Annotated in this window: 58 protein-coding genes (2 of these 58 only partly in view); 38 read left to right on the forward strand and 20 right to left on the reverse strand. The window is 73.7% G+C overall.

Annotated features, from left to right (window positions below; translation table 11 throughout):
• The 5 genes in view from pdxR to ACWCP2_RS19975 are tightly spaced (at most 59 nt apart) and all read left to right on the forward strand, a layout consistent with a single transcriptional unit that may run on beyond the window.
• Positions 1-1190 carry the 3' portion of a MocR-like pyridoxine biosynthesis transcription factor PdxR gene (gene pdxR / locus ACWCP2_RS19955; protein WP_450909906.1) on the forward strand. The gene continues 499 nt to the left of window position 1, outside the view, so 1190 of the gene's 1689 nt are visible here — the last part of the coding sequence; its start codon lies off the left edge, out of view; its stop codon occupies positions 1188-1190.
• Positions 1191-1233: 43 nt separating this feature from the next.
• Entirely contained in the window at positions 1234-1698 is a 465-nt protein-coding gene (locus tag ACWCP2_RS19960) for an LPXTG cell wall anchor domain-containing protein (protein ID WP_450909907.1), read from the forward strand.
• An 8-nt stretch (positions 1699-1706) separates the two neighbouring features.
• On the forward strand, positions 1707-2372 hold the full coding sequence (locus ACWCP2_RS19965) for a SigE family RNA polymerase sigma factor (protein ID WP_450909908.1): 666 nt from the start codon (positions 1707-1709) through the stop codon (positions 2370-2372).
• Positions 2369-2986 carry a hypothetical protein gene (locus tag ACWCP2_RS19970; RefSeq protein ID WP_450909909.1) on the forward strand — a complete coding sequence of 206 codons (618 nt, stop codon included), beginning with the start codon at positions 2369-2371 and terminating at the stop codon, positions 2984-2986. The genes ACWCP2_RS19965 and ACWCP2_RS19970 overlap by 4 nt, the downstream gene beginning before the upstream one ends.
• 59 nt (positions 2987-3045) lie before the next feature.
• Positions 3046-4062 (forward strand): AraC-like ligand-binding domain-containing protein, encoded by a 1017-nt coding sequence (locus tag ACWCP2_RS19975; protein ID WP_450909910.1) that lies wholly within the window; start codon positions 3046-3048, stop codon positions 4060-4062.
• Here ACWCP2_RS19975 and ACWCP2_RS19980 read toward each other — a convergent pair.
• Positions 4052-4984, reverse strand: a complete 933-nt coding sequence (locus ACWCP2_RS19980) for a DUF5937 family protein (protein ID WP_450909974.1) — start codon at positions 4982-4984, stop codon at positions 4052-4054. The genes ACWCP2_RS19975 and ACWCP2_RS19980 overlap by 11 nt on opposite strands.
• Before the next feature lie 139 nt (positions 4985-5123).
• Between ACWCP2_RS19980 and ACWCP2_RS19985 the strand changes: the two genes are divergently transcribed.
• The 3 genes from ACWCP2_RS19985 (at position 5124) to ACWCP2_RS19995 (ending at position 7795) form a co-directional block, all read left to right on the forward strand.
• Entirely contained in the window at positions 5124-6026 is a 903-nt protein-coding gene (locus ACWCP2_RS19985) for an aldo/keto reductase (protein WP_450909911.1), read from the forward strand.
• A 19-nt stretch (positions 6027-6045) separates the two neighbouring features.
• Complete coding sequence (locus ACWCP2_RS19990; RefSeq protein WP_450909912.1) at positions 6046-6969, forward strand: hypothetical protein; 924 nt, start codon at positions 6046-6048, stop codon at positions 6967-6969.
• A 271-nt stretch (positions 6970-7240) separates the two neighbouring features.
• Positions 7241-7795: a hypothetical protein gene (locus tag ACWCP2_RS19995; RefSeq protein ID WP_450909913.1), complete on the forward strand. Its 555-nt coding sequence runs from the start codon at positions 7241-7243 to the stop codon at positions 7793-7795.
• A gap of 32 nt (positions 7796-7827) precedes the next feature.
• Here ACWCP2_RS19995 and ACWCP2_RS20000 read toward each other — a convergent pair whose 3' ends face one another.
• Positions 7828-8139 (reverse strand): hypothetical protein, encoded by a 312-nt coding sequence (locus ACWCP2_RS20000; RefSeq protein ID WP_450909914.1) that lies wholly within the window; start codon positions 8137-8139, stop codon positions 7828-7830.
• A 255-nt stretch (positions 8140-8394) separates the two neighbouring features.
• On the opposite strand from ACWCP2_RS20000, the gene ACWCP2_RS20005 reads away from it, so the two are divergent.
• Complete coding sequence (locus ACWCP2_RS20005; RefSeq protein WP_450909915.1) at positions 8395-8937, forward strand: GNAT family N-acetyltransferase; 543 nt, start codon at positions 8395-8397, stop codon at positions 8935-8937.
• Between the two features lie 144 nt (positions 8938-9081).
• On the forward strand, positions 9082-9489 hold the full coding sequence (locus ACWCP2_RS20010; RefSeq protein ID WP_450909916.1) for a DUF4259 domain-containing protein: 408 nt from the start codon (positions 9082-9084) through the stop codon (positions 9487-9489).
• Positions 9490-9567: 78 nt separating this feature from the next.
• Here the strand turns inward: ACWCP2_RS20010 and ACWCP2_RS20015 are convergent, their stop codons facing one another.
• Positions 9568-10044: a MarR family winged helix-turn-helix transcriptional regulator gene (locus ACWCP2_RS20015; RefSeq protein ID WP_450909917.1), complete on the reverse strand. Its 477-nt coding sequence runs from the start codon at positions 10042-10044 to the stop codon at positions 9568-9570.
• A gap of 238 nt (positions 10045-10282) precedes the next feature.
• Here ACWCP2_RS20015 and ACWCP2_RS20020 point away from each other — a divergent pair, with 238 nt between their 5' ends.
• The 4 genes from ACWCP2_RS20020 to ACWCP2_RS20035 all read left to right on the forward strand — a co-directional run bounded on the left by ACWCP2_RS20020 (position 10283) and on the right by ACWCP2_RS20035 (position 14402).
• On the forward strand, positions 10283-11530 hold the full coding sequence (locus ACWCP2_RS20020; RefSeq protein ID WP_450909918.1) for an MFS transporter: 1248 nt from the start codon (positions 10283-10285) through the stop codon (positions 11528-11530).
• A gap of 45 nt (positions 11531-11575) precedes the next feature.
• The gene (locus tag ACWCP2_RS20025) at positions 11576-12010 is read left to right on the forward strand and encodes a GlcG/HbpS family heme-binding protein (protein WP_450909919.1); all 435 of its coding nucleotides are present in this window, start codon (positions 11576-11578) and stop codon (positions 12008-12010) included.
• Between the two features lie 145 nt (positions 12011-12155).
• Entirely contained in the window at positions 12156-13817 is a 1662-nt protein-coding gene (locus tag ACWCP2_RS20030; RefSeq protein WP_450909975.1) for a beta-N-acetylhexosaminidase, read from the forward strand.
• Between the two features lie 144 nt (positions 13818-13961).
• The gene (locus tag ACWCP2_RS20035; protein WP_450909920.1) at positions 13962-14402 is read left to right on the forward strand and encodes a GNAT family N-acetyltransferase; all 441 of its coding nucleotides are present in this window, start codon (positions 13962-13964) and stop codon (positions 14400-14402) included.
• A gap of 15 nt (positions 14403-14417) precedes the next feature.
• Here ACWCP2_RS20035 and ACWCP2_RS20040 read toward each other — a convergent pair whose 3' ends face one another.
• Positions 14418-15227 carry an endonuclease I family protein gene (locus ACWCP2_RS20040; protein WP_450909921.1) on the reverse strand — a complete coding sequence of 270 codons (810 nt, stop codon included), beginning with the start codon at positions 15225-15227 and terminating at the stop codon, positions 14418-14420.
• A gap of 235 nt (positions 15228-15462) precedes the next feature.
• Between ACWCP2_RS20040 and ACWCP2_RS20045 the strand changes: the two genes are divergently transcribed.
• Positions 15463-16035, forward strand: a complete 573-nt coding sequence (locus ACWCP2_RS20045) for a DJ-1/PfpI family protein (RefSeq protein WP_450909922.1) — start codon at positions 15463-15465, stop codon at positions 16033-16035.
• Positions 16036-16252: 217 nt separating this feature from the next.
• Here ACWCP2_RS20045 and ACWCP2_RS20050 read toward each other — a convergent pair whose 3' ends face one another.
• On the reverse strand, positions 16253-17068 hold the full coding sequence (locus tag ACWCP2_RS20050) for a glutamate ABC transporter substrate-binding protein (protein ID WP_450909923.1): 816 nt from the start codon (positions 17066-17068) through the stop codon (positions 16253-16255).
• A gap of 254 nt (positions 17069-17322) precedes the next feature.
• Here ACWCP2_RS20050 and ACWCP2_RS20055 point away from each other — a divergent pair, with 254 nt between their 5' ends.
• Entirely contained in the window at positions 17323-18531 is a 1209-nt protein-coding gene (locus ACWCP2_RS20055; RefSeq protein WP_450909924.1) for a hypothetical protein, read from the forward strand.
• 231 nt (positions 18532-18762) lie between these two features.
• Positions 18763-19299: a TerD family protein gene (locus ACWCP2_RS20060; RefSeq protein WP_450909925.1), complete on the forward strand. Its 537-nt coding sequence runs from the start codon at positions 18763-18765 to the stop codon at positions 19297-19299.
• Positions 19300-19536: 237 nt separating this feature from the next.
• Here ACWCP2_RS20060 and ACWCP2_RS20065 read toward each other — a convergent pair whose 3' ends face one another.
• Positions 19537-20169 carry a TetR/AcrR family transcriptional regulator gene (locus tag ACWCP2_RS20065; protein WP_450909926.1) on the reverse strand — a complete coding sequence of 211 codons (633 nt, stop codon included), beginning with the start codon at positions 20167-20169 and terminating at the stop codon, positions 19537-19539.
• Positions 20170-20378: 209 nt separating this feature from the next.
• Here ACWCP2_RS20065 and ACWCP2_RS20070 point away from each other — a divergent pair, with 209 nt between their 5' ends.
• The 4 genes from ACWCP2_RS20070 to ACWCP2_RS20085 all read left to right on the forward strand — a co-directional run bounded on the left by ACWCP2_RS20070 (position 20379) and on the right by ACWCP2_RS20085 (position 22970).
• On the forward strand, positions 20379-21230 hold the full coding sequence (locus ACWCP2_RS20070) for a phosphatase PAP2 family protein (protein ID WP_450909927.1): 852 nt from the start codon (positions 20379-20381) through the stop codon (positions 21228-21230).
• The gene (locus tag ACWCP2_RS20075) at positions 21227-22228 is read left to right on the forward strand and encodes a hypothetical protein (protein ID WP_450909928.1); all 1002 of its coding nucleotides are present in this window, start codon (positions 21227-21229) and stop codon (positions 22226-22228) included. The genes ACWCP2_RS20070 and ACWCP2_RS20075 overlap by 4 nt, the downstream gene beginning before the upstream one ends.
• The gene (locus tag ACWCP2_RS20080) at positions 22225-22608 is read left to right on the forward strand and encodes a hypothetical protein (protein ID WP_450909929.1); all 384 of its coding nucleotides are present in this window, start codon (positions 22225-22227) and stop codon (positions 22606-22608) included. Before ACWCP2_RS20075 ends, ACWCP2_RS20080 begins: the two co-directional genes overlap by 4 nt.
• 95 nt (positions 22609-22703) lie before the next feature.
• The gene (locus tag ACWCP2_RS20085) at positions 22704-22970 is read left to right on the forward strand and encodes a GlsB/YeaQ/YmgE family stress response membrane protein (RefSeq protein ID WP_450909930.1); all 267 of its coding nucleotides are present in this window, start codon (positions 22704-22706) and stop codon (positions 22968-22970) included.
• A 16-nt stretch (positions 22971-22986) separates the two neighbouring features.
• Here ACWCP2_RS20085 and ACWCP2_RS20090 read toward each other — a convergent pair whose 3' ends face one another.
• The gene (locus ACWCP2_RS20090; RefSeq protein ID WP_450909931.1) at positions 22987-23292 is read right to left on the reverse strand and encodes a hypothetical protein; all 306 of its coding nucleotides are present in this window, start codon (positions 23290-23292) and stop codon (positions 22987-22989) included.
• 143 nt (positions 23293-23435) lie between these two features.
• Here ACWCP2_RS20090 and ACWCP2_RS20095 point away from each other — a divergent pair, with 143 nt between their 5' ends.
• Positions 23436-25172, forward strand: a complete 1737-nt coding sequence (locus tag ACWCP2_RS20095; RefSeq protein WP_450909932.1) for a serine/threonine-protein kinase — start codon at positions 23436-23438, stop codon at positions 25170-25172.
• 81 nt (positions 25173-25253) lie between these two features.
• A complete protein-coding gene (locus ACWCP2_RS20100) occupies positions 25254-25898 on the forward strand; it encodes a MerR family transcriptional regulator (protein WP_450909933.1) in 645 nt (214 codons plus the stop codon).
• A 40-nt stretch (positions 25899-25938) separates the two neighbouring features.
• Here ACWCP2_RS20100 and ACWCP2_RS20105 read toward each other — a convergent pair whose 3' ends face one another.
• Together ACWCP2_RS20105 and ACWCP2_RS20110 are read right to left on the reverse strand one after the other, a co-directional pair.
• Positions 25939-26631: a transglycosylase SLT domain-containing protein gene (locus ACWCP2_RS20105; RefSeq protein WP_450909934.1), complete on the reverse strand. Its 693-nt coding sequence runs from the start codon at positions 26629-26631 to the stop codon at positions 25939-25941.
• 502 nt (positions 26632-27133) lie between these two features.
• Positions 27134-28057, reverse strand: a complete 924-nt coding sequence (locus ACWCP2_RS20110) for a dihydrodipicolinate synthase family protein (RefSeq protein ID WP_450909935.1) — start codon at positions 28055-28057, stop codon at positions 27134-27136.
• 70 nt (positions 28058-28127) lie between these two features.
• Here ACWCP2_RS20110 and ACWCP2_RS20115 point away from each other — a divergent pair, with 70 nt between their 5' ends.
• A complete protein-coding gene (locus ACWCP2_RS20115; RefSeq protein ID WP_450909936.1) occupies positions 28128-29105 on the forward strand; it encodes a LysR substrate-binding domain-containing protein in 978 nt (325 codons plus the stop codon).
• A 10-nt stretch (positions 29106-29115) separates the two neighbouring features.
• Here the strand turns inward: ACWCP2_RS20115 and ACWCP2_RS20120 are convergent, their stop codons facing one another.
• Positions 29116-30078, reverse strand: coding sequence for a phosphotransferase family protein (locus tag ACWCP2_RS20120; protein ID WP_450909937.1), 963 nt, complete (start codon positions 30076-30078; stop codon positions 29116-29118).
• Between the two features lie 216 nt (positions 30079-30294).
• Between ACWCP2_RS20120 and ACWCP2_RS20125 the strand changes: the two genes are divergently transcribed.
• The 3 genes from ACWCP2_RS20125 (at position 30295) to ACWCP2_RS20135 (ending at position 33965) form a co-directional block, all read left to right on the forward strand.
• The gene (locus ACWCP2_RS20125; RefSeq protein WP_450909938.1) at positions 30295-31380 is read left to right on the forward strand and encodes an S-(hydroxymethyl)mycothiol dehydrogenase; all 1086 of its coding nucleotides are present in this window, start codon (positions 30295-30297) and stop codon (positions 31378-31380) included.
• Positions 31381-31487: 107 nt separating this feature from the next.
• A complete protein-coding gene (locus ACWCP2_RS20130; protein WP_450909939.1) occupies positions 31488-32345 on the forward strand; it encodes a phosphotransferase in 858 nt (285 codons plus the stop codon).
• 279 nt (positions 32346-32624) lie between these two features.
• Complete coding sequence (locus ACWCP2_RS20135; protein ID WP_450909940.1) at positions 32625-33965, forward strand: alpha/beta fold hydrolase; 1341 nt, start codon at positions 32625-32627, stop codon at positions 33963-33965.
• Positions 33966-33985: 20 nt separating this feature from the next.
• Here the strand turns inward: ACWCP2_RS20135 and ACWCP2_RS20140 are convergent, their stop codons facing one another.
• The gene (locus ACWCP2_RS20140) at positions 33986-34486 is read right to left on the reverse strand and encodes a DUF3887 domain-containing protein (protein WP_450909941.1); all 501 of its coding nucleotides are present in this window, start codon (positions 34484-34486) and stop codon (positions 33986-33988) included.
• 196 nt (positions 34487-34682) lie between these two features.
• Between ACWCP2_RS20140 and ACWCP2_RS20145 the strand changes: the two genes are divergently transcribed.
• On the forward strand, positions 34683-35447 hold the full coding sequence (locus tag ACWCP2_RS20145) for a PIG-L deacetylase family protein (protein ID WP_450909942.1): 765 nt from the start codon (positions 34683-34685) through the stop codon (positions 35445-35447).
• A 23-nt stretch (positions 35448-35470) separates the two neighbouring features.
• Positions 35471-36304, forward strand: a complete 834-nt coding sequence (locus ACWCP2_RS20150) for an enoyl-CoA hydratase/isomerase family protein (protein ID WP_450909943.1) — start codon at positions 35471-35473, stop codon at positions 36302-36304.
• Here ACWCP2_RS20150 and ACWCP2_RS20155 read toward each other — a convergent pair.
• The 4 genes from ACWCP2_RS20155 to ACWCP2_RS20170 form a co-directional block, all read right to left on the reverse strand.
• A complete protein-coding gene (locus tag ACWCP2_RS20155) occupies positions 36291-37094 on the reverse strand; it encodes a hypothetical protein (protein WP_450909944.1) in 804 nt (267 codons plus the stop codon). The genes ACWCP2_RS20150 and ACWCP2_RS20155 overlap by 14 nt on opposite strands.
• Positions 37095-37199: 105 nt before the next feature.
• Positions 37200-37802, reverse strand: a complete 603-nt coding sequence (locus ACWCP2_RS20160) for a TetR family transcriptional regulator (protein WP_450909945.1) — start codon at positions 37800-37802, stop codon at positions 37200-37202.
• A 150-nt stretch (positions 37803-37952) separates the two neighbouring features.
• The gene (locus ACWCP2_RS20165; protein WP_450909946.1) at positions 37953-38852 is read right to left on the reverse strand and encodes an SDR family oxidoreductase; all 900 of its coding nucleotides are present in this window, start codon (positions 38850-38852) and stop codon (positions 37953-37955) included.
• A gap of 64 nt (positions 38853-38916) precedes the next feature.
• On the reverse strand, positions 38917-40086 hold the full coding sequence (locus ACWCP2_RS20170; RefSeq protein ID WP_450909947.1) for a hypothetical protein: 1170 nt from the start codon (positions 40084-40086) through the stop codon (positions 38917-38919).
• Positions 40087-40325: 239 nt separating this feature from the next.
• Here ACWCP2_RS20170 and ACWCP2_RS20175 point away from each other — a divergent pair, with 239 nt between their 5' ends.
• Genes ACWCP2_RS20175 through ACWCP2_RS20185 form a run of 3 tightly spaced genes read left to right on the forward strand, consistent with a single transcriptional unit; the run spans position 40326 to position 43668 of the window.
• A complete protein-coding gene (locus ACWCP2_RS20175) occupies positions 40326-41336 on the forward strand; it encodes an NADPH:quinone oxidoreductase family protein (protein ID WP_450909948.1) in 1011 nt (336 codons plus the stop codon).
• Positions 41333-42547 carry an acyl-CoA dehydrogenase family protein gene (locus tag ACWCP2_RS20180; protein ID WP_450909949.1) on the forward strand — a complete coding sequence of 405 codons (1215 nt, stop codon included), beginning with the start codon at positions 41333-41335 and terminating at the stop codon, positions 42545-42547. The genes ACWCP2_RS20175 and ACWCP2_RS20180 overlap by 4 nt, the downstream gene beginning before the upstream one ends.
• Positions 42544-43668 (forward strand): acyl-CoA dehydrogenase family protein, encoded by a 1125-nt coding sequence (locus tag ACWCP2_RS20185; protein WP_450909950.1) that lies wholly within the window; start codon positions 42544-42546, stop codon positions 43666-43668. Before ACWCP2_RS20180 ends, ACWCP2_RS20185 begins: the two co-directional genes overlap by 4 nt.
• Before the next feature lie 28 nt (positions 43669-43696).
• Here the strand turns inward: ACWCP2_RS20185 and ACWCP2_RS20190 are convergent, their stop codons facing one another.
• Positions 43697-44524, reverse strand: coding sequence for an alpha/beta fold hydrolase (locus tag ACWCP2_RS20190; RefSeq protein ID WP_450909951.1), 828 nt, complete (start codon positions 44522-44524; stop codon positions 43697-43699).
• Positions 44525-44635: 111 nt separating this feature from the next.
• On the opposite strand from ACWCP2_RS20190, the gene ACWCP2_RS20195 reads away from it, so the two are divergent.
• The 3 genes from ACWCP2_RS20195 (at position 44636) to ACWCP2_RS20205 (ending at position 47040) form a co-directional block, all read left to right on the forward strand.
• Complete coding sequence (locus tag ACWCP2_RS20195; protein ID WP_450909952.1) at positions 44636-45238, forward strand: sigma-70 family RNA polymerase sigma factor; 603 nt, start codon at positions 44636-44638, stop codon at positions 45236-45238.
• 175 nt (positions 45239-45413) lie between these two features.
• Positions 45414-46025 carry a trimeric intracellular cation channel family protein gene (locus ACWCP2_RS20200; RefSeq protein WP_450909953.1) on the forward strand — a complete coding sequence of 204 codons (612 nt, stop codon included), beginning with the start codon at positions 45414-45416 and terminating at the stop codon, positions 46023-46025.
• A gap of 133 nt (positions 46026-46158) precedes the next feature.
• Positions 46159-47040, forward strand: a complete 882-nt coding sequence (locus ACWCP2_RS20205; RefSeq protein WP_450909954.1) for a YhjD/YihY/BrkB family envelope integrity protein — start codon at positions 46159-46161, stop codon at positions 47038-47040.
• Here ACWCP2_RS20205 and ACWCP2_RS20210 read toward each other — a convergent pair.
• The gene (locus ACWCP2_RS20210) at positions 47037-48323 is read right to left on the reverse strand and encodes a hypothetical protein (RefSeq protein WP_450909955.1); all 1287 of its coding nucleotides are present in this window, start codon (positions 48321-48323) and stop codon (positions 47037-47039) included. The two genes, ACWCP2_RS20205 and ACWCP2_RS20210, sit on opposite strands and share 4 nt — an antisense overlap.
• 233 nt (positions 48324-48556) lie before the next feature.
• Between ACWCP2_RS20210 and ACWCP2_RS20215 the strand changes: the two genes are divergently transcribed.
• Positions 48557-48943, forward strand: coding sequence for a tyrosinase family oxidase copper chaperone (locus tag ACWCP2_RS20215; protein ID WP_450909956.1), 387 nt, complete (start codon positions 48557-48559; stop codon positions 48941-48943).
• Between the two features lie 6 nt (positions 48944-48949).
• Positions 48950-49813 (forward strand): tyrosinase family protein, encoded by an 864-nt coding sequence (locus ACWCP2_RS20220; protein ID WP_450909957.1) that lies wholly within the window; start codon positions 48950-48952, stop codon positions 49811-49813.
• A 98-nt stretch (positions 49814-49911) separates the two neighbouring features.
• Here the strand turns inward: ACWCP2_RS20220 and ACWCP2_RS20225 are convergent, their stop codons facing one another.
• Positions 49912-50196 (reverse strand): chaplin, encoded by a 285-nt coding sequence (locus tag ACWCP2_RS20225; protein WP_450909958.1) that lies wholly within the window; start codon positions 50194-50196, stop codon positions 49912-49914.
• 154 nt (positions 50197-50350) lie between these two features.
• Positions 50351-50737 carry a hypothetical protein gene (locus ACWCP2_RS20230; protein ID WP_450909959.1) on the reverse strand — a complete coding sequence of 129 codons (387 nt, stop codon included), beginning with the start codon at positions 50735-50737 and terminating at the stop codon, positions 50351-50353.
• A gap of 287 nt (positions 50738-51024) precedes the next feature.
• Between ACWCP2_RS20230 and ACWCP2_RS20235 the strand changes: the two genes are divergently transcribed.
• On the forward strand, positions 51025-52545 hold the full coding sequence (locus tag ACWCP2_RS20235) for a carboxylesterase/lipase family protein (RefSeq protein ID WP_450909960.1): 1521 nt from the start codon (positions 51025-51027) through the stop codon (positions 52543-52545).
• Here ACWCP2_RS20235 and ACWCP2_RS20240 read toward each other — a convergent pair.
• On the reverse strand, positions 52523-53113 hold the end of the coding sequence (locus ACWCP2_RS20240) for an alpha/beta hydrolase (RefSeq protein ID WP_450909961.1). The gene runs 627 nt beyond the window's last position; the window shows 591 of its 1218 coding nt (coding positions 628-1218); its start codon lies off the right edge, out of view — the gene reads right to left on this strand; it ends in the stop codon at positions 52523-52525. The two genes, ACWCP2_RS20235 and ACWCP2_RS20240, sit on opposite strands and share 23 nt — an antisense overlap.

The raw sequence follows: 53113 nt of genomic DNA on the forward strand, positions 1-53113 counted from the left end.
GCGGCCCCGTCGACGCACTGCGCGCCGCCCCGTGCCGGATCGACCTCTCACCCGGGGCGCCCGACCTGACCGCCTTTCCGCGGACGGCCTGGCTCCAGGCGGAACGCCGGGTCCTGGCCGAGCTCACCCCCGCCGACTTCGGCTACGGGAACCCGCAGGGCGCCCCCGCGCTGCGCGAGGCGATCGTCGGCTGGCTCGCCCTGAACCGCGGGATCCGGGCCGCCCCCGAGGAGGTGGTCGTGGTGGCGGGCGTGGCCCAGGCGCTCGGACTGCTGGCCCAGGTGCTGCGCGCGGAAGGCGTACGGCGCGTCGCCGTGGAGGATCCCGGCTCGCTGGGGGCGCGGCAGCAACTGGAGCACGGGGGCATGGAGGTGCTGCCCGTACCGGTGGACGCGGGCGGCATCGACACCGCCGCCCTGGCGGCCGGCCCGGCCCGGGCGGTGGTGCTGACACCGGCGCACCAGTTCCCGACCGGGGTCGTCCTCGACGGGGAACGGCGCCGCGAACTCCTCGGCTGGGCGGCGGCCGGGGGAGTCGTCATCGAGGACGACTACGACGCCGAACACCGCTACGACCGCGCCCCCGTCCCCGCGCTGCGCGCCCTCCTCCCGGAGGCCGTCTGCTACACCGGAAGCGTCTCCAAACTCCTCGCGCCCGCCCTGCGACTGGGCTGGCTGCTGGTCCCGCCGCGCCGGCTGGACGCCGTCATCGAAGCCAAGCGCTACGCCGACCTCGGCAATCCCGTCCTCGCCCAGCTGGTACTGGCGCGGCTGATGGCCTCGGGGGAGCTGGAGCGCCACCTGCGCTTCGTACGCCGGCGCCACCGGGCCCGCCGGGACGCGATGCTCCGCGCGATCGCCGCCGAACTGCCCGGCGCGCGCGTGCACGGCGCGGCGGCCGGGCTGCACCTGATGGTCACCTTCGAGGGAGCGGACGGCTCGGGTACCCCGGCGGGCTTCGACGACACCGTGCTCGCCGCCGCGGCCCTCGACCTCGGGGTCAAGACGCACCCCCTGTCCTGGCACCGGATGACCCCGGGGGCACCGGGCCTGGTCCTCGGCTACGCGGCGGGCACGGCGGGGGAGATCGAGGAGGGCGTGGCCGTCATCGGCACGGCCCTGCGGCGGCTGCGAAAAGTTTTTCGGAATCGGCGGCAACCTCCCGGGCACTCGCGCGTCGTGCGGGGGTGAAGGGCGTGATCCCGCGCCCCGCAGCCGACCGTGGAGAACCACCGTGAAGAACCTGAAGCGCGCCCCGCTGTCCGTCCGCAGGGCGGCGGCCCTCGCCGTCGCCGCCGCCGGTGCGGCCCTCGCGCTGGCCGGGCCGGCCTCCGCCGCGGCAGGGGCGGCGTCCGCCTCGCCGAGCGCACCCGCGCCCGCACCGGCGTCGCCCACGCCCAGCACGGCGCCGAGCGTGGCCCCCTCGGCCCCGTCGCCCTCGGTGAGCCGGCCTCCGACCGCGACCCCCAGCGCCCGCCCGAGCGCTTCCCCGACCGTCGTCCCGAGCGGCGCACCCAGCGCCGTCCCGAGCGCCGTCCCGAGCGCGGCCCCGAGCGCCCGCCCCTCTTCGCCCGGTGAGCCCGAGCTCGCGCATACTGGCTCCTCCGCCACCACGGCCGCACTCGGCGCCGGGGCCGCCGTGCTGATCACCGCCGGGGCCGCGACCCTGTACACCGTTCGGCGCCGCGCCAACGGCTGAGGACCCCCGTGCTCCACCTCGCACCCTCCACGGGCCCCGCCGCGACCGGGTTCTACCGGCCGCGGCGGGGCTTGTGGTCGTTCCTGCTGCGCCGCGAGCGCTCCGCCGCCGCGCAGGCCACGCCCGCGCGCCCGGAGCCGTACCGGCACGGGTACACGTACGGCCTGCCCTCCGGGGAGGGCGGCCCGCCGCCCACCGTGACCGAGCTCTACCACGCCCACCGGCTGGCCATGGTCCGGCTGGCGGTGCTGCTGGTGGACGATCTCGGGACCGCCGAGGACGTGGTGCAGGACGCCTTCACGGCGCTGTACCGGCGCCACGGCGAGCGGATCACGGAGGTGGACAACGCGCTGGGCTACCTGCGCACCGCCGTCGTCAACACGGCCCGCTCCGTGCTGCGCCGCCGCCGGACCGCCCGCGCGTGGACCCCGCAGGCACCCGCCGACGTCCCCTCCGCCGAGACGTCCGTGGTCCTCGACGAGGCACATCGAGAGGTCCTCGCCGCGCTCGGGCGGCTGACGCCGCGGCGGCGGCAGGTGCTGGTGCTGCGCTACTGGGCCGACCTCAGCGAGGCGGAGATCGCCGAGACGCTGGGGATCAGCCGGGGCGCCGTCAAATCGAACGCGAGCCGCGGGCTGGACGCGCTGGAACGGATTCTGGAGGGTCGGATATGACGCGTGGACACGAGCCGACGCCCACGGGCCCGGGCCGGGAGCCGTCGGACGCGCACCGGTCCTCCGGGGCCGCGGCCGGGCGGCCGGTCGAGTACCGGCTGAGGCGGGCCCTGGACGCCCGCGCGGCCGGGATCACCGTGCGCGAACTGCGCCCGGCGCAGCCGCCGGGGGCGGGGGCGCGGCGACTGCCGTGGGCCTGGCCGCGCGGTTTCACGCTGCCCCTGGCAGGGCTGGCGGCGGCCGCCGCGGTGGTGGCCGGGTACGCCGTACTGGCGCCGGACGCTCCGGTGCGCCCGGGCCCGGTACCGGCGCCGCCGGCCGCGCCGCCTTCGTCCTCGCCGACCGGCACGGCTCCGGGGCCGGACCCGGACGGCGACCCGTCCGTGTCCCCGTCCCCGTCCGCCGCCCCGTCGGCGTACCCGTCGCGGCGCCCGCCCTCGCCCTCGACCTCCTACGTGCCCACCGTGGGCCCGTCGCGGGCGCCGGGGGCCGGTACGGGTTCGCCGAGGCCGAGCCCGGCTTCCTCGCCTTCCTCGGCTCCGACCGCCACGGCCTCGCCGCCCACGCCCTCGGTATCGTCCCGGCCGCCCACGGCTTCACCAACGATGCGCTGATCGGGACCAGTTGGCCGCATCCTTGATCCTGCCGAAGGATGTGAGCGGAGGGGCGCGGGATGTGGTCAGTGGTGTCGTCGGGCGGGGTGCCCGCGGGGGAGCGGTTCGACTGGTACGCCGACATCATCTCGCGCGAGGTGATGCCGGCCGCCCTCAGCAGCGAGCGGCCGGCCGAATTCCAGGGCCAGGCCGCCGTCGTGGACCTGGGTCCCCTGCGCGCGTCCAAGTTCACCCTGTCTCCGCTGCGTTCGCGGCGCACCGCCGCGCTGATCAGGCGGGGCGATCCGGAGCAGTACCAACTGGCCCTGCTGCGCAAGGGCGTCACGTCGATGTCCCAGCACCGCAGCGAGTGCACGGTCGGCCCCGGGGACCTCATGCTGTGGGACACCTCGCGCCCGTCCGACAACACGATGCACGCGGACGGCGGCCAGGTCCGCGCGACGATCCTGATGCTCCCCCGGGACGTACTGCCGCTGCGCCCCGAGCGGTTGGAACGGCTGCTGGCCCGCCGCATACCGGGTGACCGCGGGATCGCGGCGATCCTGGCCTCCTTCATGACGGCCCTGGAGGAGCACGCCGCCGAATGCGAGCCGGCGGAACTGGCCAGGCTCGGTGCGGTCGCCGTCGACCTCGCCACGGCCTGCCTGGCCCAGCAGCTGGACGCCGAGGACCGCATCCCCGCCGAAGCCCGGGCGGAAGTCCTCCTGCGGCGGATCCACGCCTTCATCGAGCACCACCTCGGCGACCCGGACCTGGCACCGCCCGCGATCGCGGCCCGCCACAACATTTCGGTGCGCACGCTCCACCAGCTCTTCCAGGGGCAGGGGGAGAGCGTCCGGGCCCGGATCCGCCGACGCCGCCTGGAACAGTGCCGCACCGACCTGGTCCGGCCCGAACTCGCCGCCCAGCACGTCCAGTCCATCGCCGCCCGCTGGGGCTTCAGCGGCCCCGAGGTCTTCAGCCGCTCGTTCCGCGAGGCGTACGGGCTCACGCCCACGGAGTACCGCGCGCTGGGCGCGGACGCGGACGCGGGGGCCGGGGCCGGGGCCGGGGCCGGGGCGGTGCTCAGGCGGTAGCGGCCTTGAGGAGGGTCTCGGCCGCGGCGGTGCGGGCGTAGAAGACGGAGCGGCCGGCCCGGTGGGCGCTGACCAGCCCCGCGGTGCGCAGCGCCGTGAGGTACTGGGACACCCCGGCCGGGGAGAGCCCGGTGCGCCGGGCCAGCTGTGTCGTGGAGGCCGGGGTTTCCAGCTCGGTCAGCAGCAGGGTCCGCGAGCGACCGAGCACGGCCGCCAGGGCCGCGGCCCGGGTGACCGGCCGCGGCTCCCACAGCGAGCCGACACCGCGCGCCCGATAGGCGAGCTGGGGTGGATCCGGTGACGTCGTCCGGGTGCGCAGGCCCGGTCCGGTGAAGGCCGTGGGGATCAGCAGAAGGCCCGTACCCGCCGATTCGCGCCTCAGCGGCTGCTTCCGTCGGGCCAGCCGCAGCCCGCCGTCGTCCCAGCTCACCGCTGTGTGCAGGTGGTTGAGGAGATGGCCCGCACCGTGTTCGGCGACCATGCGGGCCCGGTGGAACACATCCGCGTCCAGCACTTCCCGGATCCGCGCCCAGTAGGGGGCGAGTGCCAGCTCCCAGTACCTTTCGATCTCTTCGACGACCTTGGCCAGGCGGGCCGGCGGGTCGGCGTGCAGGGTCCGCAAGCGGGGCCCCAGCCCCCCTTGGTGGCGGGCCAGATGGTCGAGGTCCTGCCGCACCCGGTCGGCGGACGAGCGGAGAATGGCGTCCCGTTCCGCGGCCGGCGCGGGAGCCGGCGTGGCGGGGGCCGGATTGAGGAAGTCGGGGACGTAGCCGGTGGCCGGGATCAGCTCGGAGAGCCAGCCCCGGTCCAGCCCGGCGGCGAGCAGACGCGGCCTCACCTGGTCGGCCCAGGGCCGGTGGAGCGGATGCGCGGCGCGGGCGCCGGAGGTCAGCAGCCGGAAGCTGGGCGCGACCTCCCACATCGGTGAGACGGCGAACCGCACTTGCGCCAGATCGTTCGCCGAGAACACCAGCCCCGTCAGGACGACCACCACCCCTCAATGGATTCATGCATACATGAATCAATGGCGGGCCCGCACACCGGGCGGCCATGATCCGGCCATGACCTCACAGACGATCACCGCGGCGGCATCGGGCACGTTCGAGCTCGGCGACCTGACGGTCAACCGCCTCGGCTTCGGCGCGATGCGCCTGCCCCAGCACGGCGCTGCGTTCGCGCCCGCCGCCGTCCCGCGCGACCGCGACCAGGCGATCGCCGTGCTGCGCCGCGCCGTCGAACTCGGCGTGAACCACATCGACACCGCCGCGTTCTACTTCTCCCCCCTGCGCTCCGCCAACGAGCTGATCAACCGCGCCCTGACCCCCTACCCGGACGCACTCGTCCTCACCACCAAGGTCGGCCCGGGCCGCGATCCCCAGGGCGACGGGCTACCGCACGCGACCCCCGCGCAACTGCGCGGCCAGGTCGAGGAGAACCTGCGCCAGCTCGGCCGCGACCACCTCGACGTGGTGAACCTGCGCATCGTCGGCACCGATTCCCTCGCGGAACGCTTCGGCGCACTCGCCGAACTGCGCCAGGCCGGGCTCATCCGGCACCTGGGGCTTTCCAACATCCGCCCCCACCACCTCGCCGAGGCCCAGCGCATCGCGCCCGTGGTCTGCGTCCAGAACATGTACGGCATCGGCGCATCCCCCGAGCAGAGGGAACTCCTGCGCACCTGCGGCGAACAGCGCATCGCGTTCGTGCCGTTCTACTCGATCGCCGGCACCGGACGCGATGGCGGCGCGAGCACCGACCCCCGTCCGGAACTGCACACCATCGCGCACGCCCACCGGGCGAGCACGGCCCAGATCCGGCTGGCATGGACCCTGCACCAGGGCCCCCACGTCCTGGCCATCCCCGGAACCGGCAACCCCGACCACGTCACCGAGAACGTGGCCGCGGGCTCCCTGCGCCTCTCCACCGACGACCTCGCCGTCCTGGACTCCCTGCGCCACGCGTAGAGGTTCGTCCACACCACCCATGTCGGCGATCTGCGCCGTGCTTCCGACCGTGACGGGCGACTACTTCGACCTGAAGTTCACGCCCGCCGAGCCCCTGGAGCAGTCGCCGACACTCTGGCTGTACGACCGCTCGGATCTGGAGAGCAGGTGCTGGGGAGGCGAGTACTACTCCTGCTACCTGCCAACTGCCGCCCCTCCGACGGCTTCCCGGCCGAGCACGCTCGTGATCGGCCTGCCGGAGAAACCCGCGAAGACCTCCACCGCGCTACGGCTCAACGCCACGTGCGCCCACGCCCCCTGCGGTCAGGAGGACCCGGTCCCCAGCACGGTGGGGCCGTCCACCGTAGGCCGGGGCAAGGTCACCATGACCGTCACGGGCACCGGTCTCAACGAGGACGTTGAGGTCTATGGGTCCAACGACAGGTTCGGGGCCCAGTCCAAGACCGTGTCCATCGCTTCCGACCGGCACAGCATGACGGTCGCCCTGGACCTCACGAAGGCCCCGCTCGGCCCGCTGTCCGTGAGCGTGACCGCGCGCGGCGACGAGTGGGTCAAGAGCACCGTCACCGTCGTCGCACCGATCCGTTCGACAGCCGCCCCCACCGTCAAGGGCACCGCGGTCGTCGGCGGCAAGGTCACGGCGACAACCGGCTCCTGGTCCCCGGCCGCCGACTCCCACACCTACCAGTGGCAGGCCGACGGGAAGACCATCGCCGGGGCCACGGCCGCCTCGTACACCCCGCCCTCCACCCTCCAGGGCAAGAAGCTCACCGTGGTCGTGACCGCCCGCAAGGCAGGGCACCCGGCGGTGAAGGCGACCAGCACCGCGGTACTGGTCAAGGGAGCCGCACCCAAGGCCACGAAGGCACCGTCCCTCACGGCAACGGCCAAGGTCGGCCGCGTCCTGACCCTGAGCCGCGCGACGGCAACCGTCACCGGCTGACCCAGCCGCTCGAATCCAAGCCCCCGGGGCGGTCATCCGGCCGCCCCGGGGGCTTTTGCGCCCGCGGGGGAGCGGAGCATCCTGCCGACAGGCGGACCGGCCGTGCCTGACAGAATCCGATCTTCGGCCTTCGACGATGGGGAACAGCGTGCGTGGCTTCATACGGGGAGTGGCGGCGCTCCTGGTCCTGTCCTGTGCCGCAGCGGGTTGCACCAGTGGGAAGACCGGAGGGACCGGAGGGACGGGAGGGACCGGGGAGAAGGGGCGGGCGATGCTCACCTCGGCGGAGCTCGCGGACGCCCTCTTGGCGGGCAAGCACTCCGGGTTCACCGTCATACCCGTGCGAGAGCCCCTGCTGGAGGAGGTGGACGTCGTCACGGCGTCCGATCCGGCCTGTCAGCCGGTGGCCGACCTGATGAGTGTCGAGCCCAGGCACCGGCCCACCGGCACCGTCTGGGCGGCGCTCCGGGACAAGAAGGGAAACACCGACGGGAGCATCGTGCTCTCCAGTTTCGCGGCAGGCGAGGCGAAGGACTGGATGAGCGAGCTGAACGCGGCTCTCCCCGCGTGCACGAGCTACTCGGCTTCCTCCCGGCGGGGCTGGTCGGACGACCCGGTCACCCTCGCGGCGCTGCCGTCCGCCGGCGTGGGTGATGAATCCGTCTCCTACTCGGTGACCGCCACCGACGCTTCCGGCAAGCAGCAGATCATGACGGTCGTGCGAACCGGTGGGTCACTGGCCGCCTACCTCACCACGTCGGATGGGCAACGGGTCCCTGCCTCGCTCATGGAGCGTCAACACGAGCAGCTGGAGGCGGCCGGATAGCGCACTCGGCAGGAGCCGCGTGCCCAGGAGGTTCAACGCCGCTGCTCGGACTCGCTGTAGAGGCGCTCGGCAAAGGGGCCGAGGGCCGTGCCGTAGCTGGCCTCCTCGTCACCCATGACGTTCACCGCGACGACCCGACCGGCGCCGGCCGCGTCGAGGTCGACCATGTACGGGCCTCCACTGGAACCGACACCCATCAGGCACGGAATGCGCAGGACGCCACGTCCCGGCCCCTGTTCGTGAGGGCCTTCGCAGTGCAGGACGCGCGTCGTGTACGGGTAGCCGAAGAAGTGCGTGCGCGCACCGGGCGCTTCGGAGAACGAGATCTTCTGGGCACCGGTCACCTCGGCGATGCTCCGTCCGTCCCACTCGTTCTGTGACTCCTGCTCCGCGGACTCCGGTCCGGGGAGGAGAAGGGTGCCGCGCGCATTCCTCGTGGCTCGGAGAGACGGGGATGGCCTGGTATGACGACCTGATCATGGGACGGCCCGAGGCAGACTAGTCGACGCCGACAGATCGTGCGGGACCGTCAGCGGGGCGATGCCCGGGCCGCGGCCGGGGCGATGCCCCGGACGGATCACACCGCCTAGGCTCGCCCCATGAACGACAGCACACACGGCATACGGATCCGGCCGGGCGGCCCGGCGGACGTACGGACCATTCTCGACATGCTCGACTCCGCGGTGGCCTGGATGAACGCCCGCGGGAACACCGAGCAGTGGGGCACGACCCCGTACTCGCTCGTTCCCGGCGGCGTGGAGCGCGTCCAGGGGTACGCGACCGAGAACTCCCCGTACATCGCGGAGCGGGACGGGGTGCCCGTCGGAGCCCTGGTACTGGACACCGGGCCCAGCCCGAAGATGCCGATGATCCCACCGGCCGGCGAACCCGAGCGCTACGTCCGCCTGCTGGTCTCCGACCGGCGCTACGCCGGCCTGGGCATCGGCGCCGCCCTGCTGACCCGGGCCGTGGAGGAGACCAGGCACGCCGGCGTGGACCTCCTGCGGGTCGACTGCTGGGCGGGCGGCACGGGCGAACTGGTCGCGTACTACGAACGCAACGGCTTCACCCGCACCACCCCGTTCCTCTCCGGCACCTGGCCGGGCCAGGTACTGGAACAGCGGGTCCAGGGGGTGGAGTAGGCGGCGTGCGGACGGACGGTGTCATCGGTTCCGCCATGGTGAAGGCGCCTGGCGCTCGGGGAGCGCACGCGTCCCGGGACTCCGCGGCTGCTGTCAGTGCCCTCTGTCACGATGCCCCGATCGCCGTCATGATCAGGAGAGACCATGGGTACGTGGGACACAGGCCCCTTCGACAACGACACCGCAGCCGACTTCGGTGGCGACCTCGACGAGGCAGCGGCAGGTGAACGTGAAGGTGTCGTCCGCGGCACGCTCACACGGGTGACCGACACCGTGGGTCACCTCGAAGCACCCGAATCGGAGAGGGCCGTAGCCGCGTGCGCCCTGGTCGCCTCCCAGTGTCCAGGGGGTGAGCCCTCCGATCCGGTCTATGGACCGGAGGAGCCCCTTCCCGACCTCACGGGCCTGCGCCACCTCGCCCTCCAGGCCCTCGAACGCGTCATGACCGAGCCGTCGGAGCTGATGGACCTCTGGGCGGAGTCGGATGGCGGGCCCTGGCTCGACAGCATCCGCCGCCTACGGAACGTGCTGCTCACGCGGCCTCGGGTCTAGGGCCGGTCTCGCACCCGGCTGGGGAGCGGTGGGCGAACCTGATGAACTGCCCTCCGCTGACCCGGTCCAGAAGGAGCCCTACGGTGTCCGGTCGGCCCGGACCCCCGCCGGGGTGTTGCGTACCGCGGCCACCAGGAGGGCGAGTTCCGGGTTGAGCGCGGCCTCGTCGAGGGCCTCGCGCAGGGCGGTGTCGTTGGTGGGGCGGGCCTCGGACAGGAGGGTGAGGCCCGCCGGGCTGACCTCGGTGTAGATGCCCCGGCGGTCGGTGTCGCACAGGTAGCGGCTCAGCAGACCGCGGTCCTCCAGGCGGCTGACCAGCCGGGTCGTCGCGCTCTGGCTGAGCACCACCGAGTCGGCCACCTGGTGCATGCGCAGGTGGCCGCCGGGGCCGCTGTGCTGGCGGCTGAGGACGTCGAGCAGGGAGTACTCGCGCACGCTCAGGTCGTGTCCCGCCTGGAGCGCGCGCTCGATGTGCGCTTCGATCCGCCCGTGCAGGAGGGAGAGGGCGCACCAGCCCTGGGAGAGGGCGGTGAGTGCGCTGTCCGTGGCCGTCATGGCTTCCTCCTCGAAGGCGTGTGACTCCAGGATAGGGCACGTCTGCAATTGCCCGCGCTTGCAAATATCCCGCGTCTGCAATTAATGTGGACGCAGGCAACCCGCTGTCGGCGGCAATCGCCCCCGGCCCGTCCCGTCGCCCTTTCCTTTCCCCCTCGCTTCTCTCCCCTCTCTCCCTCCTCTCCCGCTCCCCTTCCCCCTCCCCTGAAGCCCCTGCAACTCCTGAAGGGCACCCCTCATGCCTCTCGCACTCCTCGCACTCGCCATCGGCGCCTTCGGGATCGGCACCACCGAATTCGTGATCATGGGCCTGCTCCCCGAGGTCGCCGGCACGTACGGCGTCTCCATCCCCACCGCCGGATTCCTGGTCACCGGCTACGCCCTCGGCGTGGTCCTCGGCGCCCCGCTGATGACCGTGCTCGGCACCCGCATCCCCCGCAAGCGCATGCTGATGCTGCTCATGGGCCTGTTCATCGTGGGCAACGTGGTCTCCGCGCTGGCCCCCGTCTTCGGCGTCATGCTCGCCGGACGGGTCGTGGCCTCCCTCGCCCACGGCGCCTTCTTCGGCATCGGCGCGGTCGTCGCGGCCGAGCTCGTCGCCCCGGAGAAGAAGGCCGGAGCCATCGCCATGATGTTCACCGGCCTGACCGTGGCGAACGTCGTCGGCGTCCCGCTCGGCACCCTCGTCGGCCAGCACCTCGGCTGGCGGGTCACCTTCCTGATCGTCGCCTCGCTCGGCCTCCTCGGCCTGCTCGGCATCGCCCGGCTCGTCCCCGACCTGCCCCGCCCCGAGGGCGTACGGATCCGCCACGAGCTGGCCGCGTTCCGCAACGTCCAGGTGCTCCTGGCCATGGGGATGACCGTCCTCGGCTTCGGCGGGGTCTTCGCCGCCATCACCTACATCACCCCCATGATGACCAACGTCGCCGGCTTCGCCGACACCTCCGTCACCTGGCTGCTCGTCCTCCTCGGCCTCGGCATGGTCGCGGGCAACCTCATCGGCGGCCGCTTCGCCGACCGTGCGCTGATGCCGATGCTGTACACCTCCCTGGGCGCGCTCTCCGTGGTCCTGGCCGCCTTCACCCTGACGGCCCACACCCGGGCCGGAGCCGCCGTCACGATCTTCCTCATCGGGGCCCTCGGCTTCGCCACGGTGCCGCCGCTGCAGAAGAGGGTCCTCGACCAGGCCGCCGGCGCCCCCACCCTGGCCTCCGCCGTCAACATCGGCGCCTTCAACCTGGGCAACGCCCTCGCCGCCTGGCTCGGCGGACTCGTCATCGCCGCCGGCCTGGGCTGGACCGCACCGAACTGGGTCGGCGCCGCACTGGCCGCCTCGGCGCTCGCCCTCGCCCTGGTTTCCGGCGCGCTGGAACGGCGTACGGGGACCCGCGCGGCCGGCGAAGTCGGCAGCCGGGTCATCGCGGCCGGCGCCCCGGGCGCCCCCGGCACCCCGGCGGGCCGTACCGCCGTGCCGGCCCACCACTGATCCACCCAGTCCCCCCCCGCATCCCCCACGTCACAGGAGTCCCGCATGTCCACCCCCACCCCCACCCGTACCGCCGTCGCCCCTCTCACCACCGCGGACGCCGAAGCGCTCGTCGCCGCCGCCACGGCCGCCGCCGGGGCGGCCGGGGTCGCGGTCAGCGTCACCGTGCTCGACGCGGGCGGCCACCCGCTCGCCTTCCGGCGCGACGACCGGGCCGTCCTGATCTCGGGCGAGACCAGCACCCGCAAGGCCTTCACCGCGCTGCAGCTCGACGCCCCGACCGCCGATCTCGTCGAGGCCGTCCAGCCCGGCGGCCCCTTCCACACCCTGCCCACCGCCCTGGACCGGCCGCTGCTGTTCATCGCGGGCGGGCTCCCGGTCCACCGCGACGGCCGGCTCGTCGGAGCCATCGGGGTCGGCGGCGGAGCCCCGGCCCAGGACCACGGGTTCGCCGAGTCCGCGCTCCGCGTCCTGGCCTGATCCCCGCTCGGAGCCCCGCCCGGAGCCCCACCCGGAGCCCCACCCGGAGCCCAGGCCGAAGCCCCGCCCGACACCGGCCCGGAGCTCCGCCCGGGTCGCGCACCGCGGTCCCCCGTGCCAGGTTGGTACGGGGGACAGGTGCATGATGCGACAGACGACGAAGCCCTCCGGGCGCAAGCGCAGCCACGTCATCGCGACGGCCACGGTCGCCGCGCTGGTCACCCTTGCCGCCGTCCCCGGCTGCGCGTCCGGGGCGCCCGCCCCGGGGGACGCCCGGACCCGGGCCGCGGCGACCACCCCGCAGGGCGCGACGACCCCCGCCGCGACCCCGACCACCGCGCAGGCCCCGTCCCCCTCGCCGACGCCGCCCTCGGCCTATCCGCTGTCCAAGGCCCCGCGCACCGTCCCCGCCGTACGGGAACACGTGCCGGCCCGCGGCCCCGGCTGGCGGCCCGGCGCCGCGGCGCGGGTCGTCGTACCGCCGGGCGACAGTGCGGCCCTGGCGGACGAGGGCAAGCTGCTCGCCGGGGAGCTGGGCATCGGCTTCGCCGAGTCGGCCACCCCGCGCAAGGGCGACGTGGAACTGGCCCTCGGGGCGAAGGGCTCCGGCGCGCCCGAGTCCTACACCCTCACCGTGAGCGACGGGCAGGTCCGCATCACCGGACCCGACGAGGCGGGCGTGTTCTACGGCACCCGCACCCTCAAGCAGGAGGTGAGCGGCGGCGGTTCGGCCCCGGAGGGCACCGTGCGCGACGCCCCGGCCAAGCCGCAGCGCGGGCTCAACCTCGACATAGCCCGCAAGAACTTCACCCCGGACTGGATAGAGGACCGGCTGCGCGAGATGGCCGACCTGAAGCTGAACCAGCTCGGCCTGCACTTCTCCGACGACCAGGCCTTCCGGATCGAGTCCGACACCCATCCCGAGATCGTTTCCAATCCCCACCTCACCAAGGCGCAGGTGCGCGAGATCACGGCGCTCGCCGCCCGCCTGCACATCGCGGTCGTCCCCGAGATCGACTCCCCGGGCCACCTCGGAGCGGTCCTGCGCGCCTACCCGGCGCTGCAACTGCGCGACGTCCAGGGCCGGGCCGTCAAGGGCGCGGTCGACATAGCGAACCCGGCGGCGGCGAAGCTCATCGACGAACTCCTGCGCGAGTACCTGCCGTTGTTCCCCGGCGCGATCTGGAACGTGGGCGCCGACGAGTACCAGGCCCTGGTCTACCGCGATCCGCAGACCTCCTTCCCGCAGCTGACGACCGCCGCCCGGAAGCGGTACGGGCCCACCGCGCGGGTACAGGACCTGGCGACGGGCTGGCTGAACGACCGCGCTGCCGTGGTCCGTTCGGCGGGCCGCGCGCCGGCGGCGTGGAACGACGGCTTCTTCACCGGCGGGATCGCCCAGCCCGCCCGGGACATCCAGGTCGAGTACTGGACGGGCAAGGAGAACGGGGCCCGGCCGCCGCTGGAGTACCTGCGCGAGGGCCGCAAGGTCGTCAACCTCAACGACGAGTACCTCTACTACGTGCTGGGGGAGCCGAACCAGTTCACGTACCCCGACGGCCGGCGCATCTACGAGCAGTGGACCCCGCTCGTCCTGCGCGGCACCAGCGCCGTGCCCGCGCGGTACGCCGGACAGATCCTGGGCGCGCGTTTCGCCGTCTGGTGCGATCTCGCCGGAGCCCAGACTCAGGCCCAGGTCGCGGCCGGGATCCGGCTGCCCCTCGCCGCCCTGTCCCAGAAGGTCTGGGACTCCCGCACCCCGGCCCTGGACTGGCCGGCCTTCAAGGCCCTGGCCGACCGGCTGTAGCGCGACGCCGTCCGGGCATCTCCGCGTCGCAGCGTCCCGGCGTGTCAGCTCCCGGCGTCTCTCGGGTCCCGTCGTCCCGGCTCCCGGCGTCTCGGCTGCCGAAACCGGCTGGCCGGGCCCCGTCCGCTTTGCTTGGATGCGGGCATGGACGACAGCGCGCTGACCTCGCCCGAGGGCTACGAGATTTCCACCGACCCCGGCCGCCTCGACCGGGAGCTGATCCACCGGTGGCTGTCCGAGGACGCCTACTGGGCGCTCGGGCGGAGCCGGGAGAAGCAGGACGCCGCCATCGAGGGGTCGCTCAACTACGGGGTCTACGACTCCGTGTCCGGCCTCCAGGTGGCCTACGCGCGCGTGGTCACCGACCGCGCCACCTTCGCGTGGCTCTGCGATGTGTACGTGGACCGGGGCGTACGGGGCAAGGGGCTCGGCACCGCCCTGGCGGGGGCGGTACGGGACCACCTCGCCCCGTACGGGCTGCGCAGGATCCTGCTGGCGACCGCGGACGCCCACGCGGTGTACGCGAAGGCCGGCTTCGAGCCGCTCACGGCCCCGGAGAAGTGGATGGCCCTCGGCGTGCAGTAGGGCCGTCCTCTTCGCCTACCAGATGGAGTTGACCCACTCCGGGTGGTCGATGAACGGGTTCCGGTTGTGCTGGTAGGTGTCGTAGATGACCTGGTTGCGGCGCTGCTCGAAGGCGTCCGGCGGGTCCTGCAGGTTCCACTGCTTCAGCACGCTGAGCTTGCCGAAGAGGGGCGCGCTGCCGTTGTTGACCTTGTCGTTCATCTCCAGGTCGGCGAAGCCGTCACCGCCGTCGTAGCGCACGGCCATGTACAGGACCATGCGGGCGACGTCGCCCTTGACGGCGTTGCGCGGCTCGAAGGAGTCGGCATCGGTGAGGCTGCCGGGGGCCTCGGAGACCGGACCGCCGCCCAGGTCGAAGTCCTTGTTCCCGCGGGTGCTGTTGACCGTGACGTCCTCGGGCCTGAGGTGATGCAGGTCGGTCCCGGGACCGGTGGCGGTGCCGAAGTCCCCGTGGCTCTTGGCCCAGACGTGCTCGCGGTTCCAGTCGTTGGCGCCGCCGCCGTTGGTGGACTTCGACTGCGAGCGGCCCGAGTAGACCAGGATGACGTTGTTCGGGTTCGCGGGGTCCTGGTCGGTGACCTTCAGGGCGTTCCACACGCCGTCGTACGTCACCTTGGACTGGGTCTTGATGATGTTGTGCAGCGCCGTCTTGAGCGCCGCGCCGGTCTTGCCCTCGGCGGAGGCGTAGTAGGCGTCGACGGCGGAGACCGAATCCGTCGCGGGGGCGGCCGCACCGCGCTGGCCGGCCGAGGCCGAGGCCGGGATCCATATGAGGGACGCGGCCGCGAGGCCGGCTGCCCAGGGAGTAAGGCGCGAGATTCTCATCACGTGGGGGTACCTCTCCACACGCACCGCTCCCGCCCGGGGAATTGGCGGGGCATCAGGTGGCAGAGCGAGGTTCACATTGTCATGTGCCCAACAGGTGAAAAGCACGTGTCGGGAGCCGGGATTTTCTACGCGCGTCATGTGGGTGATTGGCGGAAGAATCCCTATGCAGAATCGGGCGGTCTTGGCACGGTGGCGGAGGCCACACCGTGAACAGCCCTACCAGGAGCAGCCCATGGCACCGAAGATCCTCATCGTGACCGGCGACGCGGCGGAATCTCTGGAAGTCCTCTACCCCTACCAGCGCCTGATCGAGGAGGGGTACGAGGTCCACATCGCGGCGCCCGCGGTGAAGAAGCTGCGGTTCGTCGTGCACGACTTCGAGGACGGCTTCGACACCTACACGGAGAAGCCCGGCTACACCTGGCCCGCCGACGTCGCCTTCGCCGACGTGGACCCGGGGGAGTACGCGGCGCTGGTCGTCCCCGGCGGGCGCGCCCCGGAGTACCTGCGCAACGACCCCGAGGTGCGGCGCATCCTGGCGGCCTTCGCCGGTGACGACAAGCCGATCGCGCAGATCTGCCACGGCCCCCTGATCACCGCCGCGGCCGGTGCGCTCGACGGCCGCCGGGTCACGGCCTATCCGGCGCTGGAGCTGGACATGAAGGCGTCCGGCGCCGTGTTCGAGGACGCCGAGGCCGTCGTCGACGGCACGCTGGTGTCGGCCCGCGCGTGGCCCGACCACTCCGCCTGGATGCGGGAGTTCCTGACGGTACTGCGCGCCAAGGCCCCGGTCTCGGGCGGCTGAGCGTCCGCCGGCGCGGCCGCGGAGCCGGGAGGCGCCGCGGCCGCGTAGGCCGCGTAGGCGGGAGGCCGCGTAGGCCGTTAAGCGGCGTATGCCGTGAGGGCCGGGAGGCCGGGGCCGGGACGTCGAGGGCGGGTTCCGGCCACTCGGCGGGCCGCGGTCGGCCGCCCCGACCCGTCGCCACGACCGGTTGGCCCGGCCGGGGCTGCCCCGGCCGTCGTCAGTCGCCCGTGGTGATGGCGGGCGCCGGCTCGTACTTGTAGTCCGGGCCGAAGTTCCTCTTCACGGCCGCTTCCCAGGTGCCGTCCTCGACCATCTTGCGGATCGCTTTGTTGATCTTGACCTGGAGCTCGCCGCTGCCCTTCTTCATCCCGATGCCGTAGTTCTCGCTGCTCAGGCTCAGCCCGATCAGCCGGAACTTGCCCTCGTTGCCCTTGCGGGCGGTGTAGCCGGCCAGGATGGAGTTGTCCGTGGTCAGGGCGTCGACCAGACCCTCCTTGAGGGCGACCACGCACTCGGAGTAGCCGCCGAGCTGCAGGAGGCTCGCCTTGGGGGCCAGGTTCTTCCTGACGTTCTCCGCCGAGGTCGAGCCGGTCACCGAACACAGCCGCTTGTTGGGGTTGTTGAGGTCCTCGGCCTTGGTGATCGTGCGGTCGTCGGCGCGGACCATCAGGTCCTGGTGCGCGAGGAAGTAGGGGCCCGCGAAGTCGACCTTCTGCTTGCGCTTCTCGTTGATCGAGTAACTGGCGGCCACGATCTGGACCTCGTTGTACTCGAGCAGGAGCTCGCGGTCGTTGCTGAGGACCTCCTTGAAGACGATCCTGTCCTTCGTGTAGCCGAGCTCCTTGGCGACGTACGTCGCCACGTCCACGTCGAAACCGGTGAAGGTGCCGTCGGGCTCCCGCATGCCGACGCCCGGCTGGTCGAACTTGATGCCGACGGCGAGGGTCCCCTTGTCATCGTCACCGCCACACGCCGATGCGGTCAGGGAGAGACCGATCACTGCGGCGATCACGCCGGCCTGGGGAACCTTCATGCTGCACTCTTTCCTGGGGTACGCGGATACGCGCGGTCGCGGGCGGCGGGCGGAGCCGCGCGAGGGCGCGCGGAGCGCACCCGGGACCGGGCCGGGGCGCGGGGAACCGCGGAGGCCGGTGGACGCGTATATGAGGAAGCTAGGAACTCGTCGGGCGCAGTGTCACGACATCTGAGCAAATCTTGAGGGTAACGATCCGGAACGGCGGCAGATCCTGCGGCGGATCCGGCTTTCAACGGGAGAGGAGCCGGTCGGTGGCCGAAAGCGGAGTACGGGTCGAGGGGAACGCGCTGCTGCTGGGCGAGGGGGCGCAGGTCCGTTTCATGCGGACGCTGCGGCTCCCGGAGACCGGTACGCACAACCTCCCCCCGGGGCTGGGGGAGTTCCCGCTGCGGCGGGTGGAGGACCATCCGGACACGGTTCCGGCGGACTGGCTCGCCAAGGGCGGGGTGATGCTCCCCGTGTACCTGCGCGAGGCGATGTGGCTCAGCTTCGGCGGCACCCGGGAACCCACCGCGCTCCAGGTCGGTGTCGGCAAGGTGTGCGCCGTCTCCGGCGAGCGGTGGACGGGCGCGCTCGGGCGACGGCCGCAGAACTACCTCGTGCTGCCCCGCCAGCCGTGGCTGGACGGGATCAATGCGGGCACGGGGACGGTCCGACAGTTCGTCGCCGTCCCGCTGGGGCTCGGCGCCACCGTGGAGGGCCAGGTCACCGGCGAGGAGACCGCGGGCGGCGTGCAGCTCCAGGCCTTCCCGCTCGGTGCGAAGGCGCTGGCGCGGTGGCGGGAGGAGGAGCTCGAGCGGGCCCGCACGGCCGGGTCCGCCCGGGTCGGCGGCATTCCGTACGGGACCCTGCCGCCGGGGAGCCACCCGGGCGGTGGGTACGCGGGCGGTGGGTACGCCGGCGGGGGCTACGGAGCGGCCCAGGGGATGCCGCCGGCGCCCCCGATGGCGGCCCCGGCGCCGGGTGGGCTCGTGGGCGGGCCTCCCGGAGCCCCCGCGGTCCCGGCCCCGGCCCGGGCCGCGGGGCCGCTGCGGCGGCAGGGCGGCGGGCCGGTCCCGCAGGCGGCGCCGGCGATGGGCCTCGGCGTCGGCGGCTCCATGCGGCAGGAGGTGTACCGCGACGACCGCAAGGCGAAGGACTGGGCGCGCGAACCCGCCGCGCGGGTCTTCGTCCACCTGGTGACCCCGCCCGCGTGGCGCCGTATCACCGGTGAGGAGCCGCCGCCCTCGCCCGTGGACCGGGCCGCCTACACCAAGGCCGGGCTGCCGTGGTTCGACTACTACGACGCGGACGAGGCCGCCGCCGACCTCGCGCCCTCCGGCACCCTCGGCGAGGTGCTGCCGGTGGGCGAATGGCTCGGCGCCGACGAGGCTCCGTGGGCGGAACCCGCCCCCGGCCAGATCGCGCCCCTGGGGAACGCGCCCCGGCCGGGCAGGCCCGTACAGGACGGGAACTGGTAGCCGGCGCGGAACCCGCCGGGCCCTCTCCGAACCCGCCGAGCCCTCTTCGACCCCGCCGAGCCCTCTCGGAACCCGCCGATCCCTGAGAACCGTGCCCCCTCCGGGCCCGAGGCCCCGCCTTAGCCCCGTCCCGTTCTCCGGACTGGCCGGGAACGTACGGTCGTTCGACCCCCGGGGCGGGACCCGTGACAGCATGGCGGGGCAACGCACGGTGTTCGGAGGGGGAGTTCGGTGAGCGGAGTACGCAAGGGCCTGGCCAAGGTGGAGATCGCGCTGCGGTGGGATCCCAGCCCGGCGGGAGCGCCCGTCCACGACCTCGACCTGCTCGCGGCGGTCTACCCGGCGGCGGACCCCTACGGGGAGCCCGTGTACCTGGTCCACTTCGGCAGCCGGGCGCCCGACGGCACCATCACACTGAACCGGGACAGCAGGACCGGGCTCGGGCTGGGCTTCGACGAGGTCATGACCGTCGAACTGAACCGGATCGCGGATGAGTTGAACCGGGTCGTGGTGGGCGTGGTGATCCAGCGGCCGGGCAGCGGCCCGGCGGTCACCTTCGCCGAGGTTGCGGGCAAGGGGCTGCGCGTCCGGGAGGGCTACACCGATCTCGCCGTGGACGACCTCGCCGGCTTCGGCGCGGCGAGCGCGGTCACGGTCGCCGAGTTCACCCGCGACGCCGAAGGGGTCTGGTCGATCGACCCGACGGTACGGGGCTTCGATGCCGACCCGGAGGAGTTCGCCCGGGCGATGGGCGCGGCCCGGAACTGAGCCGGCCGCGCGGATCGTAGCGGCGGGCGGGGCGCAGGGAGAGCTGTAGAGAGAGCCGTGGGGAAAGCCGTAGGGACGGCGCCACGGACAGCAGCACGGACCGGTCGGCGGTCACTCCGCGGGGGAGTGGCCGCCGTCCGGTCCGGGAGCCGCGCTGCCACCGTCCCCACGAGGCAGCGCGAGCGGGTCACCGTCCGGTCATCGGGGACGGCGGCCCGCTGGTTCAGGGGGCCCGGTTCAGGGCGCCGGATCCGCTTGCCGCGGAGCCGTGCCCAGCGCCGGCAGCAGGCAGGCGTCGACGAACCGTACGAGGTACTCGGCGTCGGCGAAGCGGCCCTCCAGGACGGGCCGGATGCGCAGCACGCCCATCAGCTGCGCCGGCAGGAACTCCACGGCGGGGTGACCGGGGGCGAGCTCGCCGCGCTCCACGGCCCGCGCCACGATCGAGTCGAACGCCGCCAGCTCCGGCTCCACCAGAGCCTCGCGCAGGGCCGCCTTCAGTTCCTCGTCGCTGAGCACCGCGTGCCCGAGGGCCTGCGTCAGCCGGGTGTCGCGCCCCGAGGTGCAGGCGGCGAGTCGGGCCGCCTCGCGCAGGTCGCCCGCCAGGGTTCCGGTGTCCACCGCGGCGAGGGTCCCGCGCCGGTCCGCCCGCAGGGCGGCGGCGACGAGCTGCGGTTTGGTCTTCCACTGCCGGTAGAGCGTGGACTTTCCGCAGGTGGCCCGGGCGGCGATCTTCTCCATGGTCAGCGCCTCGTAGCCGTCCTCGCGCAACTGCTCCAGCACGGCGTCGTAGAGCTGCTGCTCCCGCTCCGGGGTGATCTTGGAGCGGCGCGCGGGGGCCGGGGCGGCTTCCGGCGTCGGCGACGTCATGGGGCGGCTCTCCTCGATGGTGCGTGCCACGTGCTGCTGCGGGGCGATGCCGCGCGGCGAATATGTCGGTCGCGCCGCAGCGGCCTCTAGTGAAAGTCTACGGGAACGCGAGCGTTTCGGTACACACTCGTATCGATACGAGAATGTATCGATACACTGGTGTGTCGATTGTGAGCCGTGTAGCTGTGTACAGGAAGCGAGACCGGGGGATGACCTCCCACATCACACCCGCCGGGGCCGGTACGGGACCGGGCGCCCGCCGCCGCCTGATACGCGAGCTCCTGCTCGTCGCGGGCCTCTTCGCCGTCTACAAGTGCGGCCGCATGCTCTCCACGGGGCGCACGGACGAGGCCTTCCGCAACGCCACCCGGATCTGGGACGCCGAGCGCACCCTGCACCTGCCCGGCGAGGGCCTCGTCCAGCGCCTGCTCCTGCACAGCGACGCCCTCGTGCACACCGCGAACACCTACTACGCGGCCGTGCACTTCCCCGCCACAGTGCTCTTCCTGGTCTGGCTCTACGTACGCCGCCCCGCGCACTACCTCTGGACCCGCCGGGTCCTGGCCGTCCTGACCGGCGCCGCCCTCGTCCTCCACCTGGCCTTCCCCCTCGCACCCCCGCGGATGCTGGGCGCGGCGCACCTGGTCGACACCGGCCAGGTCTACGGACCGACCGTCTACGGGGCCGCGCCCGCCGCCGACACCATGGCCAACCAGTTCGCCGCGATGCCCTCGCTGCACTTCGGATGGGCGCTGATGCTGGCCCTCGGCATGATCGCCGCGACCTCCTCGCGGTGGCGTGCGCTGTGGCTGCTGCACCCGCTGGTGACCCTGCTCGTGGTCGTCGGCACGGCCAACCACTACTGGCTCGACGCCATCGTCGCCACGCTGCTGCTCGGGGCCGCCCTGCTGCTGGTCCCGCGCCCGGTCGGCCGGTCGCTCGTCGCCCGGCGGAGCGTGCCGGGCCGAGCGGCGCCGGCGGGCGGGGGCACGGGCACCGTGAGGCCCGCGGAGCCTGCCGAGCCCGTGGCGGCCGTGGAACCCGTAGGAGCGGTCCGGTGAACGCCACGCTCCTCGCCGTCCTGCTCTGCCTCGCGGCGGCCGTCACCTACGCGGCCGCGGCCGTCGCCCAGGAACGCCTCGCCCGCCGTGCGGTCGCCCGCAGCACCGCGGCGCTGCTCGGCAACGGCGCCTGGTGGTGGTCGGCCGGTCTGAACGCCGCCGCCGCGCTCCTGCACGCCGCCGCGCTGCGGTACGGGCCGCTCACCCTGGTCCAGCCGCTCGGCGCGCTCACCCTCGTCGCCGCCGTACCCCTGGGCGCGCGCGGCGCCGGGCGGCGGGTCGTGGCCACCGAGTGGCGCGGCACCCTGGCCACCGTCGTCGGTCTCGGCCTGCTCCTGGTGCCCGCCTCCGGCCCGTCCCCCGACGAGACCCTGACCCTGGCCGAGGCGCTCGCCGTCTCCGGAGCCACGGCCGCGGTGATCGTGCTGCTGACCGCGCGGAGGGACACCCGTACGGGGCTGCGCCACGCGACGGCGTCCGGGCTGGCCTCCGCGGCGGCCTCCGCCCTGACCCAGACCGTCGCCGTGGCGGGCGGCCGGGGCGGATCCCTGCTCAGCGTCCGGGTCGTCTCGGTGGCGCTGCTCGTGGTGGTCTTCGCGGTCGGCGGGATGCTCCTGTCGCAGCGGGCCTACCGGGGCGGCCTCGGAGCCCCGCTCGCGGTGGTCAACCTGACCAACCCGCTGGCGGCGGCCGCGATCGGCATGATCCTGCTGGGCGAGCGGATCCAAGGAGGCGCGGTCGGGGTCCTGCTGGCCGTGGCGGGGGCGCTCGCGGCGGCCCGGGGCGTGCTGTTGCTCACCCGGACCCCGCAGCAGACGACGGCCGCCGCGGCCCAGTCCGCGCCGGAGCCTGGGCCGGAGTCCGCGCCGCAGTCCGGGCCGGAGTCCGCGCCGCGGTCCTCGCCGGAGCCCGTGCCGCAGTCCTCGCTTCAGCCCGCGCCTCAGCCCGTACCTCAGCCCACGCCTCAGCCCGCGCCGATGGCCGGTGTGGCAGCATGAGCCGCATGTATGCCGACCACCTTTCGTTCCTCTCCCTCCGCTCCAAGAGCTCGATCCTCTCCATCGGTTCGGTGGGCTCGATCCTCTCCATCGGTTCGGTGGGCTCGATCCTGTCCATCGGATCGGTCGGAAGCGTGCTGTCGATCGGCTCGGTCGGCTCGGCCCTGTCGGGCGCCTCGGTGAGTTCCGTGCTGAGCGCGGGCTCGTTCGCCTCCGCCCAGTCGACGCTGTCGGTGCTCTCCTGGCGTTCCCGCGGCGGATTCCTGGCGCAGGGAGCGGTGGGGGCAGCGGGAGCGGTGGGTGTCGTGGGAGCCACGGTGCTCGGCCTCGTAGCCATCGCCGCCCTCAGGCCCGCCCCCGGGTCCAGGCGTCCCGCCTGAGAACCGTTTCGCCTGTTCAGACGTCTCCCCCTGTGAGACCTGAACGGACGTCGCGCGCACGAAGAGGCGCGCACAGCGGAGCGGAGTGAACGGGCATGGGCATCATCGGCTGGATCATCCTCGGACTGCTGGCGGGCGGGATAGCCAAGGTTCTGCTGCCCGGCCGTGACCCGGGCGGGCTGATCGGCACCACCCTCATCGGGATCGCCGGCGCCTTCACCGGCGGCTGGCTCTCGGCGAAGTTCCTGAACCGCTCGATCCAGAACGACTTCTTCGACCTCGCGACCTGGGGATCGGCCATCGCGGGCTCGCTGGTCCTCCTCATCGCCTACCGACTCCTCTTCGGCAACTCCCGCGACTGACCGCCGGGGCCGGGGTTCAGAGCTCCATGTAGGCCACCGTGCCGGTACGCCGGGCCGCGTCGATCTCGCGCAGGCGGGCGAAGTTCACGGGGCTCATCAGCGCCTCCCACTCCCGCACCGAGTGGACCCGTACCTCGCTGTGCTCCTCGCGATCCAGGACGATGCCGGCGATCTGCTCGCCCGGCCACTGCCAGATCTCCGTGGAGTACGTCGCACGGAGCTGCACCGGGCGGCCGGCGGTGTCGGTGAAGTAGAGGCAGGCGTACGAGGTCGCCCGGGCGATGGTCTCGACGTACTCGACGGGCGGGAGCCATGCGGGCACCGTTCCACCTCCGTCCGGGCCTGGACCCTCTCGTGGACTCCGGGCGCCGCACCGTCCGGCACCGGGCCGGGCCCGGGCGCGGGCTGTCCACGTCCCGGTACCGGGTACGCCGGCGTCGGTGGTGGCGCCTACGATGACCGGCCATGGACAGCAGTGAGGCCGGCAGACGGTTGATCGACGGGCGCTTCGAGCTCGCCCGTCCCCTCGGCAGTGGCGGTATGGGAACGGTGTGGCGCGCCCGCGACATCGCACTGGACCGGGAGGTCGCCCTCAAGGAGGTGCGGCCGCCGGACCCGGCGACCGCCGCCGCGCAGCCCGGGCTCGTCGTCCAACTGCGCGAACGGGCCGTCCGCGAGGCCCGGGCCCTCGCCCGGCTCGCCCACCCGAACGTGGTCACCATCCACCACATCGTGGAGCCCGAGCCCGGCTCGGACGGCCATCCGTGGATCGTGATGGAGCTCGTCAGGGGCGGCTCCCTGGCCGACCCGCTGGAGGGCGGGCCGCTGCCGGTGGCGGACGTGCTGCGCCTCGGGCTCGACCTGCTCTCCGCGCTGCGGGCCGCGCACGCGGAGGGCGTGCTGCACCGCGACGTGAAACCGGCCAACGTGCTCCTGCGCCCCAACGGCTCCGCGGTGCTCACCGACTTCGGGATCGCCGCCCTGCACGGCGCGACCGCGCTCACCTCGACCGGTGCGCTGATCGGTTCGCCGGAGTACATAGCCCCCGAGCGGGCACGCGGCGCGGAGGGGCTGGCCGCCTCCGACCTGTGGTCGCTCGGGATGCTGCTGTACGTGGCCGCCGAGGGGGTGCACCCGCTGCGCCGGGCCACCAGCCTGGCCACCGTGGTCGCGGTGCTCGACGAGCCGATCCCCGCGCCGGTCCGGTCCGGCCCGCTGGGGCCCGTACTGGAACGGCTGCTGGTACGGGACCTGTCCGTGCGGCCCGACGCCGAGGAACTGGAAGCACTGCTCCGCGGTGCGAGCAGCGCTCTCGCCGGAGCCACCCCGCCCGTACCGCCGGCCGGCCAGGGCGGATTCGGAAGCTTCGGGAGCTTCGGGAGCTTCGGGCCGGCGACCCCGGCCCCCGGGGTCGCCATGGGCTCCGTACCGCTACCGGTACGGCCGACGCCCTTCGTTCCGGGCGCGGGAAACCCGTACGCCTCCACGGTCCCCGTGACCTTCCCCGCGCCGCCCGTCCCGCGCCCGCGCCCGCGCCGGCCGGCCCTGCTCGCCGGACTCCTCGCGGTGGTCCTGGCCGCCGGCGTCGTCGGCCTCGTCAACTGGCTGCCCGATGGGAAGGACGGCGACTCCGCGGGCAGGGACGGCGACCAGCAGGTCTCGCGCACCCCGTCCGCCTCCGGACCGGCCTCCCCGGCCCAGGGAACCGCCGTGGCCCTGACGCCCACCCCGACCCCGAAGGCGAGCAGCTCGAAGCCGGTCGCCCCGCCGCAGGGCAGCCTGATCACCCCGGCCGGCATCCGTGCCGCCGTCGCGGCCTTCAAGCAGCAGGCGGGCACCACCACCTTCGTCGACATGAAGGTCTACGAGGAGTACGTGCTCGCCGACATCCCCACCGCCCCCGGAGCCAGGACCGTGGACTCCTGGCAGTACCGCGGCGGCGTCGCCAAGCGCACCGGCCCGGCGGGCACCGTCAAGGACGAGCTCATGGACATGGCCGCACTCGACTGGGACCGCCTTCCGGCGCTGATGGACGCGTCGAAGAAGGAACTCGCCGTCGAGATCCCGAGTTCGCGCTATCTCAACGTGTCCCCCTGGCTCGGCGCTCCCGCGATCCGCCCGTACATCGACGATCCGTACGGTCAGGGGGGCTACGTGCTCGCCGGCACCGACTTCAAGATCAAGAAGGTCTACAAGAGCTGACTGCGGCCGCCGCGTGGTACGCGCAGAGCCCTTCCCCCGCATGCTTGGATAGCGAGACTCTCCAAGGGAAGGATCGCAGGGATGCGGCTGGCGGAACTGAGCGAGCGCAGTGGCGTCTCCACGGCGACGATCAAGTACTACCTGCGCGAAGGCCTGCTCGCGCCGGGCCGCCGGGTCGGTGCGACGACCGCCGACTACGGCGACGGGCATCTGCGGCGGCTCCGGCTGGTCCGCGCCCTGATCCAGGTCGGCGGGATTCCGGTGGCCACGGCCCGGGACGTGCTCGCGCACGTGGACGACGCGTCCCTGGGGCGGACGATGCGGATCGGCGCCGCCCTGTGGGCCCTGCCGCAGGGGCCCGAGCCGGACGACGGGGACCCGGCGGTGATCACCGCGCGGCGCGAAGTGGACCGGTTGCTGGAGATGCTGGGCTGGTCGTCGGCCCGCGAGGTGGGGGAACTGTCCCCCGTCCACCGCTCGCTCGTGTCGGCGGTGTCCGCCCTGCTGCGGCTCGGCTATCCGTGGGACGCCGAACTGATGGCCCCGTACGCCGAGTTGATGCACCGGGCGGCCGAGCGCGACTTCGATTTGATGGAGGCGTACCCCTCCGAGGAGGAGAAGGTCGAGACGGCGGTGGCCGCGGTGGTCCTCGTCCAGCCGGTCTTGAAGGCCATGCACCGGCTGGCACAGGAGGAGGAATCGGCCCGGCGGTACGGGCTGGAGTGAGCCGGGCCCGCGCGGCGCACGGCGTCTACCGCAAGCCGGTTCAGTAGGCGCCGTTGACGTTGTCGATCGAACCGTAGCGCGCCGCCGCGTAATTGCAGGCGGCCGTGATGTTGGCGACCGGGTCGTAGGAGTCCAGCGGGGTTCCGGGCACGTGATAGGCCCTGAACGTCGGGTCGATGACCTGGAGGAGCCCCTTCGAGGGGATGCCGGCCGCGGCGTTGGAGTCCCAGTTGTTGATGGCCAGCGGATTGCCCGAGGATTCGCGCATCACGTTGCGGTGAATTCCTTCGTAGCTACCGGGAATTCCGTGCTGCGCCATGACGTCGAGCGACTCGCGGATCCAGCCGTCGAGGTTGTTCGCGTAGCCGGTCGCGGCTTTGGCGGGCTCGGCCGCGGCCGGTGCGGCGGCGGGCGCGGCCGCCGCCGCGGTCAGGTTCAGGTTCAGTTTCAGGCCGGGGCGGATGGCCGAGGGGTCGGCGCCGACGATGCCCTTGTTGGCCTCGTAGAGCTTCTGCCAGCCGCCGCCGATGGAGTGCTCGGCCGCGATCTTGCTCAGGGTGTCGCCGCTGACCACGGAGTACGTCGTGGGGGCGACGGTCACCTCGGCCGCCCCGGCCGTGGTCGCGCTGATCAGCGGGAGGGCCAGCGCCGCGCTGCCCGTACCGGCGAGGGCCAGCTTGCGGGTGAGGGCGTGGTGCTGCTTCGGCCGACGGTGCTTTCCCTGTCCGGGCATGGCGGAATTCCTCACGTGGGGGGTACGGAAGAGCCCCTGGTGGTGACCGGATTCGGCAGCTGACCACCGGGAATGAGGTGACCGTAGGCGAGTCCGGCGCGCCGGAACAAGACACGAATTCGACCCGGTGATCAACTTCCCGCATTCGCCGCCGTGGATGACCTTGAAAAGATCTGCGGGAATTCCCGAATATCCAACCGGGAAAAGGGAATCGCCCCTCACGGGGAAATGATGTTGACGCCGTCGGCGTGACTCACATCACGGGCCGGCGGGCGGTGGCCCAATTCGGGCAAGTCGCCCGTCGCCGGGGCCGATTCGGGCGACCCGCCCGTTGGCGGCGAATCGCCCATCCCGGGTCAATAGGCCTTCGTGCGTGCGTCGGGTACGCCCCGTGCGTGAGCCTGCTGGCCTCGTCCGCCGCGGGCGGACCGGCGGCCGGGGACCCGTGACCGGCGGCCGGCGGCTGGTGGCCAGTGACCCGTGGCCGGCGGGCCCGGAGGGGTCAGGTCAGCCGTGCCAGTTCCCGCAGCGCCGCAGCGACCGATTCCGTGCCCGCGGGCAGCAGGGGGAGGCGTACGTCAGGGGTCGGGATGCGGCCCTGCGCGTACAACACCCCCTTGATCACTGCGGGGTTGGGCTCCGCGAAGAGGGTCGCGGAGAGGCGGGCCAGGGCGTGGCCCAGGGGGCGGGCCCGGTCCGCTTCGCCGGCCCGCCACGCGGCCGCGAGCTCGGCGAACCGGTCCGTGGCGAGATGGGCCGAGGCGAGGACACCGCCCGCCGCGCCGAGCGCGAGCAGGGGCGACAGGAACGTGTCGTCGCCGGCCAGCACCGCGAAACCGTCCGGCAGGTCACCGAGCAGTGCCACCGCCTCCGCGTCGAGCGAGCCGACGGCGTACTTCACCCCGGCCACCCCGGGCAGTGCCCCGATCTCCCGCAGCAGGGCCGCGTCCAGCGCCTGCCCGGTGCGGTACGGGACGTGGTAGACGATCAGCGGTACGGGGCTCACCCGCGCCAGCCGCTCGAAGTGCGCCAGCACACCGGCGGCCGCGGGCCGGACGAACGCGGGCACGGTCACCAGCGCGGCCCGCGCCCCGGGCCACCGCTTCAGCCGCCCGAGCGACTCCTCGGCGGCCCGGGTCCCGCTCGCCCCGGCGCCCACGGTCAGGGCCGCCCCGCGCTCCGCGCAGACCCGGGCGCAGACGTCGGTGACGAGGTCGCGCTCGGCCTCGTCGAGGGCGGCGGGCTCACCGGTGGTGCCCAGGGCCACGATCCCGGTGGCTCCCGCGTCGAGCACCTCATGGGCGAGCGTCTCCAGGGCGTCGGCGGCGACCTCGCCGTCGGCGCTGAAGGGGGTGATCAGCGGTACGTGGATCCCGTGCGGGGTGGAGGAGGTGGTGGGGGGCGAGGTCTTGCGCGTCCTGGTCATGGGTCGAGCCTCACCCGTGCTGAGCATCGAATCCAGTTCGCTTTTCTTATCCGAAGCGTAAGCTGATCCGATGCTCGACGTACGGCGCCTGCGCCTCCTGCGCGAACTCGCCCACCGGGAGACCATCGCCGCGGTGGCCGAGGCGCTCTCCTTCAGCCCTTCGGCGGTGTCCCAGCAGCTGTCGGTCCTCGAACGCGAGGCCGGCCTGCCCCTGCTGGAGCGCACCGGCCGCCGGGTCCGGCTCACGGCCGCCGGCCAGAACCTGGTCCGGCACGCCGACGCGGTGCTGGAGCTGCTGGAGCGGGCCGACGCCGAGCTCGCGGAGGCCCGCGGCGGACTGGCCGGCGCGCTGCGGATCGGCTCCTTCCCCACCGCGACCAGGGCCGTCGTCCCGGCGGCCCTGGCCGAGCTGGCCCGCCGGCATCCGGGACTGGAGCCGATGGTGTCCGAGACCGACCCGGCGGCGGTGGCGGACGGGCTGCGCGCGGGAGACCTGGACGTGGCGCTGATCCACGCGTACGACTTCGTCCCCGCGCCGCGGGAGCCGGGTCTCGCGACGGAGCCGCTCTACCGCGAGGCGATGTACCTGGCGGCCCCCGGGCGGGCACCCGGGGGCCCGGGCCGCACGGGGGACACGGGGGACAGTGGCGACGCGGCCGGGGCGGCCGAGGCGGACGGAGCCGGACAGCGCGCGCTGCTCCGTACGCAGGCCGACGCACCCTGGATCACCGCCACACCCGGCACGCTCTGCCACGCGATGACCGTACGGGCCTGCGAGGACGCCGGGTTCGTGCCGAGGATCCGCCACCAGGTGGACGAGTTCGCCACCGTGCTCGCCCTGGTCGCGGCCGGCCAGGGGGTGGCCGTGGTGCCGCAGCTCGGGATCACCGGACAGACCGATCCGGCCGTCGCGCTCACCCGCCTCGCCATGGAGCGCCGCACCAACGTGGCCTTCCGCAGCGGCAGCGCCGCCCACCCCGCCGTGGCCGCCTTCGGCGCGGCCCTGCGGGCGGCCCTGCCGCCCGAACTGTCCGGGCAGCGGCTCTAGGCCGGTCGCATCAGGCCCCCGCACCGCTGAACACGGAGTTGCGGCGCAGTTGCCGCGCGCACCACCGGAAGTGCCCGTCCCGTTCGTCGAGGCCGAAGAGGTCGTAGGTCATGAGGGCGTACGCGGCCCGATAGGTGGTGAGGGTCGCCGGCGGGTGGCCGAGCTCCTGGGCGAACAGCCGGGAGAGTTCCGCGGTGTGCTCGTCGGCGTACGGCCCGTACATGTCCCAGACGGCGGCGGTCACCGCGGCCTCGAAGGCCGGGTCGCCCGCGGTGGTGCAGAAGCCGAAGTCGAGCACCGCGACGGGCCGGCCGGACGCGTCGGTGTGGATGTTGGGCGGCACGAGGTCGCCGTGGATCGCCGTCACGGGGGCGTCGGGGAGCGAGAGCAGGGCCTTGTGCGTCCGTTCCACTCCCGCCCCGAAGTCCGGTACGACAGCGGCCAGGGCGTCGCCGTGCCGGGCGGCGGCCCGGTGGACCAGGGCCGCGAGGGCCTCGCGGAAGGAGTCGTGATCCCGCCACAGCGGACGGTCGTCACCCTGGACGGTCAGCCGGCGCATCGCCTCGGTGCCGGGTACGGAGGCCAGGGCGCGCAGCACGGACAGCAGTGCCCCGCTCTGCCGGGCGGGCAGCTCGCGCTCGTAGTCCGCGTGCGCGGAGTCGGCCCTCATCGGGTTCCCGGGCAGCTCGCGTTCGTACGTGACCAGGACGCCTCCGTGCTCCTCGGCGTCGAAGATCTCCGGGGTGGCGAAGGGCAGCGGGTGCCGCGCCAGGTCCGCGTACACCTGGCGGGTGAGAGCGAGACCGGCCGGCGGCCGGCCGCTCCACACCTTGGCGGCCCGGCCCCCGCCGAGCCCGTAGACGACGCCCTCGGAGCCGGCGCCGATGCGGCGGACAGCCGCGTGCCCGCGGTCGGCGAAGTAGGCGAGCCAGGGGTCGCGGGGCGGAGTACCGGTGTTCGGGTCGTTTTCCATCCGCGCAGTAGAGCAGCGGTCGCACCCGCCCACACGCGATTTTCGCACCCCGCCCGGAACCGCACCGGCCCCACCCGTCACCGCGCCGGCAACCTCGTCGGGACGCGGGGCAACTCCCGGACCCGGGACTGCGCGTGTACGTTGGCGGGACCGGTGGAACCCTCGTGGGACCTCCGGTCAGAGCCGACGGAACCATGATCGAGATCGGGGTAGCACGTGACGCATCGCGTACGAGGGGTCATCGCCAGGAGCAAGGGCGCACCGGTGGAGACCACGACGATCCTCGTGCCCGACCCGGGCCCGGGCGAGGCGCTCGTACGGGTCCAGGCCTGCGGGGTCTGCCACACCGACCTGCACTACCGGGAGGGCGGGATCAACGACGAGTTCCCCTTCCTGCTCGGCCACGAGGCCGCCGGGGTCGTCGAATCGGTCGGCCCGGACGTCACCTCCGTCGCCCCCGGCGACTTCGTCGTCCTCAACTGGCGTGCGGTGTGCGGGAGCTGCCGGGCCTGCAAGCGCGGCCGTCCCTGGTACTGCTTCAACACGCACAACGCCACCCAGCCCATGACCCTGGAGGACGGCACCCCGCTCTCCCCGGCCCTCGGCATCGGTGCCTTCGCCGAGAAGACCCTGGTCGCCGCCGGCCAGTGCACCAAGGTGGACCCGGCCGCCTCGCCGGCCGCCGCCGGGCTGCTCGGCTGCGGGGTGATGGCCGGCCTCGGCGCCGCCCTGAACACCGGCAACGTGGGCCGCGGGGACTCCGTGGCCGTCATCGGCTGCGGGGGAGTGGGCAACGCCGCCGTCGCCGGAGCCAGGCTGGCCGGAGCCTCCCGCATCATCGCCGTGGACCTGGACGACCGGAAGCTGGAGTGGGCGCGCGGACTCGGCGCCACGCACACCGTCAACGGCGGTACGCAGGACGTGGTCAAGGCCATCCAGGAGCTGACCGGCGGCAACGGCGCCGACGTGGTCATCGACGCCGTCGGCCGCCCCGAGACGTACAAGCAGGCGTTCTACGCCCGCGATCTGGCCGGCACGGTGGTGCTGGTCGGCGTCCCGACGCCGGAGATGCAGCTCGAACTCCCGCTGCTGGACGTCTTCGGCCGCGGCGGCGCCCTGAAGTCCTCCTGGTACGGGGACTGCCTGCCGGAGCGGGACTTCCCGCTGCTCGTCGACCTCTACCTGCAAGGCCGGCTCGACCTCGACACGTTCGTCTCGGAGCGCATCGCACTGGACGGGGTCGAGGAGGCCTTCACCCGCATGGAGCGCGGCGAGGTGCTCCGCTCGGTGGTGGAGTTCTGAGCACCCACGCGACGACGACCGGCCCCGGGCAGGCCCGCGCCGCCGCCGCCCGCGCCATCGCCGCCCGCGCCATCGCGGCGGCGGCCCTGGGGCGGGACCCCGGCCCCATGACCACCGCCGAGAGCGGCTCGCACCACGTGTACGTCGGCTCGGACGTGGTCGTGAAACTCATCGATGCCGCGTCGCACGCGCGGCTGAACCGGGAGATCGCGCTCGCGCCCCACCTGCCCGCCGGTCTCACGGCCCCGCTGCTCGGCAGCGGGAGCCGGCGGCTGGAGGTCGGCGAGGTCCGCTACGCCTGCTACGCCCGCGTGCCGGGGACGGCTCCCGGCATGGGCCTGCCCGGTGTGGACGGGGCGACCGCACGCGCGCTGGCCGTGGAGGCGGTCGAGCGGCTCGGCCGGCTCCATGCCTGGGTGCCCGAGGCCCAGGCCGACGGGACCCTGGGGGAAACCCTCGACCACGGAGGGTTCACCGGCCGGGCCGCGCTCCTCGCGGAGATCGAGCGCCTGGCCGAGTGCGACCGGGAAGGCCGTGCGGCCGTACCTCCCCGCCTGCTCGACGGACTCAGGGCGATCGCGCAGGACGCCCCGGAGCGGGCCCGTACGGCCGTCCCGGTCCACGCGGACTGCCACTGGGGCAACTGGCTCGCGCACGGTCGCCGCGTGACGGCCCTGCTGGACTTCGAATGGGCCCGCTTCGGGGATCCGGTCGACGACTGGTTCTTCCTGGCCCGGTTCGCCGGCCCGCACACGGAGACCGTCCTCGACGTCATCGCCCGTGCGACGGGGACCTCCCCGGACACCCTCCGGGCGGGCTGCGAGGTGCGCGAGGCGACCCACCTCGCGGCCGACCTCCGCATCGCACTGCAAGGCCCCGATGTCCACGCACGCCTGGCCGCGGACCGGCTCGGCTCCCTGGAGGAGCTCGTCGTCGGGCGCTACTGGTGGCGCCACGCCCGGTGAGCCGGGCGGCCGTCGAGCTGGAGCCGATCCAGACCGCGGCCTCCTTCCCGATCCCGTCCACCCTCTTCGGAGGGGAGCAGGTCGAGCTCGAACTCGGCACTCCGTCCAGCGTCCGGGCTCGCCCGGACGCTGGACGGAGTCGAGGCACTCATCGGGCCAACCGGTGCCGGGGGGCCTCGCGTAAGCTCGGGCGGGCCCGCCGTCACGGTCGTCACCACCCACCGGCCCCGGGACGGCTGCCGCGTACCCACCGCACCGCGCCGACCCCAGGGACCTCCCGTGACCCCCGTGAACCCCGTGCCCCACGAGACCGACGCCGCCGGCGGCTACCGCCAGCCCGGTGTCGTCCTCACCGACCACCGCTTCTCCGTACCGCTCGACCACGCCCGCCCCGACGGGGAGCGGATCGAGCTGTACGCCCGCGAACTGGTCGCCACCGGCAAGGACCCGGCGTCCCTGCCCTGGCTGCTCTACCTGGAGGGCGGACCCGGCTTCGGCGCCCGCCGGTTCGTCGGCCGCCAGGCCTGGCTGGAGCGGGCCCTCACCGAGTACCGGGTCCTGCTGCTCGACCAGCGCGGGACCGGCCGCTCCACCCCGGCCAACCGGCAGACCCTGCCGCTGCGCGGCGGCCCCGCGCAGCAGGCCGAGTACCTCGCCCACTTCCGCGCCGACTCCATCGTGCGCGACGCCGAGACCATCCGCCCGCTCCTCACCGGCGGAGCGCCCTGGACGGTCCTCGGCCAGAGCTTCGGCGGCTTCTGCGTCACCCACTACCTGGGCGCCGCCCCCGAGGGGCTGGCCGCCGCCCTCATCACCGGCGGGCTGCCCTCCCTCGACGCCACCGCCACCGAGGTGTACGAGGCCGCGTACCCCCGCGTCGAGCGCAAGAACCGGGCGCACTACGCCCGCTACCCCATGGACGTGGAGCGCGCCCGCCGCATCGCCGCCCACCTCGTCGAGCGCCCGGCCGAACTCCCCGGCGGCTACCTGCTGACGGCCGAGGCCTTCCAGTCCCTCGGTCTGCTCCTCGGCGGCTCCGACGGCAGCCACCAACTGCACTACCTGCTGGAGGACGCCTTCGTCCCCACCCCGGCCGGGCCCGCGCTCTCCGACGGCTTCCTGGAGGCGGTGCACGCCCAGCTCTCCTTCGCCGGGCACCCCCTGTACGCCCTCATGCACGAGGCGATCTACGCCCAGGACCCGGGCGCGCCCATCGGCTGGGCCGCCGAGGAGGTGCGGGGCGGACATCCGCGGTTCGACGCCGCGAAGACCCTCGCGGGCGCGGAGCCGCTGTACTTCACCGGCGAGACCATCCACCCCTGGCACTTCGAGTGCGACCCGGCGCTCGCCCCGCTGCGCGAGACCGCCGAACTGCTGACGGCCCGCACCGGCTGGACCCCGCTGTACGACCCGGCGCGGCTCGCCGCGAACGAGGTGCCGGTCGCCGCGGCGGTCTACCACGACGACATGTACGTCGACACGGCGCACTCCCTGGCCACCGCCCGCGCGATCCGCGGTCTGAAGACCTGGGTGACGGACGAGTTCGAGCACGACGGGGTCCGCGCCGGCGGCCCGCGCGTCCTGGACCGGCTGCTGGCCCTCGTACGCGACGAGGCCTGAGCTCCCCGGACCCGGGGGAGTTACGGGACCGGGACGCCCGCGCGGAGGAAGTACAGACCGATGAGGTGTCCGCCTTCGTCGAAGGTGACGCGGAACTCCCCGGTTCCCTTCTCCATGTGGAGGGGCACGCTGACCACCGACCCGTGGACGGTGCCGACCTGCTGGGGATTCCCGTGCGACCGGTAGGGCCCGAACTGATCCTGGTAGTCCTTCCAGGACCGTGCGAGGGCCTCGGGAGACGCCTGGTGGCGGAGCGTCTCGTCGAAGCGGGCGGAGACGGCGGCGAAGTCGCCCCGCACCACCTCGTCGAGGGTGTCGAGGGCGAGCCGCTCGTCGTCGGCCCGCGAAGGCGAAGGCGAAGGCGACGGCGACGGCGAGGGCGACGGCGTCACGGCCGGGGTCGTGACCCCTGCGGGAACGCGGGCCTGGGCCGTCGCGGGCGGGGAGCCGTTCGTCAGCAGCAGCGCACCCGAGGCGACAAGGGCCGCGGGTACGAGCCGCACGTACCTTCGGAACGCCATGCTTCATGCTAGGGCGCCGCTCGAACGGGTGCACGTCGGCCGCTCCCACCGCGCCCGGATCCAGCAGGGCGGCCCGTTCCCGGGCGGCGCCGTCCGCCCCCGGGAAGGCCGTGACCGCGGGCTCGAAGAACGACCCGGTGGCGTCGAGCAGGGCCACCACCGGCTCCTGAGTGTCCATTGGCCTATGGTGCGACATATGAACGAACGACTGGACGGGCCCGCGCCCTTGGAGCCCATGCCCACCGACTGGCAGCGTGCCCTGGCCGTGGTGGCGCACCCGGATGACCTGGAGTACGGCTGCGCCGCGGCCATCGCGGACTGGACGGACGGCGGCCGCGAGGTCGTCTACCTGCTCGCCACGCGCGGCGAGGCCGGCATCGACACCATCGACCCGGCCGCCTGCGCCCCGCTGCGCGAGGCGGAGCAGCGCGCGAGCGCGGCCGTCGTCGGTGTCCCCACGGTGGAGTTCCTCGGCCACCGCGACGGGGTCCTGGAGTACGGCCTGGACCTGCGCCGGGACATCGCCGCCGCCATCCGGCGCCACCGCCCCGAACTGGTGATCACGATGAACCACCGCGACACCTGGGGCGGGGCCGAGGGCGGCGGGTACTGGAACACCCCCGACCACAAGGCGGTCGGCCGGGCCACCCTCGACGCCGCGGGCGACGCCGGCAACCGCTGGATCTTCCCCGAACTCCTCACGGAACAGGGCCTGGAGCCGTGGAACGGGGTGCGCTGGGTGGCGGTGTCCGGCACCACGACGCCCACGCACGCGGCCGACGCCGGCCCCGGTCTGGAGCGTTCGGTGAAGTCCCTGATGGAGCACAAGGCGTACATCGCGGCGCTCACCGACGAGGACCCGGAAACCTACGTGCGCACCTTCCTGACGGGCAACGCCCAGCAGGCGGCCGCGCGCTTCGGAGGCCGTCCGGCGGTGCCGTTCGAGGTCTTCCCGCGTTAGCCGGACGGGCCTAGGGTGTCCGCGTGATCGACACCCTGAGCACGGAGATAGCGGAGGGTGAGGAACGGATCCGTCTGGACGTCGCGGACGGGATCGCGGAACTCACCCTCTGCCGGCCGGATAAGCTCAACGGCTGGAGCTGGGAGTCCACGCGCCAGCTCGGCCTGCTGGCGGACCGCATCCGCTTCGACCCCGCCGTGCGGGTGGTCCTGCTGCGGGCCGAGGGACGGGCGTTCTGCGCGGGCATCGACGTGACGGCCCCGGGCGGCTCGATCACCGGAGCCTCGGCGGCGGAGCGCAACCGCAACTACTACGAGGGCATCCGCTGGGTCCACGAACGCTTCGCCGTCCTGGCCCGGCTGCCACAGCCGGTCGTGGCCGCGGTGCAGGGCTACTGCCTGGGCTTCGGCTTCGAACTCGCCCTGATGGCGGACATCCGGGTGGCGGCGCAGGACGCCGTATTCGCGCTGCCGGAGGCCCAGTTGGGCGTCGCCGTGGACGCGGGCGGCGATCTGCGCATCGCCCGCGAGGCAGGGGCCGGCTGGGCCAAGTTCCTGGCGCTGACCGGCCGCCGCATCGATTCCGGGACCGCGGAGCGGCTGGGCATCGTTCAGCAGGTCGTGCCGCCCGAGGAGTTGGACGAGGCCGCCCGCGCGCTCGCGGCGGAGATCGCGGCCAACGCCCCGCTCGCCGTCCAGGGAATCAAGCGCGCCATCGACTCCTACGCGGACGCCGCCCTGCCCGCGGCCCTCGACCGGGTGGCGATGACGGCGGCCCTCACCCTCACCTCGGAGGACTGCCGCGAGGGCTACACCGCCAAGGCGCAGCGCCGGCCCCCGCACTTCACCGGAGGCTGAGGACCGGCCGTACGGAGAAGGCCTCCCAGGCGTCCTCGCCCTCCGGGCCGTACGCGAACTCGGCCATCGCCGGGTTGCGGTTCGCCGTGGCCAGCGTCAGCCAGGCCCACAGGTCCCCGTACCCGCCGCACACGGACTCGCCGCCGTCCCCGCCGTGCACGGCGCCCGGATCGCCGCCGATCTCGGCGGTGTACGAGTCGTAGGCGATGCGCAGCCCGAAGGCGTTGGGCTCGCACCGCGGAGCGAACGCCCCGGCGCCGTAGGACGGTTCGGAGAGCGGGCAGGTGTCGCCCCACCGGAAGAGGGTGCGCGCGCCGGCCCCGCAGGCGTGCTCCCACGCGTCCGCGCCCGGCATCCGCAGTCCGCGCCCCGCGAGCACCGCGGGCATTGCGGCGGGGGATTCGGTGAGCGGCTCGTTCGCCACGGCCATGAACACCGTCGCCAGGGTGACGGTCCGGGGAGGGCTGAGCAACTCGGCGAGATGCGCCTTGAGATCGGGACCGTAGCCGTACTCCTCGGCCAGGCTCCGCTCGAAGTCGGCGGTCTGCTCCGGTGTGGGGTCCCAGGTGTCCAGGTCGAAGCCGAGGCGGACCGTCCCCCCGGGTATCAGGGCGAACTCCTGCCCGTCCCGTTCGACGCGTACCCGGTGGAGCGGGCCGCCGAGGTGGTCGGTGGTGTCGACCAGGCTCACCCGGCCGCCCACCGAACCGGCGGCTTCCCGGGCGAAGCGGCGGGCCTCCGGCAGGTCGAACGAGCGCCACCGGTCAAGGGTCAGATCAGCGAAGGACATGCCGCCCATGATCCACCGGGCCACTGACAGCGGGGTCCACTGACAGCGGGGTCCACTGACAGCGGGGTCCGCTGACAGCCGGGTCCCGTGACAGCCGGGGCTCCGCTACTCCTCCAGGCGCAGCAGCGCCAGAGCGCGCGCCGAGACCGCGGGAAGGGGTTCGTGGCCGCCTTCGGCGGCCCAGTGTTCGAGGGCGACGGTGACGGCGTCGATGAGGACGGCCGCCAGGACACGGGTCTCCAGGGCGGATTCGGGGCGCCCCGTGCGCACCGCCAGGACCGGCACCAGCCGGTCCTGCATCGCGCGCGCGGCCGCGAGCCAGCGCATCCGGATCGCGGGGACGCCGCCCATCACCTGGATCAGGCGGGCCGTCTGGCCCGGCCCCTCGTAGCGCGTGCCCGCGGTGGCGGTGGTGAAGGCGGCCTGGACCGCCTCGGCGAGGGGCTCCGCCGCGGGCCGCAGGGCGAGTTCCTCGACCAGGGTGGAGACGCCGGCCGTCAGGACCGGGGTCAGCGCGTCCTCCTTCGTCGGGCAGTACCGGTAGAAGGTGCGCAGCGAGATGCCGGCCGCCCGCGCGATGTCGTCGACGGTGGTGGCCTCGAACCCCCGCTCCGAGAACAGGTCGGCGGCCGCCTCCGCGATCTCGTACCACGTGGCCTCCCTGCGCCGCGCCGTCAACGACGGGCGGCCCGTGCTCACCGTGCTCACCGCAACACCTCCAGGGACTGACCGGGGTTGTAGACGGCGTCAATGTGCCACACGATCGCACCCTGGCGCATCGCGCCGAAATGGCGTAGTGGGCCGGGCGGCCGCGCGGTCCGGGCATGCCGGCCGCGCCACCGGCCGGCCCCTGCCCCGTCACGGGACGAACGGCCCCCTCCCCAACTGGTCGCGCACCGAGACCACTTCGGGGTTGACGAGGGAGCGCCGCTGCCAGTTCGCCCCGTCCACCACCAGGGTGTGGCCGGTGATGAACCGGGCGTAGGGCGAGGCCAGGAAGGTGGCGGCCCAGCCCAGTTCGCGCGGTGCGCCGACCCGCAGGGCGGGCTGGCGGGAGTCCTTGTCGTCCGGGGCGGCCCGTTCCAGGCCGCCCCGGATGTCCTCGGTCATGTCGGCGTGCGGGAACAGCCCCGGGACCAGGCCGTTGATCTGGATGCCGTACGGGCCCCACTCGACGGCGAGGGTCTCGACGAGGTTCTTCACCCCCGCTTTGGCGGCGGCGCTGTGCGCGTAACCCGGACCGCCGGTCCAGGCGTACGAGGCGCCGATGTTCACGATGGACCCGGCGCTGCCCGCGGCGAGGTGGCGGCGCCCGAACTCCCGGGTCACGAACCAGGTGCCGGTCAGGGTGATGTCGACCACCGCCCGCCAGGCGTTGGGGGACAGGTCCTCGGCGGGGGAGGGGAAGTTGGCGGCCGCGTTGTTGACGAGCACGTCCGGGACCCCGCCGAAGGCGGCCCCGGCCGCGTCGAACACCTCGGCGACCCGCTCGGGGTCGCGGATGTCGCAGACGGCGGCCGTCACCCGGCCCGCGCCGGGGACGGCCGCCAGCTCGTCCTGAGCCGACTTCAACTGCTCGATCCGGCGGCCGGCGATCACCAGATCCGCCCCGAGCCGCGCGAACTCGGTGGCGATGGCCTTGCCCAGTCCGGTCCCGCCGCCGGTCACGAGCACCGCCTGCCCTGCGTACGTACCGGGGGGCAGGGCGGTGGAACCGAGCGGCGGCGGCGCGGGCAGACCGCGCAAGGTGTTCTCCATGCGGCCCATCGTTAGCGTGCGGGCGCCGAGACCGCCATGCCCGTGCCGGGTTCTGTTTCCCGTGCTACTTCTTCGGGGCGTAGGCCTGCTTGCCCGCGCACGTCCAGAGCATCGCGCTGCTCGTCCCGGTGGTCAGGTCGCGGAAGGAGCCGCCCACCCGGTCGTCGTCCGAGACGGCGTGGGCCTCGGTGTTGGTGTCGGAGCTCGCGCCCGCCGGGTCCGGCAGCACCAGCGGGGCGCCCGTGCCGGGCCAGTACGCGGCCCGCACGTAGCGCGCGTAGCCCTCGACGGAGGTGACGGCCGTGCCGACCGTCACGTTCGTGGTCGGGCTGATCGCGTCGAGGGTGAGGTTCTCGTAGCCGGTGACCAGCGCGGGGCTGACAGGCAGGGCGTCGTACGGCTTCTTCCAGACGGCCGGGGTCCGGCGCCGCACGTCCCGGTGGTTCTCCTGCTCGAACCCGACGACGCGGCCCTTGTCGTCGATGCCGCTCGCCTGCGTGCCCACGGTCCAGTCCGACTCGGTCCAGACGGGGAGGCTGTACGGCGGATAGCCGCCGCCGGCCGGCCACACGACCGGGAAGGTGAACTCCACGATCCGGTCGTTCTCCAGGTCGTCGTACTTCGTCTGGGCGGTTCCGAGGACGTCTCCGCGCTTGTTGATGCCGTCCAGCGAAACGATTCTGGTGCCGGCGTGCGCGTCGGCGGGGACCGGCAGCTCGCGCGCGACGGCTCCGTTCACCCACTCCTTTGCCGTGCCGGCGTCCATGCCGACGACGTGGCCGGCGTCGTTGACCTCCCCGGCGCCCGTGCGGGTGGCGGTTTCGGTCAGCAGCCGGACCGCCGCGTCGCCCGCACGGTAGGTGAAGACGGCCCGCGCGTTGTCCGAGGAGCGCTCCAGGGTGCCGGTCATCAGGCCCTTGGCGTTGACGTCCGCGACCCTGCCGCTCTGGAATCCGGCGGGGATCGGCACGGCGTGCACCGCGCGGTCGGCGGTCCAGTACGCGGGCAGGCCCCGGCTCCGGCCGACCGAGAGGCCTGCCGCCCCGAGGCCTTCGACGGAGCCGGCGTCGCTCCAGGGGCCGTCGGGCAGGCTCGGAAGGCGGACCGCCTCCGGCGCGCACGCGGTGGCCGAGGCCTGTGCGGCCGGGGCCGGAGCGGCGGCCGTGATCAGTCCCGCGAGGACGGCGGCGGCGACTGCGGCGGCGACTGCGGCGGCGGACATACTTCTCGTCATGTGGTGCTTCCCCCAAAGAAGTTCGCCCCGCTCCCATGGCGGGGCCCCCGTGGCGCGTCATATCCGATCATGACGTGCGCCTGCCATATGTTGCCCGAGCGGGGCGCGGGCGGGCAGGGTCGAGGCGCGTGTCGTTCCGGACGGGTTCGTTCCTGGGGGCTCCCACTGGTTCCCAGGACGCAAGCGACCGCTTAGTATGCCCGCGAGGCGTGGTTCCCGTCGGCGGCTGGAGGCCCCGGATGCAGGCATGGCGAGTACACACCCCCGGCGAGCCCCGCGAGGCCATGCGCCTCGAAGAGGTTCCCGAACCGGTGCCCGGCGAGGGCGAGGTGAGGCTCAAGGTGCTCGCCGCCAACGTCAACTTCCCCGACGCGCTGCTCGTGCGCGGCCAGTACCAGATCCGCCCGCCGCTGCCCTTCACCCCCGGCGTGGAGATCTGCGGCGAGACCGACGACGGCCGCCGCGTCATCGCCAACCCGAGCCTGCCGCACGGCGGTTTCGCCGAGTACGTCACCGCCCCCGCGCGCGCCCTGCTCCCGGCCCCGGACACCCTCGACGACGCCGAGGCGGCCGCCCTGCACATCGGCTACCAGACGGGCTGGTTCGGCCTGCACCGCCGGGCCCGCATCCAGGCGGGGGAGACCCTCCTGGTGCACGCCGCCGCCGGCGGGGTCGGCAGCGCCGCCGTCCAGCTCGGCAAGGCCGCCGGAGCCACCGTCATCGGGGTCGTCGGCGGCAAGGCCAAGGTGCGCACCGCCGAGGAACTCGGCTGCGACCTCGTCATCGACCGCACCAGCGAGGAGCCGGTCGCCCGGGTCAAGGAGTTCACCGCCGGACGCGGGGCCGACGTGGTCTACGACCCGGTCGGCGGCGAGGCCTACGCCGCCTCGGCCAAATGCGTGGCCTTCGAGGGCCGGATCGTCGTCGTCGGCTTCGCGAGCGGCACCATTCCCACCCCCGCGCTGAACCACGCCCTGGTCAAGAACTACGCGATCCTCGGCCTCCACTGGGGCCTGTACGCCGCCAAGGACCCGGCCGCGATCGCCGCCTGCCACGCCGAGCTCACCCGGCTCGCCGCCGACGGCTCCATCAGGCCGCTGGTCAGCGAGCGGGTACCGCTCGCCGCGGCCGCGGACGCCGTGCAGCGCCTCGCCGACGGGACCACCACCGGCCGGCTCGTCGTCGTACCGGCCCTGGACACGGCCCTGGACGCCACGCTGCCCGGCACCCCCGCGGGAGGCTCCCGATGACGGCCGCCGCGCTCACCGCCGACCACCTGCGCGCCCGCGTACGGGAACTGCTCTCCGCGCACCCGCCCGCCACCACCGAGCCCGCGCGGTTCCTGCGGGCCCGCTTCGACGCCGGACTCGCCTGGGTGCACTACCCCGAAGGCCTCGGCGGCCTCGGCGCGCCCCGCTCCCTGCAGGCCGTCGTGGACGCCGAGCTGGAGGCGGCCGGAGCCCCCGACAACGACCCGCGCCGGATCGGCATCGGCCTCGGCATGGCCGCGCCCACGATCCTCGCGTACGGCACCGAGGAGCAGAAGCGGCGCTTCCTGCGCCCCCTGTGGCTCGGCGAGGAAGTGTGGTGCCAGCTCTTCAGCGAGCCCGGCGCCGGCTCCGACCTGGCCGCCCTCGGCACCCGCGCGGTGCGCGAGGACGGGGGCGGGGGAGAGGACGGCGGGGACTGGGTGGTGGACGGCCAGAAGGTGTGGACCTCCAGCGCCCACACCGCCCGCTGGGCCATCCTCATCGCCCGCACGGACCCGGCGCTGCCCAAGCACCAGGGCATCACCTACTTCCTGTGCGACATGACCGCCCCCGGCGTCGAGGTGCGTCCGCTGCGCCAGATCACCGGCGAGGCCGAGTTCAACGAGGTCTTCCTCACCGGGGTCCGGATCCCCGACTCCCACCGCCTCGGCGAGGTGGGCCAGGGCTGGGCCGTGGCCCGCACCACCCTGATGAACGAACGCGTCTCCATCGGCGGCATGCGGATCCCGCGCGAGGGCGGCATGATCGCCCCCGTCGCCGCCGCCTGGCGCGAGCGCCCGGAGCTGCGGACGCACGACCTGCACGGACGGCTGCTGGAGCTGTGGGTCGAGGCCGAGGTGGCCCGGCTGACCGGGGAGCGGCTGCGCCAGCAGCTCGCCCAGGGCCAGCCCGGCCCCGAGGGCTCGGGCATGAAGCTGACCTTCGCCCGCCTCAACCAGGAGATCAGCGCGCTGGAGGTGGAACTCCTCGGCGAGGAAGGCCTGCTGTACGAGGACTGGACCCTGCGCCGCCCCGAGATCGTCGATTTCACCGGCCGCGACGCCGGCTACCGCTACCTGCGCGCCAAGGGCAACAGCATCGAGGGCGGCACCAGCGAAATCCTCCTCAACATCGTCGCCGAACGCGTCCTCGGTCTGCCCGCCGAGCCGCGCGACGACAAGGACCTCGCGTGGAAGGACCTGGCCCGATGAGCTCTCCCGCGGCGGCCCCGCTGGACCTGCTGTACTCCGAGACCGAGGAGGAACTCCGCACGGCGGTACGGTCCCTGCTCGCCGCCCGCTGCGACGGCGCGGCCGTCCTGGCCCGGATCGAGACGGACGCGCCCCACGACCCGGCACTGTGGCGGGTGCTCGCCGCCGACATCGGGACGGCGGGGCTCCTCGTACCGGAGAAGCTCGGCGGTCAGGGGGCGGGCCACCGGGAGGCGGCCGTGGTCCTGGAGGAGCTCGGCCGGGCCGCGGCGCCCGTCCCGTACCTCACGAGCGCTGTCCTGGCCACGGAGATCCTGCTCGGCTGCGAGAGCGCGGAGTCCGCCGAACTCCTGCGGGAGCTCGCGGCGGGCAGCCGTGTCTGCGTGCCCGCCCTGCCCTTGACCCTGGCCCCGGGCGCGCCCCTGCCGACGCCGGTCCGGGACTCCGGCGGGGGCTCGCTCGGCGGGAGCGTCGGCTCCGTCGCCGACGCCGTCGGAGCGGACGTCCTGCTGGTCCTCGCCGACACCGGGCTGTACGCCGTCCCCGCCGACGCGGCGGGGGTCACGCGGACCCCGCTCGTGGCGCTGGACCTGACCCGCCCGCTGGCGGCCGTCCACCTGGACGGAGCCGCCGGAACCCTGCTCGCCGATCCGGCCACCGCCCGGGCGGCCATCGCCGGAGCGCTGCTCTCGGGGGCCGGACTGCTCGCTTCGGAGCAGCTCGGGATCGCCGAGTGGTGCCTGACGGAGACGGTGGCGTACCTGCGCACCCGTCACCAGTTCAACCGCCCCCTCGGCTCCTTCCAGGCGCTCAAGCACCGCCTCGCCCGGCTGTGGCTCGACGTGGCCTCCGCCCGTGCGGCGGCCCGCGCCGCGGCCGACGCGCTGGCGGCCGGCGCCGCCGACGCGCCGCTCACGGTGGCGGTGGCCCAGGCCTACTGCTCGGGCGTGGCGGTGCGGGCCGCGGAGGAGTGCGTACAGCTCCACGGCGGCATCGGCATGACCTGGGAGCACCCGGCGCACCTGTACCTCAAGCGCGCCAAGGCCGACTCCCTGGCCCTGGGCACGGCCGGCCACCACCGGGGCCTGGTCGCGGACTTCGCGGAACTCCCGGCGCCGTAGGGGTGCCTCGGGAGTGCGGGGCGGGTCATCACCCCAGGAACGCGTCGACGGCCGCGGCGAACCGGCCGGCGTCGTCGACCCAGGGGTAGTGGCCCGCTCCGGGCTGCACCGAGAGCGTGGCGTCGGGGAACAGCCCCGCGAGCTCGGCCGTCGAGCTCGGGGGACTGTTCAGGTCGAACTCCCCGGTCAGCAGCAGAACGGGCGCCGCGAAGGAGGCGAGCGCCGCCCGGGTGGCCCGCGGGGTGAAGGCGCCCTCGGCGCCGAACCCGGCCACGGCCTCCTGGTTGACCGGCCGGCCGGCGGCGTGGTGCTCCCGCGCCGCGTCGTCCCAGCGGCCGCAGAAGAAGGGGGTGAGGGCGTCCCAGTCGCTGCCGGTGCCCGCGTTGACGGCCTCCAGGGCGGCGAACGCCGCGGGGAACCACGGCTCGTGCGCGCGGAGCCGTGCCAGTGCCAGCCGGGTCCCACCGGTGATCTCGATCCCCACGGCCCGGGTGCCGGGGCCGATCAGGGCGAGCCTGCCGATGCGGTGGGGGTACCGGGCCGCGTACCCCAGGGCGACGTTGGCCCCGGCGGAGTGGGCGAGCAGGTCGATCCGGGCGAGCCCCAGGTGCTCGCGCAGCGCCTCCACGTCCTCGACGAGCCGGTCGCAGCGGTAGGAGGCGGGGTCCTCGGGAACCGCCGACCGGCCGGTGCCGCGCAGGTCGGGGAGGATCAGCCGGCGGCGCCGGGACAGGCCGCCGAGATCGCCGAGGTAGCGGGAGTCCGCGGGGCCTCCGGGGATGCAGAGGAGCGGGTCGCCGTCTCCGATCGTGCGGTGGGCGAGCAGGGTTCCGTCGGGTGCGCAGAAGGTGGGCATGACGGCAGCCTGCCATCCATAACCAGGTTGTACAACTCGGTTATGGATGGGTGTCGCCCTGGCGCGGTTCCGGTGTATAACCGAGCTATGACAGATGGAGCGGCAGACGAAGTGGCAGGTGGAGCGGGTGCGCCCCGGATTCCCGAGTCGCTGACGGAGGAGCAGGCCGGGCGGATGCTCGCCGAGATGAACGAGGTCATCCGCGCGGGCGAGGAGATGCGCAGGCTGCGCACCGAGATGATCAAGGTGTTCGCGGGCTTCGGCTGGACGCAGGACAAGATCGCCCGGCTCACCGACATGAGTCAGCCCGCCGTCTCCAAGCAGGTGGCGAAGTACAAGGAGGAGGAGCCGCTCCCGCCGGTCCGGCTCTCCCTCGACCAGGGCGACATGCCGTGGCTCGAAGGGCGCCTGTGGGGTCTGGCCGAGGAGATCGCCGCGGCGTACCCGGACTCCGCGCGCTGTGCCCGGCACGTCGATGCCGTCGCCCGGGGGAAGAAGCGCTTCACGCCCCGGGACGTGGACGAGCTGCGCCGCCTCGTCGAAGAGGACCTGAGGGTGCACGGGGCGGACCTGCCCGGCGGCTACCGGGAGGCCTACGACGCGATCAGCCGCGGCCTCGACCTCCCCTCGGGGGCCACCGCGGACGCCCCGGCCTCCGTGCGCCGCGCCCTCGCCCACCGCATCCAGCGCGACCGGCTCGGCGACGGCGCCTGACGGGCCGGTCCGGGCCGGCGCCCGCGGGGCATCCGCCCCGCCCCGCCCCGCCCCGGGGCCCCGGCGCCCCGGCGCCCCGGCGCCCCGGTTTCCGGCCGAACGGCCGATGCGGGCCCGCGATCGGATCGGGCAGCCTCTACGGGTCCCCCCGTACCCGTCCCTCGAAGGAGGCGCCGTGCTGCACGCCCTCTACCTCCTCGGCATCGCCGCCTTCGCGGCCTCCGGCGTCCTCGCCGCACACCGCGCCAACATGGACCCCTTCGGCGGGCTCGTCCTCGCCTTCGCGGCCAGCATCTCCGGCGGCACCCTGCGCGACCTCATCCTCGGCCGGCATCCGCTCTACTGGACGCACGACTGGCTGCTGCTCGTCCTCATCGGGTCCGTCGCCGTCGCCACCATGCTCTACCTGCGCCGCTGGGAGCTCCCGCACCGCGCGCTCATGGTCGTCGACGCCGTCGGGCTCGCCGTGGTCACCGTGATCGGTGCCCGGGCCGCCATCGACGCGCACGTCACCCCCGTCGCCGTGCTCATCCTGGCCGTGCTGACGGGCGTCACCGGCGAGGTCGTCCGCGACGTGCTCTGCGGGGAGTTCCCGCCGCTGCTGCTGCGCGAGGAGGTGTACGCGACGGCCGCGCTCGCCGGAGCCCTCTGCTACCTCGGCCTGCACTGGGCCGGAGTTCCGGACACGGCCGACATCGTGGTGTCCGCCGCCCTCGTCTTCGCCCTGCGCATGACCGCCATCTTCCGCGATCTGCACCTGCCCCGGCTCCAGCGCACCCCGGCCTGACGCCACCGCGGGCGCCGGCCGCCGGCCGCCGCCGGTCGAGGGAGTGGCGACATGCCGGAACGGGGCTCCTTCCGTCATTGTTCTCGGGAAGGGCGGTCGCGACCGCCGGGAACCGCGCCCCGAGGAGTCCACCGTGTCCGGACCGGAGACGATCCCTCACCTGCGCGTCGTCCCGCGGTGGATGCGCAAGCACACCCCGCTGCTGGGCCGGCTCCTGGCACAGCTCGCCGCGGTCAGGGTGCTGGACTGTGCGACCAGGCTGGCGGCCCAGGCCTTCCTCGGCGCGGTGCCGGCCGTCTTCGTCATCGGGGCACTCGCACCCGAGTGGTTCCAGCAACAGCTGGTCACGTCCATCCGTACGACGCTGGGGCTCTCGGACGCCACGCTGGACCAGGTGCAGTCGGTGTACTCCGCCGCCGATGCCACGGCCGTCGCCGGCACCGGCGGGGTGGGGATCGTGGTGACCCTGCTGTCGGCGACCGCGTGCAGCCGGGCCCTTCAGAAGACCTGCGAGCGCTCCTGGCACCTGCCCAAGTCCAAGGCCCGGGTCGCCGCCTGGCGGTGGCTGGCCTGGCTCGTCGTCTGGCTCGTCGCCCTGCTGTTCCAGGGGCTGGTGCAGACGGCGTTCGGCATCGGCCGGATCAGCGGCTTCGCCCTCGCCGCGGTCAGCGGCACCCTGCTGTGGTGGTGGACCCAGCACCTGCTGCTCGGCTCCCGGATCCCGTGGCTGCCGCTGCTGCCCGGTGCGCTGCTGGCCGGATTCGGGGAGCAGTCCCTGACGGTGGCGTCGAGGGTCTACATGCCCCATGCCGTGGACCGCAGCCTGCAGCAGTTCGGCAGCCTCGGCTCGGTCTTCGTCCTGCTGTCCTGGCTCATCGCGTTCTTCATCGTGATCACCCTCGCCATCGCCGTCGGGTACGTGGTGGCCCACGAACCGCTCCCGGCGGCCTGGCTCCGCACGCCCGCGGACCCCGCCGCGCCGCCACGCGATGAGGCCGTGACCTCGCCCGGTTAGAGCCGTCCCGCGCGGTCGGCGCGGCGGCCACCGGCCGCGAGCAGGGACAGGACGGCGAGCACGGCCAGCAGGACGAGGACCAGCAGCAGGACGGTGAGCACCGTCGGGTGGTTCCACAGGGCGAACACGAGCGCGCACACGAGCAGTGCGGCGAGGGTGAGCCGGCCGCGCTGCGCCTCCACCCAGCCGCCGGTGCGCCCGGTGCGCACTCCGTGGGCCTCGCCCCACACGGCGGCGGAGTCGGCCGCGCGCTCGGCCCGGTTGCGCAGGCCCCGCGGCAGGCGGCCGGCGCCGGACAGGTAGGCCCCGAGGGCCACGACGACACCGAGGACCAGCGCGGTCCGGATGCTCACCCTGAGGAAGCGCACCAGGGTGTCGAAGACCGCCGCTGCCGCCGCCGGGGACTGGACCTGCGCGGGAAGGCGGTCGAGGTAGAGGTGGCGTACGACGGCCAGCCCGATGGCGAAGAGGAGACACGCGGCGGCCGCGCCGAGCGCCGTGGTCACCAGGGCGCGTCGACGGCGCCGGGCGAGCAGCACTCCGGCGGCGCCGAGGACGACCGTGAGGACGGGCAGCCAGTTGCCGACGACGTCGAGCAGGTGGACCGCACCCCGGATCTTCTCCAGCTTGTCGGACTGCAGGAGCACCATCTGCTGGTCGACGTCGGGGATCTTCTCGGCCGGGGACAGGCCGGCCGCCACGAGGTCCTGTTTGACGGTTTCCACGGCGGCGCCGACATCCAGGGTGACGGTGCCCCCCTTCACCCCCACCGCACCGCGGCCCTCGCCGGTCAGCGCGTGCACCACCGCGGTGTGGGCGGCGCGGTTGGCGGTGGTCCACACGGTCTCGAACCGGTCGCTCTCGACGAACCGGGTCGCCACCTTGGAGACGGCCGCGTCCGCGGCCGAGTCCAGCTGCGGCCCCAGCGCCTTGACCGCCGTCCCCACGCGGGGCGGCAGCCCCTGCGCCTCCAGCCATTTCGCCAGGTCCGAGGTGACCTGCGCTCCGTCGACCCGGACGTCGGCGGCTTCGGTGATGCGGTGGACGGCCGCCGCCTCGATCGCCGGATCCGAGGCGAGGGGGGCGACCGTGGACACGTACCGGCCGGTGTCCAGCACGATGTCGTGCACCCAGACGGTGATCAGGGAGACCGGCACGAGCACGCAGGTCAGCGTGATCAGCACCGCCGAGAGCGAGCTCAGGACGATCCGCCCGGTGGCGCGTGACGCACCCGTCCGGCCCGGTGCGGGGGCTTCGCCGGGGAGATCGGACGGCACGCTCATGGCACTCCCGGGGACGACGCACGCGACCACGCACGAGACGACGTGCGTCCGTCCCATGGGACACGCACGGCCGCCGGATCCGCGCGTTCGGCTGGGCCCATCGAGTGATCCGCGCCTCCGGCGGCGCAGGCCTCCTCCGACAACCACACGAGGCGCCGCGCGGCTCCCCGGTGACCTCGCCCGCCGCGCCGCGTTAGACCCGTAGCCACCCGCCACCGAGTGAGGGAGACCGTATGTACGCAGCACCCGCCGCACGACTCACCCGTCGCGCGGTCCTCCGTACGGCCTTCACCGCGGCCGTGTTCGCCGGCACGGCCGCCGCGCTGGCCCCCGTACTGCGGGCCCGCCGTCCCCGGCAGACGCTCACACCGGCCCCGCTGACCCCGGCGGGCGAGGAGACGTACCGCGGCCGGCACATCGCCGTCGACCCGGCGGGGACCTCCGTCCGCATCGACGGCCGCGCCCTGCACGTCATGCGCCGCTCCGACGGCACGTACCTGAGCGGGATCAACCACTTCCAGTCCTACGCGACCCCGCTGGAGCTCGCCCGCGCGGCCGTCGACGAACTGGGCACCACCCAGCTGGCGTTCGCCGCCGCGCACCACGGGCGACAGGAGTAGCACGGCGTGTACACCCGGCAGAACCAGAAGAACCTGACCAGCGCGCAGAAGAAGCGCTTCACGGCGGCGGTGATCGAGCTCAAGCGCAACGGCACCTACGACGGGTTCGTCCGCACCCACGACAAGTACTTCGTCCCCGACCGGGACCGCAAACTGCGCGTCGGGCACATGTCCCCGTCTTTCTTCCCCTGGCACCGGCGCTACCTGCTGGAGTTCGAGCGCCAGCTCCAGACGGTGGACCCGGGCGTCAGCATCCCGTACTGGGACTGGACCACCGACAGCAGCCCGGCCTCCTCCCTGTGGGCGGAGGACTTCCTCGGCGGGACCGGCCGCGCGAACGACCGCCAGGTGATGACCGGCCCGTTCGCCTACGGCACGGGCAACTGGACGGTCACCGTCGGCATCACCGAGGCCGCCTTCCTCACCCGCAACCTGGGCCGGCCGCAGAACCCGATCAGCCTGCCGACCCCGGCCGAGCTCCAGTGGGCGCTCGACGACCCGCTGTACGACAGCTCGCCCTGGGACTCCACGGCCGGGCGCGGCGGGTTCCGCAACAAACTGGAGGGCTGGGCGGCCCCGAAGAGCGAGAAGTGGCGCAACCACAACAAGGTGCACCAGTGGATCGGCGGCCACATGACCGGCGGCACCGCCCCCAACGACCCGGCCTTCTGGCTGCACCACGCCTTCGTGGACCTGCTCTGGGACCGCTGGCAGCAGCGGCACCCGGCCTCCGGGTACCTTCCCGCCGCCCCGCTCCCGCTGGGTGACCTCCAGCGCGGCCGGGTGATCTCCCTCGACGAGCCGATGCCGCCGTGGGACGTCACCCCGCGCGAGATGCTCGGCCACCAGGGGATCTACCGCTACGAGTGACATCCGGCGGCCCAGTGGCACCCGGTCCGGGTGAGCCGCCAGGGAACACGGGGAAGGGCCCCCGCCGGACGGCGGGGGCCCTTCGGGTCACTCGGCGATCAGCCGCCGTAGTTGCCCTCGGTGTGGTGGTCGCCCTCGTGGCCCGAGGCGTTGATGCAGGTGTTGCCGAACGCCGGGTTCAGCAGGCCGATCACGTTGACGGTGTTGCCGCAGACGTTGACCGGGACGTGCACCGGAACCTGGAGCAGGTTGCCCGAGAGGACACCGGGGGAGCCGACCGCCGCACCGTGCGCTCCGGCATCGGCAGCCGCCAGACCCGCACCGGCGGCCAGGGCGCTACCGGCGGCAGCGGTGATGACGAATGCCTTCGCGATACGCGACATCAAGATCTCCTAGAAAGGAATGGGGTGCCGCAGAAAACGGAAGCTGCGGCGTTTGACATGGCATACAACGCGGAGAGCGCCCAAGGGTCACGGTCGCTGGGCCGCCGGTGATCCCGGACCGTCGGGAGGTTCCGGACCACCCGCCGATTCCGGACTACGAACCGGCCGAGAAGCGGGCGGAGGAGAAGTACGGGCGGACCGGCGTGACCGCGCCCGGCGCCAGCACCGCCACCGGGGTGCCCACGCAGCCCGGCTCCCGGTACAGGGCCACCGTGCTCCCGGTCTTGTTCGTCACCGCCCGTCCGCCGCCGCCCAGGGCGTCCACGCAGCCCTTCGGGGAGTCGAGGCCGTGCGGGCGGTCGTCCGTGCCGAGGTACTGGAAGGCGGGCCCGACGGCCGTCGGGGTCCCGAGGGCGGCGGTCGGGCCGTCGGCCGCGTACGCGGTGACACCGGCCCCCGCCACGGCCGCGACGAGCAGGACGGGGACCGATCCGGTGCGGACGAGGCTCCGAAGGGTGTGGGGGAGAGACAGGGATCGCATGCCCCGCCCAACCCGGCGCGCCCCGCCCGGGGTCACGCCTTGTCACCCCGCGGATGCCTGTGCGACGGTGCGACCGGCGCTGTCCGGATCACCCGGTCCGGCAGCCCGGGAGCCCCGCCAACAGGAGCTTGAGGGCAGGAGCCCCGACAATGGGAGCCCCGCGGCAGAGGCCCGGCGGCAGAGGCCCGGTTGCAGGAGCCCGAGCAGCAGGGCCCCGGCAGCAGGAGCCCCGGCAGCAGGAGCCCCGGCAGCAGGGGCCCCGGCCCCCGCAGACCCAGGAGGACACGATGGCCACAGCGGCGAGCGAGACCCCGGACCGGGACCTCCCCCGCTCCCGACCCCGGGTCCGGACCGCCCACGGCGAGGTCGAGGGCAGGACCGGGCCGGGCGGCATCGCCGTCTTCCGGGGCATCCCCTACGCCGCCCCGCCGGTCGGAGCCCGCCGGTTCGCCGCGCCCGGGCCGCCCGAGGCCTGGGAGGGGGTGCGCGACGCGGGAGCGTACGGCCCCACCGCGCCCAAGGTGCCCTACCCCGAGGCGTTCGCCGCGCTGCTGCCGGACCCCGAGATCCCCGGGGACGACTGCCTGAACCTCAACGTGTGGACCCCCGAGCCCGCCCCCGGGGCCCGGCTGCCGGTCATGGTGTGGATCCACGGCGGAGCCCTCACCCGCGGCTCCTCGGCCGTCCCCGTCTACGAGGGCTCCGCCTTCGCCCGGGACGGGGTGGTGCTCGTCTCCGTCAACTACCGCCTGGGCGTCCTCGGCTACGGCCTCTTCCCCGACGCCCCCGCCAACCGCGGGCTGCTCGACCAGATCGCCGCCCTGGCCTGGGTGCGGGACAACATCGCGGCCTTCGGCGGCGACCCCGGCCGGGTCACCGTCTTCGGCGAGTCCGCCGGAGCCATCAGCATCGGCGCCCTGCTCGCCGCACCCCGCGCGGCGGGCCTCTTCCGGCAGGCCGTCCTGCAGAGCGGCGCCCCCGAGGTGCTGCCGCGGGACCGGGTGCGCGCCATGGTCCGGCGGATGGCCGCCCTGCTCAAGATCCCCGCCACCGCGGAGGCCTTCACCGCGGCCTCCCTGCCCGATCTGCTCGCCGCCCAGGCGGCCGTCCTGCGCCGCTCCTCACCGCTGCTCGGCGGGCCCGCCTTCGGCCTGGTCGCCGACCCCGGGACGCTGCCGGCCGATCCCCTCGAAGCGGCGGCCGCGCGGGGAGACGTACCGCTGCTGCTCGGCTGGACGGCCGAGGAGTACCGGCTGTGGCTGGCCCCGACCGGCGCGATGCGGCTGCTGGACCGGCTGGGACCGCTGTCCGTGGCCCTGGGCCGGATCCGCTCCGGAAAGGACCGGGCCGCCGTACGGGCCCTGCGCGCCGAGCGGCCCGGCGCGGGACCGGCCGACCTCCTCGGCCACCTGCTCACCGACCGGTTGCTGCGCGATCCGCTGCGCGCGCTGGCGGGTGCGGCCGGGCGGAGCGCGCCGAGCTTCGTGTACGAGTTCGCCTGGCCTTCGGGCATCCCGGGTCTCGGCTCCTGCCACGCCCTGGAGCTGGGCTTCGTCTTCGACACCCTGGACGCGCCCGAGGCCTCCTGGCTGGCCGGGCCGGACACCCCGCAGGAGCTGGCCGGGGAGATGCACGCGGCCTGGGTGCGCTTCGCCGTCGAGGGGGATCCCGGCTGGGCGCCCTGGAACGGCGACGGCCCGCCGAAGGTGTTCGGCGGGCCGGGGCGTGCGGAGCCGACGGCACAGGAGCCGGCGTCCGGGGAGCCCGTACGGGTGGGCGGGGCGCCTACTCGACGGGTCCTTCCATGACCTTGCTGATGAACTGGACCGGACCCTCGCCCATGTTGGGCACGTAGGTCTTGGCGTTGTGCTGGCCGCCCTGGATGACCCTCATGCTGGTGTGGATCGGCCCCTTGCCGTAAGTGGCGATGAACTTCTGCACGTTCGGCAGGGTGTTCTTGTTGTTCTCGTTGGTGCCGACCTGGAAGGCCAGGTAGACGTCCGGGGCGCCCGGCTTGGCGATCAGCGCCTTGGCGAGCAGCTCGGGGTTGTTCTCCGCCTTCTCCTTGTCGTGGCCCTTCCACAGGGGGGAGTCGGGGAGGATGTCCGGGCCGGAGCAGATCGCGGCCTTGAACTTCTCCGGGTACTTCAGCACGGCCTTGAGGCTGGCGAAGCCGCCGGTGGAGGAGCCCATGTAGGCCCAGCCGTCGCGGGACTTGACCGTGCGGAAGTTCTGCCGCATCAGGTCGGGGACGTCGTCGGTGAGCCAGGTGTCCATCTTGGGCTGACCCGGGATGTCGGAGGCGTCCCAGTAGATGCCCTTGTCGTCCGGGCCCGGGTTCAGCACCGGCATGGCCAGGAGGAAGGGCTTGCTCTT

The sequence above is a fragment of the Streptomyces sp. NPDC002104 genome (assembly GCF_053593795.1).

What these genes read in the sequence shown, in the direction of transcription:
- ACWCP2_RS19970 (WP_450909909.1), top strand. Translation starts at nt 2,369, where the DNA reads ATGACGCGTGGACACGAGCCGACGCCCACGGGCCCGGGCCGGGAGCCG.
- ACWCP2_RS19975 (WP_450909910.1), top strand. Translation starts at nt 3,046, where the DNA reads ATGTGGTCAGTGGTGTCGTCGGGCGGGGTGCCCGCGGGGGAGCGGTTC.
- ACWCP2_RS19980 (WP_450909974.1), bottom strand. Translation starts at nt 4,984, where the DNA reads ATGTGGGAGGTCGCGCCCAGCTTCCGGCTGCTGACCTCCGGCGCCCGC.
- ACWCP2_RS19985 (WP_450909911.1), top strand. Translation starts at nt 5,124, where the DNA reads ATGACCTCACAGACGATCACCGCGGCGGCATCGGGCACGTTCGAGCTC.
- ACWCP2_RS19990 (WP_450909912.1), top strand. Translation starts at nt 6,046, where the DNA reads ATGTCGGCGATCTGCGCCGTGCTTCCGACCGTGACGGGCGACTACTTC.
- ACWCP2_RS19995 (WP_450909913.1), top strand. Translation starts at nt 7,241, where the DNA reads ATGCTCACCTCGGCGGAGCTCGCGGACGCCCTCTTGGCGGGCAAGCAC.
- ACWCP2_RS20005 (WP_450909915.1), top strand. Translation starts at nt 8,395, where the DNA reads ATGAACGACAGCACACACGGCATACGGATCCGGCCGGGCGGCCCGGCG.
- ACWCP2_RS20010 (WP_450909916.1), top strand. Translation starts at nt 9,082, where the DNA reads ATGGGTACGTGGGACACAGGCCCCTTCGACAACGACACCGCAGCCGAC.
- ACWCP2_RS20015 (WP_450909917.1), bottom strand. Translation starts at nt 10,044, where the DNA reads ATGACGGCCACGGACAGCGCACTCACCGCCCTCTCCCAGGGCTGGTGC.
- ACWCP2_RS20020 (WP_450909918.1), top strand. Translation starts at nt 10,283, where the DNA reads ATGCCTCTCGCACTCCTCGCACTCGCCATCGGCGCCTTCGGGATCGGC.
- ACWCP2_RS20025 (WP_450909919.1), top strand. Translation starts at nt 11,576, where the DNA reads ATGTCCACCCCCACCCCCACCCGTACCGCCGTCGCCCCTCTCACCACC.
- ACWCP2_RS20030 (WP_450909975.1), top strand. Translation starts at nt 12,156, where the DNA reads ATGCGACAGACGACGAAGCCCTCCGGGCGCAAGCGCAGCCACGTCATC.
- ACWCP2_RS20035 (WP_450909920.1), top strand. Translation starts at nt 13,962, where the DNA reads ATGGACGACAGCGCGCTGACCTCGCCCGAGGGCTACGAGATTTCCACC.
- ACWCP2_RS20040 (WP_450909921.1), bottom strand. Translation starts at nt 15,227, where the DNA reads ATGAGAATCTCGCGCCTTACTCCCTGGGCAGCCGGCCTCGCGGCCGCG.
- ACWCP2_RS20045 (WP_450909922.1), top strand. Translation starts at nt 15,463, where the DNA reads ATGGCACCGAAGATCCTCATCGTGACCGGCGACGCGGCGGAATCTCTG.
- ACWCP2_RS20050 (WP_450909923.1), bottom strand. Translation starts at nt 17,068, where the DNA reads ATGAAGGTTCCCCAGGCCGGCGTGATCGCCGCAGTGATCGGTCTCTCC.
- ACWCP2_RS20065 (WP_450909926.1), bottom strand. Translation starts at nt 20,169, where the DNA reads ATGACGTCGCCGACGCCGGAAGCCGCCCCGGCCCCCGCGCGCCGCTCC.
- ACWCP2_RS20070 (WP_450909927.1), top strand. Translation starts at nt 20,379, where the DNA reads ATGACCTCCCACATCACACCCGCCGGGGCCGGTACGGGACCGGGCGCC.
- ACWCP2_RS20080 (WP_450909929.1), top strand. Translation starts at nt 22,225, where the DNA reads ATGAGCCGCATGTATGCCGACCACCTTTCGTTCCTCTCCCTCCGCTCC.
- ACWCP2_RS20085 (WP_450909930.1), top strand. Translation starts at nt 22,704, where the DNA reads ATGGGCATCATCGGCTGGATCATCCTCGGACTGCTGGCGGGCGGGATA.
- ACWCP2_RS20095 (WP_450909932.1), top strand. Translation starts at nt 23,436, where the DNA reads ATGGACAGCAGTGAGGCCGGCAGACGGTTGATCGACGGGCGCTTCGAG.
- ACWCP2_RS20100 (WP_450909933.1), top strand. Translation starts at nt 25,254, where the DNA reads ATGCGGCTGGCGGAACTGAGCGAGCGCAGTGGCGTCTCCACGGCGACG.
- ACWCP2_RS20105 (WP_450909934.1), bottom strand. Translation starts at nt 26,631, where the DNA reads ATGCCCGGACAGGGAAAGCACCGTCGGCCGAAGCAGCACCACGCCCTC.
- ACWCP2_RS20110 (WP_450909935.1), bottom strand. Translation starts at nt 28,057, where the DNA reads ATGACCAGGACGCGCAAGACCTCGCCCCCCACCACCTCCTCCACCCCG.
- ACWCP2_RS20115 (WP_450909936.1), top strand. Translation starts at nt 28,128, where the DNA reads ATGCTCGACGTACGGCGCCTGCGCCTCCTGCGCGAACTCGCCCACCGG.
- ACWCP2_RS20120 (WP_450909937.1), bottom strand. Translation starts at nt 30,078, where the DNA reads ATGGAAAACGACCCGAACACCGGTACTCCGCCCCGCGACCCCTGGCTC.
- ACWCP2_RS20130 (WP_450909939.1), top strand. Translation starts at nt 31,488, where the DNA reads ATGACCACCGCCGAGAGCGGCTCGCACCACGTGTACGTCGGCTCGGAC.
- ACWCP2_RS20140 (WP_450909941.1), bottom strand. Translation starts at nt 34,486, where the DNA reads ATGGCGTTCCGAAGGTACGTGCGGCTCGTACCCGCGGCCCTTGTCGCC.
- ACWCP2_RS20145 (WP_450909942.1), top strand. Translation starts at nt 34,683, where the DNA reads ATGAACGAACGACTGGACGGGCCCGCGCCCTTGGAGCCCATGCCCACC.
- ACWCP2_RS20155 (WP_450909944.1), bottom strand. Translation starts at nt 37,094, where the DNA reads ATGTCCTTCGCTGATCTGACCCTTGACCGGTGGCGCTCGTTCGACCTG.
- ACWCP2_RS20165 (WP_450909946.1), bottom strand. Translation starts at nt 38,852, where the DNA reads ATGGAGAACACCTTGCGCGGTCTGCCCGCGCCGCCGCCGCTCGGTTCC.
- ACWCP2_RS20170 (WP_450909947.1), bottom strand. Translation starts at nt 40,086, where the DNA reads ATGACGAGAAGTATGTCCGCCGCCGCAGTCGCCGCCGCAGTCGCCGCC.
- ACWCP2_RS20175 (WP_450909948.1), top strand. Translation starts at nt 40,326, where the DNA reads ATGCAGGCATGGCGAGTACACACCCCCGGCGAGCCCCGCGAGGCCATG.
- ACWCP2_RS20180 (WP_450909949.1), top strand. Translation starts at nt 41,333, where the DNA reads ATGACGGCCGCCGCGCTCACCGCCGACCACCTGCGCGCCCGCGTACGG.
- ACWCP2_RS20185 (WP_450909950.1), top strand. Translation starts at nt 42,544, where the DNA reads ATGAGCTCTCCCGCGGCGGCCCCGCTGGACCTGCTGTACTCCGAGACC.
- ACWCP2_RS20190 (WP_450909951.1), bottom strand. Translation starts at nt 44,524, where the DNA reads ATGCCCACCTTCTGCGCACCCGACGGAACCCTGCTCGCCCACCGCACG.
- ACWCP2_RS20210 (WP_450909955.1), bottom strand. Translation starts at nt 48,323, where the DNA reads ATGAGCGTGCCGTCCGATCTCCCCGGCGAAGCCCCCGCACCGGGCCGG.
- ACWCP2_RS20215 (WP_450909956.1), top strand. Translation starts at nt 48,557, where the DNA reads ATGTACGCAGCACCCGCCGCACGACTCACCCGTCGCGCGGTCCTCCGT.
- ACWCP2_RS20225 (WP_450909958.1), bottom strand. Translation starts at nt 50,196, where the DNA reads ATGTCGCGTATCGCGAAGGCATTCGTCATCACCGCTGCCGCCGGTAGC.
- ACWCP2_RS20230 (WP_450909959.1), bottom strand. Translation starts at nt 50,737, where the DNA reads ATGCGATCCCTGTCTCTCCCCCACACCCTTCGGAGCCTCGTCCGCACC.
- ACWCP2_RS20235 (WP_450909960.1), top strand. Translation starts at nt 51,025, where the DNA reads ATGGCCACAGCGGCGAGCGAGACCCCGGACCGGGACCTCCCCCGCTCC.